Origin of the sequence: Kitasatospora sp. CM 4170, assembly GCF_032110285.1 — a bacterium.
Classification (GTDB): domain Bacteria; phylum Actinomycetota; class Actinomycetes; order Streptomycetales; family Streptomycetaceae; genus Kitasatospora; species Kitasatospora aburaviensis.
This window is the reverse complement of record NZ_CP134877.1, coordinates 3359110-3416661: the sequence shown is the minus strand read 5'-3', so window position 1 is coordinate 3416661 and position 57552 is coordinate 3359110. Positions and strand designations below refer to the sequence as shown.

General features: G+C 72.8%; 47 protein-coding genes and 2 tRNA genes (1 of these 49 only partly in view). 36 read left to right on the top strand and 13 right to left on the bottom strand.

The features are described from left to right. Together RMN57_RS14245 and argF are read left to right on the top strand one after the other, a co-directional pair. On the top strand, nucleotides 1-4 hold the 3' end of the coding sequence (locus RMN57_RS14245; protein ID WP_313763780.1) for a polynucleotide kinase-phosphatase. It extends 2702 nt beyond the left edge of the window; the window shows 4 of its 2706 coding nt (coding positions 2703-2706); its start codon lies beyond the left edge, outside the window; its stop codon occupies nucleotides 2-4. 190 nt (nucleotides 5-194) lie between these two features. Next, on the top strand, nucleotides 195-1196 hold the full coding sequence (gene argF / locus RMN57_RS14240; RefSeq protein WP_313763779.1) for an ornithine carbamoyltransferase: 1002 nt from the start codon (nucleotides 195-197) through the stop codon (nucleotides 1194-1196). 92 nt (nucleotides 1197-1288) lie between these two features. On the opposite strand, the gene RMN57_RS14235 is transcribed toward argF, so the two are convergent. From RMN57_RS14235 to RMN57_RS14225, 3 genes are all read right to left on the bottom strand, one after another. Further along, nucleotides 1289-1879 (bottom strand): superoxide dismutase family protein, encoded by a 591-nt coding sequence (locus RMN57_RS14235; protein WP_313763778.1) that lies wholly within the window; start codon nucleotides 1877-1879, stop codon nucleotides 1289-1291. Between the two features lie 202 nt (nucleotides 1880-2081). Beyond that, nucleotides 2082-2489: a type II toxin-antitoxin system VapC family toxin gene (locus RMN57_RS14230; RefSeq protein ID WP_313763777.1), complete on the bottom strand. Its 408-nt coding sequence runs from the start codon at nucleotides 2487-2489 to the stop codon at nucleotides 2082-2084. Between the two features lie 115 nt (nucleotides 2490-2604). Next, a complete protein-coding gene (locus RMN57_RS14225) occupies nucleotides 2605-2970 on the bottom strand; it encodes a hypothetical protein (RefSeq protein WP_313763776.1) in 366 nt (121 codons plus the stop codon). A 30-nt stretch (nucleotides 2971-3000) separates the two neighbouring features. Here RMN57_RS14225 and RMN57_RS14220 point away from each other — a divergent pair, with 30 nt between their 5' ends. The 4 genes from RMN57_RS14220 to RMN57_RS14205 all read left to right on the top strand — a co-directional run bounded on the left by RMN57_RS14220 (nucleotide 3001) and on the right by RMN57_RS14205 (nucleotide 8966). Beyond that, nucleotides 3001-4377, top strand: a complete 1377-nt coding sequence (locus RMN57_RS14220; protein ID WP_313763775.1) for a hypothetical protein — start codon at nucleotides 3001-3003, stop codon at nucleotides 4375-4377. Further along, nucleotides 4374-4559 (top strand): hypothetical protein, encoded by a 186-nt coding sequence (locus tag RMN57_RS14215; RefSeq protein WP_313763774.1) that lies wholly within the window; start codon nucleotides 4374-4376, stop codon nucleotides 4557-4559. Before RMN57_RS14220 ends, RMN57_RS14215 begins: the two co-directional genes overlap by 4 nt. A 319-nt stretch (nucleotides 4560-4878) precedes the next feature. Beyond that, on the top strand, nucleotides 4879-7524 hold the full coding sequence (acnA, locus tag RMN57_RS14210; RefSeq protein WP_313763773.1) for an aconitate hydratase AcnA: 2646 nt from the start codon (nucleotides 4879-4881) through the stop codon (nucleotides 7522-7524). A 131-nt stretch (nucleotides 7525-7655) separates the two neighbouring features. Further along, complete coding sequence (locus RMN57_RS14205; protein ID WP_313763772.1) at nucleotides 7656-8966, top strand: glycoside hydrolase family 18 protein; 1311 nt, start codon at nucleotides 7656-7658, stop codon at nucleotides 8964-8966. Nucleotides 8967-9132: 166 nt separating this feature from the next. On the opposite strand, the gene pepN is transcribed toward RMN57_RS14205, so the two are convergent. Beyond that, the gene (gene pepN, locus RMN57_RS14200) at nucleotides 9133-11706 is read right to left on the bottom strand and encodes an aminopeptidase N (protein ID WP_313763771.1); all 2574 of its coding nucleotides are present in this window, start codon (nucleotides 11704-11706) and stop codon (nucleotides 9133-9135) included. Between the two features lie 244 nt (nucleotides 11707-11950). Between pepN and RMN57_RS14195 the strand changes: the two genes are divergently transcribed. Continuing rightward, nucleotides 11951-12601: a DsbA family protein gene (locus tag RMN57_RS14195; protein WP_380233918.1), complete on the top strand. Its 651-nt coding sequence runs from the start codon at nucleotides 11951-11953 to the stop codon at nucleotides 12599-12601. 61 nt (nucleotides 12602-12662) lie between these two features. Here the strand turns inward: RMN57_RS14195 and RMN57_RS14190 are convergent, their stop codons facing one another. After that, nucleotides 12663-14093 carry an amino acid permease gene (locus RMN57_RS14190; protein ID WP_380233916.1) on the bottom strand — a complete coding sequence of 477 codons (1431 nt, stop codon included), beginning with the start codon at nucleotides 14091-14093 and terminating at the stop codon, nucleotides 12663-12665. A gap of 269 nt (nucleotides 14094-14362) precedes the next feature. Between RMN57_RS14190 and RMN57_RS14185 the strand changes: the two genes are divergently transcribed. The 4 genes from RMN57_RS14185 to RMN57_RS14170 all read left to right on the top strand — a co-directional run bounded on the left by RMN57_RS14185 (nucleotide 14363) and on the right by RMN57_RS14170 (nucleotide 17808). Further along, nucleotides 14363-14962 (top strand): biotin transporter BioY, encoded by a 600-nt coding sequence (locus RMN57_RS14185; protein ID WP_313763769.1) that lies wholly within the window; start codon nucleotides 14363-14365, stop codon nucleotides 14960-14962. A gap of 91 nt (nucleotides 14963-15053) precedes the next feature. After that, complete coding sequence (locus RMN57_RS14180) at nucleotides 15054-15542, top strand: ribose-5-phosphate isomerase (protein ID WP_238741226.1); 489 nt, start codon at nucleotides 15054-15056, stop codon at nucleotides 15540-15542. A 309-nt stretch (nucleotides 15543-15851) separates the two neighbouring features. Further along, complete coding sequence (locus RMN57_RS14175) at nucleotides 15852-17081, top strand: PP2C family protein-serine/threonine phosphatase (protein WP_313763768.1); 1230 nt, start codon at nucleotides 15852-15854, stop codon at nucleotides 17079-17081. A gap of 532 nt (nucleotides 17082-17613) precedes the next feature. Then, nucleotides 17614-17808 carry a hypothetical protein gene (locus RMN57_RS14170; RefSeq protein WP_313763767.1) on the top strand — a complete coding sequence of 65 codons (195 nt, stop codon included), beginning with the start codon at nucleotides 17614-17616 and terminating at the stop codon, nucleotides 17806-17808. Nucleotides 17809-17859: 51 nt separating this feature from the next. Here RMN57_RS14170 and RMN57_RS14165 read toward each other — a convergent pair whose 3' ends face one another. Next, nucleotides 17860-18648, bottom strand: a complete 789-nt coding sequence (locus RMN57_RS14165; RefSeq protein WP_313763766.1) for a DUF6348 family protein — start codon at nucleotides 18646-18648, stop codon at nucleotides 17860-17862. A gap of 258 nt (nucleotides 18649-18906) precedes the next feature. On the opposite strand from RMN57_RS14165, the gene RMN57_RS14160 reads away from it, so the two are divergent. After that, the gene (locus RMN57_RS14160) at nucleotides 18907-19446 is read left to right on the top strand and encodes a hypothetical protein (RefSeq protein ID WP_313763765.1); all 540 of its coding nucleotides are present in this window, start codon (nucleotides 18907-18909) and stop codon (nucleotides 19444-19446) included. A 139-nt stretch (nucleotides 19447-19585) separates the two neighbouring features. Here the strand turns inward: RMN57_RS14160 and RMN57_RS14155 are convergent. After that, a tRNA-Gly gene (locus RMN57_RS14155) sits at nucleotides 19586-19656 on the bottom strand. A gap of 144 nt (nucleotides 19657-19800) precedes the next feature. Between RMN57_RS14155 and RMN57_RS14150 the strand changes: the two genes are divergently transcribed. The 5 genes from RMN57_RS14150 (at nucleotide 19801) to clpX (ending at nucleotide 24785) form a co-directional block, all read left to right on the top strand. After that, nucleotides 19801-19874 (top strand) — tRNA-Pro (locus RMN57_RS14150). A 323-nt stretch (nucleotides 19875-20197) separates the two neighbouring features. Further along, nucleotides 20198-21589 (top strand): trigger factor, encoded by a 1392-nt coding sequence (gene tig / locus RMN57_RS14145; RefSeq protein WP_313763764.1) that lies wholly within the window; start codon nucleotides 20198-20200, stop codon nucleotides 21587-21589. Nucleotides 21590-21878: 289 nt separating this feature from the next. Beyond that, nucleotides 21879-22496: an ATP-dependent Clp protease proteolytic subunit gene (locus RMN57_RS14140; RefSeq protein WP_305067940.1), complete on the top strand. Its 618-nt coding sequence runs from the start codon at nucleotides 21879-21881 to the stop codon at nucleotides 22494-22496. 54 nt (nucleotides 22497-22550) lie between these two features. Next, entirely contained in the window at nucleotides 22551-23213 is a 663-nt protein-coding gene (locus tag RMN57_RS14135) for an ATP-dependent Clp protease proteolytic subunit (RefSeq protein WP_148645159.1), read from the top strand. Between the two features lie 282 nt (nucleotides 23214-23495). Further along, nucleotides 23496-24785 carry an ATP-dependent Clp protease ATP-binding subunit ClpX gene (gene clpX, locus RMN57_RS14130; RefSeq protein WP_238741210.1) on the top strand — a complete coding sequence of 430 codons (1290 nt, stop codon included), beginning with the start codon at nucleotides 23496-23498 and terminating at the stop codon, nucleotides 24783-24785. Nucleotides 24786-24879: 94 nt separating this feature from the next. Here clpX and RMN57_RS14125 read toward each other — a convergent pair whose 3' ends face one another. After that, a complete protein-coding gene (locus tag RMN57_RS14125; RefSeq protein WP_313763763.1) occupies nucleotides 24880-25641 on the bottom strand; it encodes a hypothetical protein in 762 nt (253 codons plus the stop codon). Between the two features lie 76 nt (nucleotides 25642-25717). Continuing rightward, the gene (locus RMN57_RS14120; protein ID WP_313763762.1) at nucleotides 25718-26575 is read right to left on the bottom strand and encodes a hypothetical protein; all 858 of its coding nucleotides are present in this window, start codon (nucleotides 26573-26575) and stop codon (nucleotides 25718-25720) included. A gap of 191 nt (nucleotides 26576-26766) precedes the next feature. Between RMN57_RS14120 and RMN57_RS14115 the strand changes: the two genes are divergently transcribed. Both RMN57_RS14115 and RMN57_RS14110 read left to right on the top strand, forming a co-directional pair. Next, complete coding sequence (locus RMN57_RS14115; RefSeq protein ID WP_313763761.1) at nucleotides 26767-29406, top strand: valine--tRNA ligase; 2640 nt, start codon at nucleotides 26767-26769, stop codon at nucleotides 29404-29406. 278 nt (nucleotides 29407-29684) lie between these two features. Further along, nucleotides 29685-30209 (top strand): hypothetical protein, encoded by a 525-nt coding sequence (locus RMN57_RS14110; protein WP_313763760.1) that lies wholly within the window; start codon nucleotides 29685-29687, stop codon nucleotides 30207-30209. Between the two features lie 206 nt (nucleotides 30210-30415). On the opposite strand, the gene wecB is transcribed toward RMN57_RS14110, so the two are convergent. After that, nucleotides 30416-31555: a non-hydrolyzing UDP-N-acetylglucosamine 2-epimerase gene (gene wecB, locus RMN57_RS14105; RefSeq protein WP_313763759.1), complete on the bottom strand. Its 1140-nt coding sequence runs from the start codon at nucleotides 31553-31555 to the stop codon at nucleotides 30416-30418. An 83-nt stretch (nucleotides 31556-31638) separates the two neighbouring features. Further along, complete coding sequence (locus tag RMN57_RS14100) at nucleotides 31639-33069, bottom strand: glycosyltransferase family 2 protein (protein ID WP_313763758.1); 1431 nt, start codon at nucleotides 33067-33069, stop codon at nucleotides 31639-31641. Nucleotides 33070-33244: 175 nt separating this feature from the next. Between RMN57_RS14100 and RMN57_RS14095 the strand changes: the two genes are divergently transcribed. The 8 genes from RMN57_RS14095 to rodA all read left to right on the top strand — a co-directional run bounded on the left by RMN57_RS14095 (nucleotide 33245) and on the right by rodA (nucleotide 42146). Beyond that, nucleotides 33245-34648 (top strand): folylpolyglutamate synthase/dihydrofolate synthase family protein, encoded by a 1404-nt coding sequence (locus RMN57_RS14095; protein WP_313763757.1) that lies wholly within the window; start codon nucleotides 33245-33247, stop codon nucleotides 34646-34648. Nucleotides 34649-34650: 2 nt separating this feature from the next. Continuing rightward, nucleotides 34651-35025 carry a DUF4233 domain-containing protein gene (locus RMN57_RS14090; RefSeq protein ID WP_313763756.1) on the top strand — a complete coding sequence of 125 codons (375 nt, stop codon included), beginning with the start codon at nucleotides 34651-34653 and terminating at the stop codon, nucleotides 35023-35025. 126 nt (nucleotides 35026-35151) lie between these two features. Next, a complete protein-coding gene (ndk, locus tag RMN57_RS14085) occupies nucleotides 35152-35565 on the top strand; it encodes a nucleoside-diphosphate kinase (protein WP_313763755.1) in 414 nt (137 codons plus the stop codon). Nucleotides 35566-35890: 325 nt separating this feature from the next. Further along, nucleotides 35891-36916 carry a rod shape-determining protein gene (locus RMN57_RS14080; protein ID WP_305067939.1) on the top strand — a complete coding sequence of 342 codons (1026 nt, stop codon included), beginning with the start codon at nucleotides 35891-35893 and terminating at the stop codon, nucleotides 36914-36916. A gap of 95 nt (nucleotides 36917-37011) precedes the next feature. Further along, nucleotides 37012-37953 (top strand): rod shape-determining protein MreC, encoded by a 942-nt coding sequence (gene mreC, locus RMN57_RS14075; RefSeq protein ID WP_313763754.1) that lies wholly within the window; start codon nucleotides 37012-37014, stop codon nucleotides 37951-37953. A gap of 3 nt (nucleotides 37954-37956) precedes the next feature. Continuing rightward, nucleotides 37957-38598: a rod shape-determining protein MreD gene (gene mreD, locus RMN57_RS14070; protein ID WP_313763753.1), complete on the top strand. Its 642-nt coding sequence runs from the start codon at nucleotides 37957-37959 to the stop codon at nucleotides 38596-38598. 84 nt (nucleotides 38599-38682) lie between these two features. Beyond that, nucleotides 38683-40944, top strand: coding sequence for a penicillin-binding protein 2 (gene mrdA, locus RMN57_RS14065; protein ID WP_313763752.1), 2262 nt, complete (start codon nucleotides 38683-38685; stop codon nucleotides 40942-40944). Continuing rightward, the gene (gene rodA, locus RMN57_RS14060) at nucleotides 40941-42146 is read left to right on the top strand and encodes a rod shape-determining protein RodA (protein ID WP_313763751.1); all 1206 of its coding nucleotides are present in this window, start codon (nucleotides 40941-40943) and stop codon (nucleotides 42144-42146) included. The genes mrdA and rodA overlap by 4 nt, the downstream gene beginning before the upstream one ends. 195 nt (nucleotides 42147-42341) lie before the next feature. Here rodA and RMN57_RS14055 read toward each other — a convergent pair whose 3' ends face one another. Next, nucleotides 42342-43634, bottom strand: coding sequence for a M14 family zinc carboxypeptidase (locus tag RMN57_RS14055; RefSeq protein ID WP_313763750.1), 1293 nt, complete (start codon nucleotides 43632-43634; stop codon nucleotides 42342-42344). 268 nt (nucleotides 43635-43902) lie between these two features. Between RMN57_RS14055 and RMN57_RS14050 the strand changes: the two genes are divergently transcribed. The 6 genes from RMN57_RS14050 to obgE all read left to right on the top strand — a co-directional run bounded on the left by RMN57_RS14050 (nucleotide 43903) and on the right by obgE (nucleotide 53185). Further along, a complete protein-coding gene (locus tag RMN57_RS14050) occupies nucleotides 43903-45828 on the top strand; it encodes a TIGR03960 family B12-binding radical SAM protein (protein WP_313763749.1) in 1926 nt (641 codons plus the stop codon). Nucleotides 45829-46072: 244 nt separating this feature from the next. Then, nucleotides 46073-46873: a TIGR03936 family radical SAM-associated protein gene (locus tag RMN57_RS14045; protein WP_313763748.1), complete on the top strand. Its 801-nt coding sequence runs from the start codon at nucleotides 46073-46075 to the stop codon at nucleotides 46871-46873. A 396-nt stretch (nucleotides 46874-47269) separates the two neighbouring features. Further along, nucleotides 47270-50797, top strand: coding sequence for an Rne/Rng family ribonuclease (locus RMN57_RS14040; RefSeq protein ID WP_313763747.1), 3528 nt, complete (start codon nucleotides 47270-47272; stop codon nucleotides 50795-50797). A gap of 221 nt (nucleotides 50798-51018) precedes the next feature. Further along, nucleotides 51019-51336: a 50S ribosomal protein L21 gene (rplU, locus tag RMN57_RS14035; protein ID WP_030058249.1), complete on the top strand. Its 318-nt coding sequence runs from the start codon at nucleotides 51019-51021 to the stop codon at nucleotides 51334-51336. A gap of 12 nt (nucleotides 51337-51348) precedes the next feature. Next, a complete protein-coding gene (gene rpmA / locus RMN57_RS14030; RefSeq protein WP_209416555.1) occupies nucleotides 51349-51606 on the top strand; it encodes a 50S ribosomal protein L27 in 258 nt (85 codons plus the stop codon). Nucleotides 51607-51706: 100 nt separating this feature from the next. Then, a complete protein-coding gene (obgE, locus tag RMN57_RS14025; RefSeq protein WP_313763746.1) occupies nucleotides 51707-53185 on the top strand; it encodes a GTPase ObgE in 1479 nt (492 codons plus the stop codon). A gap of 97 nt (nucleotides 53186-53282) precedes the next feature. On the opposite strand, the gene RMN57_RS14020 is transcribed toward obgE, so the two are convergent. Next, on the bottom strand, nucleotides 53283-54023 hold the full coding sequence (locus RMN57_RS14020; RefSeq protein WP_313763745.1) for a hypothetical protein: 741 nt from the start codon (nucleotides 54021-54023) through the stop codon (nucleotides 53283-53285). A gap of 305 nt (nucleotides 54024-54328) precedes the next feature. On the opposite strand from RMN57_RS14020, the gene proB reads away from it, so the two are divergent. From proB to RMN57_RS14005, 3 genes are all read left to right on the top strand, one after another. Further along, on the top strand, nucleotides 54329-55465 hold the full coding sequence (gene proB / locus RMN57_RS14015; RefSeq protein ID WP_313763744.1) for a glutamate 5-kinase: 1137 nt from the start codon (nucleotides 54329-54331) through the stop codon (nucleotides 55463-55465). 132 nt (nucleotides 55466-55597) lie between these two features. After that, nucleotides 55598-56125, top strand: coding sequence for a hypothetical protein (locus tag RMN57_RS14010; RefSeq protein ID WP_313763743.1), 528 nt, complete (start codon nucleotides 55598-55600; stop codon nucleotides 56123-56125). An 83-nt stretch (nucleotides 56126-56208) separates the two neighbouring features. Further along, nucleotides 56209-57531: a glutamate-5-semialdehyde dehydrogenase gene (locus RMN57_RS14005; RefSeq protein WP_313763742.1), complete on the top strand. Its 1323-nt coding sequence runs from the start codon at nucleotides 56209-56211 to the stop codon at nucleotides 57529-57531. Nucleotides 57532-57552: the final 21 nt, after the last annotated feature.

The window sequence follows — 57552 nt, the reverse complement described above, 5'->3', positions numbered from 1 at the left end:
CTAGGCCCTGTCCGGCCGGTTCCTCGGGGATTCGGTCGGATCCGGTCGGGTACGGGCCCTGCGGTGGTCACCGCAGGGCCCGTCCCGTTCCGGTGGTGTCCGGTGGGCGGCGACTCAGCGCCCTGCATACAAATTCCGAGCATCGTATACAATTGCCGCCTCGCGGTCCGTCCACGTCACCCCAGGAGCCCGGCATGGCGTTCAACCTCCGGAACAGGCACTTCCTCAAGGAGCTCGATTTCACGGCCCAGGAGTTCCGCTTCCTGGTGGATCTCGCCGCCCAGCTCAAGGCGGCGAAGTACGCGGGCACCGAGCAGCCCCGGCTGCGGGGCAAGAACATCGCGCTGATCTTCGAGAAGACCTCCACCCGGACGCGCTGCGCCTTCGAGGTGGCCGCCCACGACCAGGGCGCCACCACCACCTACCTGGACCCGTCCGGCTCGCAGATCGGCCACAAGGAGTCGATCAAGGACACCGCGCGGGTGCTGGGCCGGATGTTCGACGGTATCGAGTACCGGGGCCACGGGCAGGAGATCGTCGAGGAGCTGGCCGCGTACGCCGGCGTCCCGGTCTGGAACGGACTCACCGACGAGTGGCACCCGACCCAGATGCTCGCCGACGTGCTGACCGTCCGGGAGCACACCGCCAAGCCGCTCACCGAGGTGGCCCTCGCCTACCTCGGCGACGCCCGCTCCAACATGGGCAACTCGCTGCTGGTCACCGGCGCCCTGCTGGGCATGGACATCCGGATCGTCGCGCCCCAGGCGCTCTGGCCCGCCGACGAGGTGCTGAAGGCCGCGGAGGGGCTCGCCGCGACCAGCGGCGCCCGGATCACCCTCACCGAGGACGTCGACGCGGGCGTGGCCGGCGCCGACTTCCTCTACACCGACGTCTGGGTCTCGATGGGCGAGCCCAAGGAGGTCTGGGCGGAGCGGATCGAGCTGCTCAAGCCGTACCAGGTGTCGATGGACACCGTCCGGGCCACCGGCAACCCGGCCGTGAGGTTCCTGCACTGCCTGCCGGCCTTCCACGACCTCGGCACGGTGGTCGGCCGGCAGATGTACGAGGCGACCGGGATGACCGAGCTGGAGTGCACCGACGAGCTGTTCGAGTCGGCGCACTCCGTCGTGTTCGACCAGGCGGAGAACCGCCTGCACACCATCAAGGCCGTGCTGGTCGCGACCCTCGGAGCCTGACCCAGACCTCCCGGCCACCTCACGCCGGCGTCACGGCCTCCCGGTCCTCCCGGATAACACGGTCAGCCCGGACAACACGGTCCTCCCGGACCTCACGGCTGCAGCTTCACGCAGGCGGCCCGGTCGCCCGTGCCGTGCGGGCCGGCCGGGGTGCCGGCGTGCAGGACCAGCGAACGGGCCTCGCCCGGCCGCGGCTGCCAGGCCACCGCGCCGGCCGCCGTGCCGCCGCCCCGGGAGTCGGTGTGCAGCGTCAGCCGCAGCTCGTTGCGGTCGTTGGCGTAGGCCGGGTCGGTGGAGGGCCGCACCGGGTCCACCGCGTCCTGGTAGTGCGGGCCGGAGGCGGTCGGGTCGGCTCCGCAGGAGCCGGTGTGCAGGTGGGCCGGGAACGCGTGGTCCGCGGCGACCCCGGCCACGGTGACGGTCAGCACCGTCCGCCCGGGGAACGAGCGGTCGACGACCACCCGGACGTGCGAGCCGTACGGGACGAGGTCCGGCGCGTGGCTGATCGCGGTCGGCGGGACGAAGGCCGTCGCCGGGTCGAAGTCGGTCTCCACGACGGAGACCGGCGAGAGCGCTGAGCCCGGTGAGACCCGGCCCGGCGGGTCGGCCGGGCCCGAGGGGGCGGCCGCGGTGGGGGCCAGCAGGGCGAGCGGGAGCAGGGCGGCGGCGAGCGGGGCGGACATCGGCGGACCTTCCGGAGGCGGTGCGGCGGGACACCCTGCTCAACGCCGCCCGGCCCCGACGGACACCCTTCCGAAGCGGCTCCCCGCAAGCGGCTCCCCCGAGGCGGCTCCCCGCAAGCGGGCCGCCCGAGGCGGGCACCCCGGCCTCGCGCGAGGCGCGGGCACTCCGGGGCACCCCGCCCGGCTCACCTGGTCACCCGGCTCACCCGGTCGAGCGGTGGATCCCCCGGATCTCGCAGCGCGGCCCGCTGGCCCGCATCAGCCGCAGGTCCGCCGTGACCAGCGGCACGCCGAACTGCTCGGCGACCGCGACGTAGGCGGCGTCATCGGGCGTGAGGTTGTCCTTCAGCTCCCAGATCCGGCCGAGCAGTGGCCCGACCTCGACCTTGCGGATGGCCAACTCCGGCAGCCGGGCGGCGAGTTCGCCGACCCGCTCGGCAGTCAGCTCCTTGGCGAGGTAGAGGCCGCGCAGCGACTGCATCACCTCGATGACGATGTGCTCGGGGGCCACCCACTCGCCGCCGGCGGCGAGTTCGGCCCGGGCCGCCTCTCCGCGCTCGCCCTCGTCGGCCAGCGCGAGCACCAGCGCGGACGCATCCACCACGATCATCAGTAGGCCCCCGTCCTGTCCCGGCCCGTCCGGCACGTCAAGTCACCGGCCACGGTACCCGGGCGGCCCGGCGGAGGCTCCACCGGCGGTGACCCGGGCGGAGCCGGGCGCAGGGTCACCACCGTGCTGCGCCCAGCAGGCCCGCCAGCAGACCCGCCAGCATCGAGGCGGCGTTGGCCGTCCCGGCGGCGGCCCAGGGCAGCGGCCCGCGCAGGCGCAGTCCGGCGAGCGGGCGCAGCAGCGCCGCCTCGGCCGCGCAGACGGTGGCCTCGCCGACCGCGAAGGCGGTCCAGTACGCTGCGGCGGTCCCGCCGGTGCACCGGCTCACGGACCACCAGAGCAGCGGGTGCGTGGCCAGGTTGACCAGGACGGCGGCCGTTGCGGCGCGGGCCGGGCGGACCCCGCCGGCCCGGACGAGGGCCACGGTGTACAGCGGTGCCTCGACCAGCAGGGTGAGGGCGAGGGCCGACGGATAGGGCACGGCGGGGATCGTGTCACGGGGAGGGGGAACGTGGCCATCACGATCTCGGACGGCCCGAACCAGGGCCCGCCGGCGCGCCCGTCCGGCACGGCGCGCACCGGCCCGGACGACGGCAGGCCCACCGGCCCGGGTGGCACCACCGGCCCGGACGACGGCAGGCCCACCGGCCCGGGTGGCACCACCGGCCCGGACGACGGCAGGCCCACCGGCCCGGGTGGCACCACCGGCCCGGACGACGGCAGGCCCACCGGCCCGGGTGGCACCACCGGCCCGGACGACGGCAGGCCCACCGGCCCGGGTGGCACCACCGGCCCGGGCGACGACGGACCGACCGCCCCCGGCGGTGCGCGGCTCGGCGCGGCCCCGCAGGTCGGCTTCGTCCTGGCGGCGGTCGCCGCGCTGGTCCTGGCGCTGCGCGCGCCGGCGGGCCTGGCGGTGCTGGGCCTGGCGCTGTTCGGGGTGCTGCACAACGTGCTGGAGCTGCGCTACGTGGCCGGCCGGTTCGCCGCAGTGCTGGCCGGTCCGCTGCTGCGGCTGCTGCTGGTGCTGGTGACCGGCATCGCGCTCTGCCGACTGGTGCCGCCCTCGCTGGTGCCGCGGACGGTGGCCCAGGCGGCCGAGATCCTGCTGGCCTACGGGCTGCTCGCGGCCGCCTGCCGGTCGGGGCTGCGCGGCCGCCCACTACTGCTGGCCGGGAGCGGCGCGGTGCTGGCGGGGGCGGCGGCCGGGTCGCTGGCGTTCCCGGCGTACCACTTCGTGGTGCTGGCGCACCTGCACAACGTGGTGCCGCTGCTGTTCCTGTGGGAGTGGTCGCGCCGCCTGGTCCGGGGTCGGGCGCTGTTCCTGGTCCTGCAGTGCGGCTGGGTGCTGGTGGTGCCGGCGGTGCTGCTGTCCGGGGTCCTGGACGGCGTGCTGGCGCCGGGGACGGGCTGGACGGCGCGGCTCGCGGTCGGGTACACCCCGCCGGCCTGGCTGACGCCGGGCGTGGGTCTGCGCTTCCTGGCGGTCTTCGCCTTCCTCCAGACGATGCACTACGTGGTCTGGGTCTGGTTCCTGCCGCGGTACGCGCCGGACGCGACCGGGGCGTTCGAGCGGCGGGTGCCGGCGCTGCGGGGCGGGCGGGCCTGGCTGCTGGGTGGGGCCGTGGGCGGGCTGCTCGCGGTGCTGTTCGCGGCCGACTACGCCCAGGGCCGGACGGTCTACGCGGCGCTGGCCAGCTACCACGCCTATCTGGAGTTCCCGGTCCTGCTGATGCTCGTCCTCGGCCTGGGGGAGGCCCCGGCGGCCGCCGTGCCTTTGCCGACCCCGACATCCCTACCGGCCCCGACAGCCCCGACAGCCCCGACATCCCTGACATCCCAGGCACCCCCGACGCCCGTTCCCGCACCCACCGAGGAGTCCCCGTGACGACCGTCCCATCGACCGCCGCCCTGCTCGCCGACATCGCCCCCGATCCCGGCGGCTCGGACGGCAGCCTGGTGGCCGTCCTGCTGCTGGCCGCGGGCGTGGTGGCCGGGGCCGTCTGGCTGATCAGGCTGGAGCGCAAGCGGCGCGACGCCGACCCCGGGAGCGGCCCGGACACCCGCTGAGCGCGGCCCGGACACGCGCCGGGCGCGGCCCGGACAACCGGCGGGCGCGCCCCGGACCCGCCCCGGACCGCCCCCGACGCGCGCCGACCCCTCCCCACGCGGTAGGACAGTTTCAGGGGCATGCCTGAGGTGGTGCCGGCGGCGCCATGCACTATGGTTTATCTCGACATCGAGATAACTGCCCCTTACGATATATCTCGACATCAAGATACTTGCCGAGAGGCGCTCACCGGCGGTGCGGGCAAGGTAAGCCTAAGTAAGGCTGACCTTACCACCGTGGCGGCCGGATACCGCACGAAGCACCTAGAAGGAGTCAGTCGTGTCCGCGAACAGCTTCGACGCCCGCAGCTCGCTGCAGGTGGGCGACGAGTCGTACGAGATCTTCAAGCTCTCCGCCGTCGAGGGTTCCGAGCGGCTGCCCTACAGCCTCAAGGTGCTGCTGGAGAACCTGCTCCGCACGGAGGACGGCGCCAACATCACCGCCGACCACATCCGCGCCCTCGGCAACTGGGACGCCGACGCCCAGCCGAGCCAGGAGATCCAGTTCACCCCGGCCCGCGTGATCATGCAGGACTTCACCGGTGTGCCGTGCGTGGTCGACCTCGCCACCATGCGTGAGGCCGTCAAGGAGCTGGGCGGCGACCCGGCCAAGATCAACCCGCTGGCCCCGGCCGAGCTGGTCATCGACCACTCCGTCATCGCCGACAAGTTCGGCACCCCGGACGCCTTCGTCCAGAACGTCGAGATCGAGTACGGCCGCAACAAGGAGCGCTACCAGTTCCTGCGCTGGGGCCAGACCGCGTTCGACGAGTTCAAGGTCGTCCCGCCGGGCACCGGCATCGTCCACCAGGTGAACATCGAGCACCTGGCCCGCACCGTCATGGTCCGCGGTGGCCAGGCCTACCCGGACACCTGCGTCGGCACCGACTCGCACACCACCATGGTCAACGGCCTGGGCGTGCTGGGCTGGGGCGTCGGCGGCATCGAGGCCGAGGCCGCGATGCTCGGCCAGCCGGTCTCCATGCTGATCCCGCGCGTCGTCGGCTTCAAGCTGACCGGCCAGCTGCCGGCCGGCACCACCGCCACCGACCTGGTGCTCACCATCACCGAGATGCTGCGCAAGCACGGTGTGGTCGGCAAGTTCGTCGAGTTCTACGGCGACGGCATCGGCGCCATCCCGCTGGCCAACCGCGCCACCATCGGCAACATGTCGCCGGAGTTCGGCTCGACCTGTGCGATCTTCCCGATCGACGCCGAGACCATCAACTACCTGGAGCTCACCGGCCGCGACGCGCAGCAGCTCGCCCTGGTCGAGGCGTACGCCAAGGAGCAGGGCCTCTGGCACGACCCGTCGGTCGAGCCGGTCTACTCCGAGTACCTGGAGCTGGACGTCTCCACCGTCGTCCCGTCGATCTCCGGCCCGAAGCGCCCGCAGGACCGCGTGATCCTGGCCGAGGCCGCGTCGAAGTTCGCCGAGGCGCTGCCGACCTACTCGGCCGAGGCCTCCAAGCCGACCGCCGTCACCGCCCCCGACGGCTCGTCGTACACCATCGACAACGGCGCGGTCGTGATCGCCTCGATCACCTCCTGCACCAACACCTCCAACCCCTCCGTCATGCTGGGCGCCGCCCTGCTGGCGAAGAAGGCCGTGGAGAAGGGCCTGGCGGTCAAGCCCTGGGTCAAGACCACCCTGGCGCCCGGCTCCAAGGTCGTCATGGACTACTACGAGAAGGCCGGCCTGCTCCCGTACATGGAGAAGCTGGGCTTCAACCTGGTCGGCTACGGCTGCGTCACCTGCATCGGCAACTCGGGCCCGCTGCCCGAGGAGGTCTCGGCCGCGGTCAACGAGTCCGACCTGGCCGTCGTCTCGGTGCTCTCCGGCAACCGCAACTTCGAGGGCCGGATCAACCCCGACGTCAAGATGAACTACCTGGCCTCCCCGCCGCTGGTGGTCGCCTACGCCCTCGCCGGCAACATGAACGTCGACATCACCAAGGACGCCCTGGGTCAGGACGCCGACGGCAACGACGTCTTCCTCGCCGACATCTGGCCGACCGAGCAGGAGGTCGCCGACGTCGTCGCCGGCTCCATCGACCAGGACATGTTCGACAAGGGCTACCAGGACGTCTTCGCCGGCGACCACCGCTGGCAGTCGCTCCCGGTCCCGACCGGCAACACCTTCGAGTGGGACGCCGAGTCCACCTACGTCCGCAAGCCCCCGTACTTCGAGGGCATGGCCAAGACCCCGAGCCCGGTGACCGACATCGCCGACGCCCGCGTCCTGGCCAAGCTGGGCGACTCGGTCACCACCGACCACATCTCCCCGGCCGGCAACATCAAGCCGGGCACCCCGGCGGCGCAGTACCTCACCGAGCACGGTGTGGAGAAGCGTGACTTCAACTCCTACGGCTCGCGCCGTGGCAACCACGAGGTCATGATCCGCGGCACCTTCGCCAACATCCGCCTGCGCAACCAGATCGCGCCGGGCACCGAGGGCGGCTACACCCGCGACTTCACCCAGGCCGACGGCCCGGTGTCGTTCATCTACGACGCCTCGCAGAACTACCAGGCCGCCGGCACCCCGCTGGTCGTCCTGGCCGGCAAGGAGTACGGCTCCGGCTCGTCCCGCGACTGGGCCGCCAAGGGCACCGCGCTGCTCGGCGTCAAGGCCGTCATCGCCGAGTCCTACGAGCGCATCCACCGCTCGAACCTGATCGGCATGGGCGTCCTGCCGCTGCAGTTCCCGGAGGGCGAGAACGCCGACTCCCTCGGTCTGACCGGCGAGGAGACCTTCTCCATCACCGGCGTGACCGAGCTCAACGAGGGCCGCACCCCCAAGACCGTCAAGGTCAAGGCGGGCGACAAGGAGTTCGACGCGGTCGTGCGCATCGACACCCCCGGCGAGGCGGACTACTACCGCAACGGCGGCATCCTGCAGTACGTGCTGCGCAGCCTGATCGGCTGAACCGAGCAGTAGCGCCGAGAGGCCGGACCGCGCACGCGGTCCGGCCTCTTGTGCGTTCCGGCGCAATGGACTAAACCTCATTGTCAGTCTGGTCCAGACCATTTGACGATGCCTCAGAGGACAGGTCCGGTATGCCCACACGCGCCTCCGCCATGCTCGCCGCCGCCACCGTCGCCGCACTGCTGGCCACCACCACCGCCACCGCGACGGCCGCCGAGGCCCACCACGGCCCGAAGCTGAAGGGGCAGCGGGTCGGCTACTTCACCCAGTGGGGCGCCGACAGCTCCGCGAAGCGGGTCCAGGAGTCCGGCCAGGCCGGGAAGCTCACCGTCGTCAACTACGCCTTCGGCAACGTCTCCGCCGACGGCACCTGCTTCGAGACCGACGAGGCCGGTCAGGGCGACGCCCACAACGACTACCGGCGCGCGTTCCCGGCCGCCGAGTCGGTGGACGGCCGGGCCGACTCCGCCGACCAGCGGCTGAAGGGCCACTTCAACCAGCTGCGCAAGCTCAAGGCGAAGAACCCGCAGCTCAGGACCGTGATCTCGCTGGGCGGGTGGAGCTGGTCCAAGTACTTCTCGGACGCCGCCGCCACCGAGGAGTCCCGGCGCAGGTTCGTCTCCTCCTGCATCGACCTGTACATCAAGGGGAACCTGCCCGTGCTCGCCGGCTCCCCGGAGGGCGGCACCGGCGCGGCCGCGGGGGTCTTCGACGGCATCGACCTCGACTGGGAGTACCCGGGCGGCGGCGGTGACGCCGGCAACGTGGTCCGCCCCGAGGACGGCCGCAACTTCACGCTGCTGGTGCAGGAGTTCCGCCGCCAGCTGGACCGGCTCTCCGGCCGCAAGGGCCCGCACTACCTGCTCACCGCGGCGGTCGCCGCCAACGAGACCGTCGCCGCCCGGCTGGAGCTGCCCGAGCTGGCGCGCTCGATGGACTGGCTCAACCTGATGACCTACGACCTGCACGGCCCCTGGGAGGGCAAGGGCCCGGCCAACCACCACGCCAACCTCTACGCCGACCCCACCGACCCGGAGCCGCGCCGGCGCAGCGCGGACGGGGCGGTCGAGTACTACGTCCGGCACGGCCTGCCGGCCGCCAAGACCGTGCTCGGCGTGCCGTTCTACGCCCACGGCTGGACCGGCGTTCCGGCCGGCGACCGCGGGGGCCTGTACCAGCCGGCCACCGGCACCACCGCCGACCGCAGCTACAAGGAGGTCGACGCGCTGCCCGGCAAGGTCTACGTCGACCGCGACCACGGCGCGTCCTGGAAGTACGACGGCACCGACTTCTACAGCTACGACACCGCCGAGGTGCTCACCCAGAAGGCCCGCTACGCCCGGTGGAACGACCTGGGCGGGGTGATGGTCTGGTCGCTGGACGGCGACGACGCCCGGGGCGGCGCGGTCGCCGCCCTGGACCGCGGCCTCCAGCGCGGCTGAACGCCGGCCGCGCGCCGGAACACCGAGCGCACGGCGGAACACCGAGCGCGGCCGGGCCCCGACGCGCCGGGGCCCGGCACGCAGCCGCGCGCCGGGCCCCGGTGGCCGGGCCCGCGTGGCCTCGGGCCCCGGTGGCTTCGGGCCGCCGTCCCGGGGCCCGCGCGGCTCAGACCCGGTCGCAGGCCTGCGCGCGCAGCGCCCGGGCCAGGTCGTCCCGGCACTCCAGGACCAGCCGGCGCAGCGCGGGCGCCGCGCCCGGGTGGCCGTCCAGCCAGGCGTCGGCCTCGGCCAGGGTCTGCTCGTCGACCTGCGCCCGCGGGAAGAAGCCGCCGACGATCCGCATCGCGATCTCGATGGTCCGCTCGGACCAGACCCGCTCCAGCAGCTTGAAGTACGGCGCCGCGTACAGGGCGGTGAGGTCGCGGTGCGACGGCAGCGCGAAGCCCGCGATGTTCGCCTCGACCAGGGCGTTGGGCAGCTCGTCCGAGTCGACCACGGCGGACCAGGCGGCGGCCTTGGCCTCGGGGGTCGGCCGGGCGGCCAGGCACTGGGTGTACTGGCGGTTGCCGCTGGCGGTGTTGTCGGCCTTCAGCTCCTCGGCCAGCTCCTCGTCGGCGGCCTGGCCGGCCGCGGCCAGCGCCAGCCAGAGCGACCAGCGCAGCTCCTGGTCGACGTCCAGGCCGTCGATCCGGGCGGTGCCGGCGAGCAGGCCGCGGACCAGTCCGAGGTGCTCGGAGCCGTTGGCGGTCTGCGCCAGGAAGCGCGCCCAGGCGAGCTGGTGGTCGCTGCCGGGTGCGGCCGCGCGCAGCTCGCGCAGCGCGCCGTCGGCCAGCAGCCGGCCGCCCTCGCCGCGCCAGGCCGGGTCGGCGTAGAGGTCGACGGCGCCCTTGGCCTGGGCGTGCAGCGACTGCAGCACGCCGATGTTGGACTCCTGCCCGGCGAAGCGCAGTACCAGGGCGATGTAGTCGCGGGCCGGCATCAGGCCGTCCCGGGTGAGGTTCCAGACGGCGGACCAGGCGAGCGCCCGCGCCAGGTCGTCCTGGATGTCGCCGAGGCCGGTGCGCAGCGTCTCCAGCGACTCGGTGTCGAAGCGGATCTTGCAGTAGGTCAGGTCGTCGTCGTTGAGCAGCACCAGCGCGGGGCGGGGCCGGCCGGCGGCCTCGGCGACGACGGTGCGGGCGCCGGTGACGTCCAGCTCGATCCGGTCGGTGCGCACCAGCACGCCGTCGGCGTCCCGGTCGTAGAGGCCGACCGCGATCCGGTGCGGGCGCAGCGTGTCGCCGTTGCCGGCGTCCTGCAGGACGGCGAGCTCGGTGATCCGGCCCTCGGCGTCGACGGTGACCTGCGGGGTGAGCGCGTTGACGCCGGCGGTCTGCAGCCAGGCCGCCGCCCAGGCGGTGAGGTCGCGGCCGCTGGTCTCCTCCAGGATGTCCAGCAGGTCGGCGAGCTCGGTGTTGCCGAAGGCGTGCCGCTTGAAGTAGCGGCGGGCGCCCTCGAAGAAGGCCTCCGAACCGACGTACGCCACGAGCTGCTTGAGCACCGAGGCGCCCTTGGCGTAGGTGATGCCGTCGAAGTTGAGCTTGGCGTCCTCCAGGTCCCGGATGTCCGCGGTGATCGGGTGGGTGGTGGGGAACTGGTCCTGCCGGTAGGCCCAGGCCTTGCGCTGGTTGGCGAAGGTGATCCAGGCGGAGGAGAAGCGGGTGCGGGCGCCGATGAGCCCGTAGGAGCCCATGAAGTCGGCGAAGGACTCCTTCAGCCACAGGTCGTCCCACCAGCGCATGGTGACCAGGTCGCCGAACCACATGTGGGCCATCTCGTGCAGGACGACGTTGGCCCGGCCCTCGTAGGCGGCGTCGGTGACCTTCGAGCGGAAGACGAACTCCTCGCGGAAGGTCACGCAGCCCGGGTTCTCCATCGCGCCGATGTTGTACTCGGGCACGAAGGCCTGGTCGTACTTGCCGAACGGGTACGGGTAGTCGAACTGCTCGTGGAAGAAGTCGAGTCCGAGCTTGGTGGTGCCGAGGATCTCGTCGGCGTCGAAGTAGGGCGCGAGCGACCTGCGGCACATCGCGGAGAGCGGGATCTCCAGGGCGGTGCCGTCGGCGAGGGTGCGGCTGTAGTGGTCGCGCACCACGTGGTACGGGCCGGCGACGACGGCGGTGAGGTAGGTGGAGATCGGCTTGGTGGGCGCGAACCGCCAGGTCCGGGCGTCGCCGTCGGCGGCGACCTCCTCGTGCACGGCGTTGGACCAGACGTCCCAGGCGGCCGGTGCGGTGACGGTGAAGGAGAACGGGGCCTTCAGGTCGGGCTGCTCGAGGTCGGCGAACACCCGGCGGGCGTCGGCCGGTTCGTAGTGGGTGTAGAGGTAGGTCTCGCCGTCCACCGGGTCGGTGAAGCGGTGCAGGCCCTCGCCGGTGCGGCTGTACGCGCAGTCGGCGTCGACCACGAGGACGTTCTCCGCGGCGAGGCCGTCGACGTGCACGCGGGCGCCGTCGAAGGCGGTGGCCGGGTCGAGTGCGCGGCCGTTCAGGGTGACCGAGCGGACGGCGGGGGCCAGCAGGTCGACGAAGGTGGCGGCGCCCGGCTCGGTGCAGCGGAAGGTGATGGTGGTGGTGGAGCGGAAGGTGGCGGCGGCCGGGTCGGGCGCCGAGGTCACGTCCAGCCGGACCCGGTAGCCGTCCACGGCCAGGATGCTGGCCCGCTGCTGGGCTTCGTCGCGGCTCAGGTTCTTGCCCGGCACGGCGGTACTCCTTTGTCCGGCTCGCACGGTGGTGCGGTCATCGCTGGTGCGGCCGGGACGCCGCACCGTGGTCGGGGCGCCGCACGGTGGTCGGCGCGGCACGGTGGTGCTGCGGGCATCCTTTCACGCCGCCCACGGCAGTACCATTGCACAACCTGCCGGCCGGTCCGTGGAATCAGCGGCGCCGCGCGGGTGTTGGGCCCGGGGGAGCCCCCGCGCGGGGGCTCCGTTCCGCCCTCCGACGATGGACGTAAGGACAGCCGTGACGACTGCCGCTGACCGCAAGACCGCCGACTTCTGGTTCGACCCGGCCTGCCCGTGGGCCTGGATGACGTCCCGCTGGCTGATCGAGGTCCAGCAGCTGCGCCCGGTGGACGTGAACTGGCACGTGATGAGCCTGTCCGTGCTGAACGAGCACCGCGACCTGCCGCAGGAGTACCGCACGCTGCTGGACAACGCCTGGGGCGCGGTCCGGGTCTGCATCGCCGCCGCCGAGCAGCACGGCGACGAGGTGCTCGGCCGCCTCTACACCGAGCTGGGCACCCGTTTCCACAACCAGGGCCTGCCGCAGAACCGCGAGACCGTCGAGGCGGCGCTGGTCGCGGCGGGCCTGCCGGCCGAGCTGGCCGACGCGGCCGACACCGACGCCCACGACGAGGCCCTGCGCGCCTCGCACAAGGAGGGCATCACCCTGGTCGGCGAGGACGTGGGCACCCCGGTGATCGCGGTCGAGGGCGCGGACGGCGAGCGGGTCGCGTTCTTCGGCCCGGTGGTCACCCCGGCGCCGCGCGGCGAGGCCGCCGCCCGCCTCTGGGACGGCACCCTGCTGGTCGCCTCCACCCCGGGCTTCTACGAGATCAAGCGCACCCGCACCGCCGGCCCGTCCTTCGAGTGACACCCGGCGCACGCCGAGGGGCCCGGTACCGCCACCGCGGTACCGGGCCCCTTCGTCTGCACTACCGGACGGCCGCGGCGTCCTTGCGCTGCTTGACCAGGCCCGCCGTGATGAGCAGGGCGACGAGCACGCCGGCCGCGTAGAGCTGCTCCCGGTTGCCCTCGGTGGTGGTCATCAGGGCGAGGATGCCGGCCACGGCGGCCATCGCGACCCAGGTCAGGTACGGGTAGCCCCACATCCGGACGGTGAGCAGCTCGGGCGCCTCGCGCTCCAGCCGGCGGCGCATCTTCAGCTGGACGACGCAGATGAAGAACCAGACCACCAGGATCGCGACGCCGGTGGTGTTCATCAGCCAGGTGAAGACGGTGTCCGGCCAGAACTTCGAGGCCAGGACGGCGCCGAAGCCGAACAGGCAGGAGGCGAGGACGGCGGCCCGCGGCACGCCGCCGCTCACCTTGGCCAGCGCCTTCGGGCCCTGGCCGCGGGCGACCAGCGAGTACGCCATGCGGGAGGAGCCGTAGATGTTGGCGTTCATCGCGGAGAGCAGGGCGACCAGGACCACGGCCTCCATGATGGTTCCGGCGCCGGGCACGCCCAGGTGCTGCAGGACGGTCACGTACGGGCCGTTCTCGACGACCGACGGGTCCTTCCAGGAGACCAGGGTGACCACCAGGGCCATCGAGCCGATGTAGAAGACCGCGATCCGCCAGACCGCGGTGCGCACCGCGTTGGCGACGTTGCGCTTGGGGTCGTCGGACTCGGCGGCGGCGATGGTGACGGTCTCCAGGCCGCCGTAGGCGAAGACCGAGGCGAGCAGGCCGACGATGAGTCCGCTGACGCCGTTGGGCAGGAAGCCGCCCTGGCCGGTGAGGTTGGTGGTGCCGGGGGAGCCGTGGCCGAGCACCCCGGCCACGCCGAGCGCGCCGAGGACGAGGAAGGCGACGATCGCGGCGACCTTGATCGCGGCGAACCAGAACTCGAACTCGCCGAAGTTCTTCACCGCGGTGAGGTTGCTGGCGCAGAAGAAGACCATGAAGAGGCCGACCCACACCCAGGCGGAGACGCCGGGGATCCAGCCGTTGACGATCTTGCCGGCGGCGGTGGCCTCGGCGGCGACGCCGCAGCAGAGCATCACCCAGTACATCCAGCCAGCGGTGATCCCAGCCCAGGGGCCGATCTCCTTCTCGGCGTGGACCGAGAACGAGCCGGAGGCCGGCCGGGCGGCCGACATCTCGCCGAGCATCCGCATGATCAGCATGACCAGCAGGCCGGAGAGGGTGAACGCCAGGATGATGGCCGGGCCGGCCGCCGCGATGCCCGCGCCGGAGCCGACGAAGAGGCCGGCGCCGATGACCCCGCCGAGCGCGATCATCGAGAGGTGGCGCTGCTTGAGACCGTGGGAGAGCTGCCGGCCGCCGACCTCGGTGCCGCCGGCGGCACCGGTGGCGGAGGTCGTCGTCCCGGGCGCCGGGGGCGCGGAGGTACGGGCCATGGGTGGGATCCAGACTGTTCGGATTGCGGTGCGAGTTGCCCAATATCCGGGGACGCGGGTGTCAACGCCAAGGTGGAGGCCGCCCGGATCACGATGCGGACCGGATCGTGACGGAGGTTGGCCGGAATCGTCACGTTCGGTGGCGATCACTGCGCCGGACCCCACAAGCAGGGCCTCCGGGGCTTTGTCCGAATCCCTGACGGTGCCCGTGGCGATCACCGCGTAGGTTCACAGGTGTTCACTCACCTGATCACCAGAGGAAGCCACCGATGGCCACTGCCAGCACCCCGATACCCAGCCGCGCCGTCCTCGCCGACCTGCTGCCCGCCGCCTCCGGCCGGTTCGGCGCGCAGGCCCGCGACCTCGCCCTGGTGGCCGGCGGCGCTGCCCTGACCGGCCTGGCCGCCCAGCTCTCGGTGAACGTCCCCGGCTCCCCGGTGCCGGTCACCGGCCAGACCTTCGCCGCCCTGCTGGTCGGCACCGCGCTCGGCACCCGCCGCGGCGTCGCCTCGCTCGGCCTCTACCTGCTGGCCGGCATGGCCGGCCTGCCGTGGTTCGCCGACGGCACCTCCGGCTGGTCGATGCCCTCGCTCGGCTACGTGCTCGGCTTCGTCCTGGCGGCCGCCCTGACCGGCGCGCTGGCCCGCCGCGGCGCCGACCGCAGCCCGGTCCGCACCGCCGCCGCCATGGTGCTCGGCAGCCTCGCGATCTACGCCGTCGGCGTCCCCTACCTCGCCTTCGCGCTGGACGTCCCGCTCGCCCGCGCCGCCGAGCTCGGCCTCTACCCCTACCTGGTCGGCGACGCCCTGAAGGCCGCCCTCGCGGCCGGCGCGCTGCCGCTGGCCTGGAAGCTCCTCGGCCGCCGCTGAGCACCGCACCCCGGGGCCCGGCGCCGTCGTCCCGGCACGCGCCCTCGGCCCCCTGCGCAGCCCGGGTGGGCGCGCATGCCACACTCGTGCCATGCGCGTCTACCTGGGCTCCGACCATGCCGGATACGAACTGAAGAACCACCTCGTGGAGTGGCTGAAGGAGGCCGGCCACGAGCCGGTCGACTGCGGGCCGCACATCTACGACGCCCTCGACGACTACCCGCCGTTCTGCCTGCGGGCCGCCGAGCGCACCGCGGCCGACCCGGAGGCGCTGGGCGTCGTCATCGGCGGCTCGGGCAACGGCGAGGCGATCGCCGCGAACAAGGTCAAGGGCGTGCGGGCCGCGCTGGCCTGGAGCGAGCAGACCGCCTCGCTCGGCCGCGAGCACAACAACGCCAACGTGATCTCCATCGGTGGCCGGATGCACACCCAGGAGGAGGCCACCAGGTTCGTCGAGGTCTTCCTCAACACCCCGTACAGCGGCGACGAGCGGCACACCCGCCGGATCGCCATGCTGAGCGAGTACGAGACCACCGGCGAGCTCCCGCCGATCCCGGCGCACCACCCGCAGCAGGGCTGACCCGCCCCCACCCGCACACCGGCCGGCCGCGCTCCCGCAGCGCGGCCGGCCGGCGCGTTCCCGGAGCGCGCGCGACCCTGTGGCATCGGCCACAGCGCCCGGGGCGCCGCTGCGGTGCACGGACCACCCCGCGCGCGGGCGCATGCGCCGCCCGTGTGGTTCGTACGCCCAGCCCCCGCACGCTTCCTGACGCCACGGCTGCCGCCCGCCGCAATCGGCCGAAACCCGCTGACGCGCCCGCGCCACCCCGGAGCCGCCCGGGCCCGGGCCGTCGACGCCGGGCGGCAGCGGTGGATATGGTCGGTCCCCATGGCTGGCAGAGCGCCGGGCACACCGCCCCAGACGACTGCGACGAGGCCCGGCGCCGCCACGGTGCCCGACCCCGTGACGGCCCGGCTGGCCAAGGGGCTCCGCCGGGTCCGCCGAAAGCTGCGCACCGCCGGTGTCGACTACTTCCGCGGCGGGGCCGCCGACTGGCCGGTGCTGATCGTCCTGGCCCTGACCGTCCCGGTGCTGATCCTGCTCAACATCTGGATCCCCGGCTGGGCCCCGCCCACCTCCCTGGTGCTGCCGATCCTGGCGGCGGCGCTGCTGCTGCGCCCCGGCAGCCTGGTGGTGCTCTACGCGCTGGCCGCGCTCGGCCTCTCCGCCGAGTCCGTGATCCACGCCGGAGAGCGGGTCGCCAGCGCCGACCCGGACGCCTACACCTACGGCGTCACCCCCGGCGCCGCCCTGGTGGTCGGGGCGGCCGGGGTCGGCGGGCTGCTGCTGGCCCAGTTCCGCAGCCGGGTCGGCGTCCCCTGGTGGGGCGGCTCCACCATGCTCTTCGACCTGCGCGAGCGGCTGCGGGTGCAGAGCCGCGTCCCGGCACTGCCGGAGGGCTGGCACGCCGACATGGCGCTGCGCCCGGCCGGCGGGCAGTCCTTCTCCGGCGACTTCGTGGTCGCCGCCCGGACCGGCCCCGGCCGGCGGGTGCTGGAGGTGGTCCTCGCGGACGTCTCCGGCAAGGGCATGGACGCCGGCTCCCGGGCCCTGCTGCTCTCCGGCGCCTTCGGCGGCCTGCTCGGCTCGCTGCCCGCGCACGACTTCCTGCCCGCCGCCAACGGCTACCTGCTCCGGCAGGACTGGGAGGAGGGCTTCGCCACCGCCGTCCACCTGGTGCTGGACCTCGACACCGGCGAGTACGAGCTGCTCTCGGCCGGGCACCTGCCCGGGATGCAGCGGCTGGGCGGCGCCGGCCGCTGGGAGCTGAAGGAGGCCGCGGACGGCCCGCTGCTCGGGATCTACGACGGCGCCAAGTTCGAGGGCGTGCGCGGGCGGCTGAACCGGGGCGACGTCCTGATGCTCTGCACCGACGGCATGGTCGAGGCGCCCGGCCGGGACCTCTCCGAGGGGATGGACCGGCTGATGGGCGAGGCCGACCGGCTGGTCCCCGGCGGGGGGCCCGGCAGCGGCAGCGGCGCGGCCTCCCGGCTGATCGAGACGGTCGCCCGGGACATCAACGACGACCGCGCCGTCCTGCTGCTCTGGCGCGACTGAGGGGGAGCGGCACCCGCCCGCCCGCCGGAGGAGCGGCCCGGGGCACGGCGCCCGCCCGCTCACCCGGGCAATTGCCGGCGGCAGCTGCTGTCAAGCCTGGGAGCTGATCTTCGGCCAATTCCGGAGGGCCGTCACCGTTGCGGACCTGCCCGTTCCGCTCCCGCCCACCAGGCGCTCCACGGCCGCTCAGCGGCGCCCCGTGGACGATCCGTCAGAACCTCTCGGCTATCGTCTCGGTCGGCGGAAACTCGTCCCGCACCGCAGGATATCGGTGCCCGGCTGTCGGTCAGACCTTTACGCAATCGGCACGGTCGACCACACTGAGTCTGGGCGGGACTGGTCAGGATTCGGGGGATAGGGGGCGTCACGTGCGGCAGGACGGACAGCGTGCGGCCGTACCGGCTCCCATTCCGGCCGCGACGGGTCGGACGAGCCGCAGTTCCGCCTCGGGACCGTCGGACAGGCCGGGGTCCGGCTTCGCAGGGGCTGCCAGGTGACGGCACCCCGCTATGAAACGAGGAAGTGAGTCCGGGTGGCACTCTCCGTCTCCGCACTGGTCCTGTTCGGCATCATCTGCTTCATCTTCATCCGCAACAAGCAGCTGAAGACCGGTCACTTCATCCTGGCCGCGCTGTTCGGCTTCATGCTCAACCAGAGCACGGCCGCCAAGCCGATCCAGGACTTCCTGGCCCAGATCGCCAAGAGCATCTCCAGCATCGCCAGCTGACCTCCGGGGCCCCGCCCGGGGCCCATCGGGGGAGGAGGCCGGCCGCCCGGTTCACCGGCCGGCCCGTCCGGCCTGCCGCCAGCGCGCGAAGAGTCCCCGGGGCCGAGCCGCCGGGGCCGGGGGGCGGACCGGCGCGGGTGTCGCCGGGCCCGTCGACAGGACCGTCGGCGACGTCGTCCCCCGGGCCGTCAACAGGACGAACAGCCGTGCCCAGCACAGCCGTTCGCCGCGCGGCCAGTCCAGCGCGCGCAGTGCCGCCGAGGCGGCCTCCGACACCTCGCCGTTGATCCGCACCTCGGCCACGTCGTCCCCCGCCTTGCCGCCGAGGAACAGCTTCACCCCGGTCGGCCGCCCGGTGGCCAGCTCCGGCAGCAGCGCCGGCGCCAGCGCGGGCAGGACCCGGTGCTCCGCCAGCCAGCCGGCCAGCCGCTCGTTCCCGAAGCCGAACACCGCCGCCGGCCCCTGCACGGCGTGCCAGCCCGGCAGTTCCGGGTGGTCGGCGTGGTCGCCGTGCTCGCCCCGGCCCTCCGTCAGCTCCACCAGCGCCGAGGCGGTGGTGGTGGCCCACATCCGCACCGCGTTGGCGAGCTTCTCCTCCTCCGTCTTGCCGAGACCGGCCGTGCAGTCCCAGACCACCGGCGCGTCCGCACTGCCCAACTGCAGGACGTAGCCGAGGTCGACGTGGCCGGCGCCGTCGTCGCCGGGATGCTCCCGGACGGCCACCGCGGTCGTCCCCGGGCCGCGCACCACCTCGCCGTCGACCGTGAACTCCTGCCCGAATCGCGCCATTTCCCGGACCACGCAGCGCTGGATGACGGCCAGTCGGTCCTGGGGACGCACGGGTACTCCTCCGGCTAGGGCGCGCAGTGTCCTCGAACTGCGCTCGAACGCCGCCGAGGCTATCGGCCCGGGCCCCCGCCGGGAAACCGCGGCGACCGGAGCACCCGGCACGGGCCGGCCCGGACGCCCCGCCCCGCCCCGGCCCGGACGCCCCGCCCGGACGCGCTGTCCGGCGCGTCGCGGCCCGTCCGGTCGCGAAAATGCCCCTTATGCCCCACTTTGGGTAGCGGTAACCATAGGCCACGCCTGGAGAAACCGATGCCCCGCACCGACCTGACGCCGCCTCCGCCGCTGCTCACCGCCCCGGACGGCTCCGGCCTGGTGGCCGAGATCGAGGCGTACCTCGCCGCACTGCCCGCCCCGGCCCGTGTCGCGGTCCCCTACGTCTGCCCGTTCGGCTCCACCCTCCAGCCCTGGTACGCCGGCCACCCCCTCCCGAAGGCCACCCTGCTGGACCGGGTGCTGCGCCGCCCGGCGCGCCCCGTCCCGGTGAGCGCCGCCGAGCACCTGCGGCTCGCCTCCCGCTACATCGCCGCCGCCGGCTGGCTGCAGGGCGCGATGTGGGACGCGGCCGGCCGGGTCTGCCTGCTCGGCGCCCAGGCCGCCGTCCTCGCGCACGGGTACGGCACCCCGCCCACCGTCCGCACCGCCCGGGTCCAGCTGATGGAGGTGCTGCACGCCACCGGCCGCCCGGTGAGCTCCCCGGACGTCTACAACGACCGGCCGACCACCCGGCAGGCCGACGTCCACCAGCTGCTCGACCGCGCCGCCGCCCGCGCCGCGCGGCTCGGCCTCTGACCCCGGACGGCCGGTCGGACGGCCGGAAGCCCTGACGGGTGGTCGGTGACCGCGGAAGGGAAACGGGCCGGGAAACGCGGCCGGGAAACGCGAACGGCCCCGGGAGACGCTTGGCGTCTCTCCGGGGCCGGACGGTCGGAGCGGGCGACGAGAATCGAACTCGCGTGACTAGTTTGGAAGACTAGGGCTCTACCATTGAGCTACGCCCGCATGATCCCCCGGCCGTCGCCGGACGGAAGGTCGGGAACAGCGTACCTGGTCCGGTCGGCTGCGCGCACACCACATTCATTTCGGGGGCCTCGGATATGTCGGAGAACCCATAGGGCCCGGCGTGTACGCTTCCTCTCGGCACCACGGGGTGTGGCGCAGTTTGGTAGCGCGTCCGCTTTGGGAGCGGAAGGCCGTCGGTTCGAATCCGGCCACCCCGACAGTGCGGCAGGGTCTCGCCCTCGGCGGGGCCCTGTTTTGCGTCTCCGGCCACCCTCGGAGGACTCTCCTGCGCATGCGGACGGCGGCGTCCTGGCGTCGGCCTTTCGTGGTACCGGTAGGATGGGGCGCTGGCGGTAGTCCCTGTGGCGTCCACCCAGGTCGACCGCACGAGGGCGAGGAGTCACGCTCACCGTCCACCCCCCACGGGAGATGCAGCTCCAACCGCCCATCGCCCGTCTCGCCCGATCCGATCCGCCAGGCCCCGGCCGGCGGCAGGGGAGGGCGGAGGCAACCTGACCGCAAGCCCATAGGAGACCCAACCGTGAAGAGCGCCGTCGAGACTCTGAACCCGACCCGGGTTCGACTCACCGTCGAGGTGCCCTTCGAGGAGCTCAAGCCCAGCCTCGACGCGGCGTACAAGAAGATCAACCAGCAGGTCACCGTTCCGGGCTTCCGCAAGGGCAAGATCCCGAACCGGGTCATCGACCAGCGCTTCGGTCGTGGCGCCGTGCTGGAGGAGGCCGTCAACGACGCCCTCCCGCGCTTCTACACGCAGGCCGTCGACGAGGGCAAGATCGAGGTCCTCGGCCAGCCCGACATCACCAACATCGAGGGCGTCGAGAAGATCGCCGACGGTGGCGACCTCAAGTTCACCGCCGAGGTGGACGTCCGCCCCGAGATCACCCTCCCGGACTTCTCGTCCATCGAGGTCACCGTCGACCCGATCGTGGTCACCGACGAGGACGTCGACAAGTCGCTGGAGCAGCTGCGCGAGCGCTTCTCCTCCGTCAAGGACGTCGAGCGCGCCGCGGCCGCCGGCGACATCGTGGTCGTCGACCTCGAGGCCAAGGTCGACGGCGAGGTGCCGGATGACGGCACCGCCGCCGGCGTCAGCTACGAGATCGGCTCGGGCCGCCTGATCGACGGCATCGACGACGCCGTCGTCGGCCTGGAGGCCGGTGGCACCGCCACCTTCACCACCGAGCTCAAGGGCGGCACCCAGGCGGGCAAGACCTCCGAGGTCACCGTCACCGTCACCGCCGTCCAGGAGAAGGAGCTGCCGGAGCTGGACGACGAGTTCGCCCAGCTGGCCAGCGAGTTCGACACCCTGGAGGACCTGAAGGCCGACTCCCGCAAGCGCCTGGAGCGCATGAAGGAGTACGACCAGGCCACCCAGGCCCAGGAGAAGGTCCTCGACGCGCTGCTCGGCCTGGTCGAGATCGAGTTCCCGGAGAAGCTCCTCAAGGACGAGATCGAGACCCGCAAGCACAACCTGGAGCACCACCAGCTGGAGCCGATGGGCCTCGACCTCGCGACCTACCTGGAGACCCAGGGCAAGTCGGAGGAGGAGTACCTGGCCGAGCTCGAGGAGCAGGCGAAGAAGGGCATCAAGACCCAGTTCGTCCTGGACCAGATCGTCGCCGACGAGGAGCTGGGTGTTAACCAGGAGGAGCTCACCGAGCACCTCATCCGCCGCGCCGCCGGCTCGGGCCTCACCCCGGACCAGTTCGCGCAGCAGGTCGTCCAGGGTGGCCAGGTGCCGCTGCTGGTCGGCGAGGTCGCCCGCGGCAAGGCGCTGGCCACCGTGGTCGAGGCCGCCAAGGTCGTCGACACCGAGGGCAACGAGATCAACTTCGACGACGACGAGGCCGACGAGTCGGCCGAGACCGTCGAGGCCCCGGCCGCCGAGGCCGAGGAGACCACCGAGGCCTGATCGCCCCGGTCGCCCTGATGCAGTAGCGGGCCCGGACGCCGTACGGTGTCCGGGCCCGCTGCGTTCCCCGGGCGCGCGCCCCCCGGCCCTCCCCGGGGCGGGTGGTGAACCCTGCGCTCACAGCGAACAGTTCTGCGTGAGGGATTCTGCGGCCCGGCCTGCGCGTTAGGGTCCTTGGACAGCAACAATCACGACGTGATACCCGGAAGCTGTGCGACACCGTGACGGCCGTGGAGCGACCGTCCAAATCGACTGAGCAGGTGGCTAAGTGACGTTCCCGCAGATGCAGATGCCTGGCCCGATGGCGCCGCACGCCGCCTCTGGTGACGTGCTCGGCGGCCTGGGCGACCAGGTCTACAACCGGCTGCTCAACGAGCGGATCATCTTCCTCGGCCAGCAGGTCGACGACGACATCGCCAACAAGATCACCGCCCAGCTGCTGCTGCTGGCCGCGGACCCGGACAAGGACATCTTCCTCTACATCAACTCCCCGGGCGGCTCGATCTCGGCCGGCATGGCGATCTACGACACCATGCAGTACATCAAGAACGACGTCGTCACGATCGCGATGGGCATGGCGGCCTCGATGGGCCAGTTCCTGCTGACCGCCGGCGCCAAGGGCAAGCGCTTCTCGCTGCCGAACGCCAACATCCTGATGCACCAGCCCTCCGCCGGTCTCGGCGGCTCGGCCACCGACATCCGCATCCAGGCCGAGCAGCTGCTCCGCACCAAGAAGCGGATGTCCGAGCTGATCGCCTTCCACAGCGGCCAGTCCTTCGAGCAGATCACCGCGGACTCCGACCGCGACCGCTGGTTCACGCCGGAGGAGGCCCTGGAGTACGGCCTCATCGACGCGATCATGCACAGCGCCGCGGACGTCCCCGGCGGCGGCGGCACCGGCGCCTGAGCCCGGCCCGGCCACGAGACCACAGCCACAACGCTCCGGAGGACCAGAAACCCCATGAACATCCCCAGCCTGTCCAGCGCCAAGGCACGCGTCGAGGACATGCGCGCCGAGGGCCGCTACATCGTCCCGCGCTTCGTCGAGCGCACCTCGCAGGGCATCCGCGAGTACGACCCGTACGCCAAGCTGTTCGAGGAGCGCATCATCTTCCTCGGCTCGCAGGTGGACGACGTCTCCGCGAACGACATCATGGCCCAGCTGCTCTGCCTGGAGTCCATGGACCCGGACCGCGAGATCCAGATGTACATCAACTCGCCCGGCGGCTCGTTCACGGCCCTGACGGCCATCTACGACACCATGCAGTACGTCAAGCCGGACATCACCACCGTCTGCATGGGCCAGGCGGCCTCCGCGGCGGCCGTCCTGCTCGCGGCCGGCACCCCCGGCAAGCGGATGGCGCTGCCGAACGCCCGTATCCTGATCCACCAGCCGTACACCGAGACCGGCCGCGGTCAGGTGTCGGACCTGGAGATCCAGGCCAAGGAGATCTTCCGGATGCGCGAGCAGCTGGAGGAGATGCTCTCCAAGCACTCGAACAAGAGCGTCGAGCAGGTGCGCGACGACATCGAGCGCGACAAGATCCTCACGGCCGAGGAGGCCGTCGAGTACGGTCTCGTCGACCTGGTCATCTCCACCCGCAAGGCCTCGCTGACCTCCTGAGGTCGGCACCCTTCCGCCCGCCCGGACCGCGGGCGGCGGAGGGACGGTGGGCGGGGCGCGCAAGCCGTTGCGCGCCCCGCCCCCGGCACCTCGGCGGCACCGGCGACGGCATCTGTTCGGTATCAATTCGCCCAGGGCGTAGGGCAGACCTGGCGAAGAGGACGGAATCAGGGGCCCGGCAGAGTACCGTCGGATAGCGAGACCGATCGCCGTCGGCGTTGACGGTCCACAGCACCAGGCCCCGGAACCCCCGCGGGGCCCCTGGCGAAGGGGAAGCACCTCGTGGCACGCATCGGAGACGGTGGCGACCTGCTCAAGTGCTCGTTCTGCGGCAAGTCGCAGAAGCAGGTGAAGAAGCTGATCGCCGGCCCAGGCGTGTACATCTGCGACGAGTGCATCGACCTGTGCAACGAGATCATCGAGGAGGAGCTCGCCGAGACCTCCGAGGTGCGCTTCGAGGAGCTCCCGAAGCCCCGCGAGATCTACGAGTTCCTGGACCAGTACGTGGTCGGCCAGGACCTCGCCAAGAAGGCGCTGTCGGTGGCCGTCTACAACCACTACAAGCGCGTGCAGGCCGGCGAGGCGGGCCGCAGCGGCGGCAACGGCCGTGAGGACGCCATCGAGCTGGCGAAGTCCAACATCCTGCTGCTGGGCCCCACCGGCTCCGGCAAGACGCTGCTGGCGCAGACGCTGGCCCGGATGCTGAACGTGCCGTTCGCGATCGCCGACGCCACCGCGCTGACCGAGGCCGGCTACGTCGGCGAGGACGTCGAGAACATCCTGCTGAAGCTGATCCAGGCGGCCGACTACGACGTCAAGAAGGCCGAGACCGGGATCATCTACATCGACGAGATCGACAAGGTCGCCCGCAAGAGCGAGAACCCGTCGATCACCCGGGACGTCTCCGGCGAGGGCGTGCAGCAGGCGCTGCTGAAGATCCTGGAGGGCACCACCGCCTCGGTGCCGCCGCAGGGCGGGCGCAAGCACCCGCACCAGGAGTTCATCCAGATCGACACCACCAACGTGCTCTTCATCGTGGGCGGCGCCTTCGCCGGCCTGGAGCGGATCATCGAGGGCCGCGCGGGTGCCAAGGGCATCGGCTTCGGCGCCAACATCCGCTCCAAGCGCGAGCTGGACGCCAGCGACCACTTCCGCCAGGTGATGCCGGAGGACCTGGTCAAGTTCGGCATGATCCCCGAGTTCATCGGCCGCCTCCCGGTGATCACCAGCGTGCACAACCTGGACCGCGAGGCGCTGCTGCAGATCCTCACCGAGCCGAAGAACGCGCTGGTCAAGCAGTACCGGAAGCTCTTCGAACTGGACGGCGTGGAGCTGGAGTTCACCCGGGACGCGCTGGAGGCCATCGCCGACCAGGCGATCCTGCGCGGCACCGGCGCGCGCGGTCTGCGGGCCATCATGGAGGAGGTGCTGATGTCCGTGATGTACGAGGTGCCCTCGCGCCAGGACGTCGCCCGCGTGGTGGTCACCGGGGACGTCGTCTCCAAGCACGCGATCCCGACCCTCGTCCCGCGGGACATGATCAAGCGGGAGCGGCGCGAGAAGAGCGCCTGACCCTCCGGACGCGGAAAGGGCCCCTGGTGACCGGCCGGTCACCAGGGGCCCTTCGTCGTTCGCGGGGTACCGCGGCCTACGCCGGCACCTCGGCCTACTTCGGCACCTCGGCGATCGCGCGCAGGTCGCGGGCCTCGGCGGCGAGCTTGTCCAGGTCCGGCGCCTTGCCGTCCTCGGGGGCCCGCATCAGCATGACCAGGCTGCTGTTGTCGGCCCAGGCGCAGACGGCCAGGTCGGTGCCGGACTGGGTGGCCTTGGCGCACTCCATGGTGCCGCCCTTGGGGCCGGCGTCCACCGCGTGCCGGTCGCTGACCGTCGGGCCGCCCTGCTCGAAGCCCTTGAACATGGCGTCCATCTCCTGCTTGGGCAGCAGGACCTTGCCGTAGCCGCCGACCACGATGAGCTGCGGCGTGTCGTCGCTGTCCTGGTAGACCGCGCTCACCCCGGTCGGGTTCCAGGCGCCGTCGCCCTTGCCGAACTCGGAGGTGATCTCCTTCTCCATCTCCCGGGAGATCTCGTTGTCGTCGTCCTTGCGGAGGTCCTTGAAGGTCGTCGGCAGGACGATCTTCTGGGTGCCGGCGTTGGACGTCACGTCGAGGACGAAGTACGCGACCGCGCCGCCGATCAGCGCCAGGACGACGGCGAAGACGCCGAGCAGGACCCAGAGCGTCTTGCGGGACTTGCGCTGCGGCACCGGGGCGTACGCGCCGTACCCGGGGTAGCCGGCCGGGGCGCCCGGCGGCGGGGCCTGCGGCGGCACCGCGCCGTAGCCGGGCTGCTGGGGCGGGACCGGCGGGGCGCCGTAGGGCTGGCCGGCGGGCGGCGGCGGGGCGCCGTAGGGGGTCTGCTCGGTCACGGTGGCCCTTTCTGGGACGGACGGGGCACGCGCTGCCCGGGGCCCGGGCGGCGCGGTCGTGCACTGCGCCGGGCTGCTACTTGGCGGTGATCATGGCGTCGCGGATCGCCCGGGTCTTCTCGGCGGCCTGGGCGGGGGTGAGGTTGGTGCCGCCCACCTTGATGAAGGACACCCGCGCGGTGGTGGAGCTGTCGGCCCAGACGCAGACGGTGGTCGAGCTCTTCGGGGCGCCGCCGCCGATCGAGATGCCGTAGGTGCCGCAGGACAGCTTGGCCGCGGAGTCGTGGCCGTACTGCGCCGGGAAGTCGGTCATCGGGCTGGTCCAGGTGGCACCGCCGTTGGTGTCCTTCTTGGAGTCCTCGATGATCGCGCCCGGGTCCTTGATCTTCCCGTAGACGCCGAGCACGCTGATGCTGCCGTCGGTGGCGTCCGAACCCTTGGAGTAGCTGGCCAGCAGGACGTGCAGGTCGGTGCCGATCTTCTCCGACTCGCTGGCCTTGGCCGGGTCGGCCGCCTGCTCCTTGGCCGACTTCTGGGTGTAGCCGTCCGGCAGCGTCTGCGGCGCGGTGATCTTGTAGTCGCCGCCGGAGGAGCCGCCGAGCAGCTTGTAGGCGGCGAAACCGCCGCCGCCCAGCACCAGCGCGCCGATCAGCAGACCGACCACCAGGCCGGCCCTGCCCTTCTTCGGCGGCGGCGCGACCGGGTAGCCGGGCTGCCCGTACGGGGCCTGCTGCGGCACGCCGTACGGCGGCTGCGGCGCCCCGTACTGCGGGGCCGGAGCGCCCTGCTGCGGGTACCCGTAGGGCTGCTGCGGCGCGCCGTAGGGCGGCTGGGCCCCGTACGGCGGCTGCGGCTGCTGCGGCGCGCCGTACTGCGGCGGTGCCCCGTAGGGCTGCGGCTGACCCTGCGGATACTGCTGACCCTGGCCGTACATCTGCGTCTGTGCTCCCCCGCCGCACCCGCGGCCTGTATTCGTGTCCGGACTCGTCCGGGTCGAACCGTGAATCGGACGAGTGTCGGGGCACGGTACCGCACCGGGCCGACGGCCGTCCGGGCCGGACGCGCCGAGTCCGCGGACCGAAAGCGGTTCGTAACCCACGTCCGCGGTTACGTAAACTGTGCGTCGTGACCGACACCACGAACCAGCGCCCCGCGAGCACGCACCCCGGGGACGACGCAGCCACCCTCCCGACGACCTACGCTCCGGCGGACGTAGAGGGCGAGCTGTACGAGCGCTGGGTAGAGCGCGGTTACTTCACGGCCGACGCCAAGAGCGAGAAGCCGCCGTACACCATCGTCATCCCGCCGCCGAACGTCACGGGCAGCCTCCACCTGGGCCACGCCTTCGAGCACACGCTGATCGACGCGCTCGTCCGCCGCAAGCGGATGCAGGGCTACGAGGCCCTGTGGCAGCCGGGCATGGACCACGCCGGCATCGCCACCCAGAACGTCGTCGAGCGCGAGCTGGCCAAGGAGGGCAAGTCCCGCCACGACCTGGGCCGGGAGGCCTTCGTCGAGCGGGTCTGGCAGTGGAAGGCCGAGTCCGGCGGGCAGATCTCCGGCCAGATGCGCCGCCTCGGCGACGGCGTGGACTGGTCCCGCGAGCGCTTCACCATGGACGAGGGCCTCTCCCAGGCCGTCCAGACCATCTTCAAGAAGCTCTACGACGACGAGCTGATCTACCGCGCCGAGCGCATCATCAACTGGTGCCCGCGCTGCCTCACCGCGATCTCGGACATCGAGGTGGAGTACCAGGACGACGACGGCGAGCTGGTCTCGATCCGTTACGGCGAGGGTGACGCCTCGATCGTCGTCGCCACCACCCGCGCCGAGACGATGCTCGGGGACACCGCCGTCGCGGTCCACCCGGAGGACGAGCGGTACAAGCACCTGGTCGGCACCGAGATCGAGCTCCCGCTCACCGGCCGGCGCATCCCGGTCGTCGCCGACGCGCACGTCGACCCCGAGTTCGGCACCGGTGCCGTCAAGGTGACGCCCGCGCACGACCCGAACGACTTCGAGATCGGCCAGCGCCACAACCTGCCGGCCGTCGCCGTCATGGACGAGCACGCGGTCATCACCGCACACGGCCCGTTCCTTGGCCTGGACCGGCTGGAGGCCCGCTCCGCGATCGTGGCCGCGCTGCGCGCCGAGGGCCGGATCGTCGCCGAGAAGCGGCCGTACGTCCACTCGGTCGGTCACTGCTCGCGCTGCAAGACCACGATCGAGCCGCGGCTGTCCATGCAGTGGTGGGTCAAGGTCGGCCCGCTCGCCAAGGCCGCCGGTGACGCGGTCCGCGACGGCAAGGTCAAGATCCACCCGCAGGAGATGGAGAAGCGCTACTTCGACTGGGTCGACAACCTGCACGACTGGTGCATCTCGCGCCAGCTCTGGTGGGGCCACCGGATCCCGGTCTGGTACGGCCCGAACGGCGAGGTCGTCTGCGTCGGGCCGGACGAGCAGCCGCCGGCGGGCGAGGGCTGGCACCAGGACACCGACGTCCTGGACACCTGGTTCTCCTCCGGCCTGTGGCCCTTCTCCACCCTCGGCTGGCCGGAGCAGACCGAGAGCCTGGCGAAGTTCTACCCGAACTCCGTCCTGGTCACCGGCTACGACATCCTGTTCTTCTGGGTCGCCCGGATGATGATGTTCGGCCTCTACGCGATGGACGGCACGCCGCCGTTCCACACCATCGCGCTGCACGGCATGGTCCGTGACCAGAACGGCAAGAAGATGTCGAAGTCCTTCGGCAACGTGGTGAACCCGCTGGACTGGATGGACAAGTACGGCTCCGACGCGCTGCGCTTCACGCTGGCCCGCGGCGCCAACCCGGGCGTCGACGTGCCGATCGGCGAGGACTGGGTGCAGGCGGCCCGCAACTTCGCCAACAAGATCTGGAACGCCACCCGCTTCGCGCTGATGAACGGCGCCACCGTCGAGGGCCCGCTGCCCGCGCCGGAGGAGCTGACCGCGACCGACCGCTGGATCCTGTCGCGCCTCAACAGCACGGTCGCCGAGGTGGACGCGCTGTACGACGACTACCAGTTCTCGAAGCTCTCCGAGGCGCTCTACCACTTCGCGTGGGACGAGGTCTTCGACTGGTACGTGGAGCTCTCCAAGACCACCCTGGCCAAGGGCGGCCCGCAGGCCGACGCCGTGCGCCGGGTGCTCGGCGAGGTCCTGGACGTCACCCTGCGGCTGCTCCACCCGATCGTGCCGTTCGTCACCGACACGCTGTGGACCACGCTGACCGGTGCCGAGTCGGTCGTGATCGCCGACTGGCCGCAGGACAGCGGTTACCGTGACGCCGCGGCGGAGGCGGAGATCGCCACGCTGCAGCAGGTGGTCACCGAGGTCCGCCGCTTCCGCTCCGACCAGGGGCTGAAGCCGGGCCAGAAGGTCCCGGCCCGGCTGGACCTGGCCGGCACCGTGCTGGCCGTCCACGAGGACGCGATCCGTTCGCTGCTGCGGCTGACCGTCCCGGAGGAGGGCTTCACCGCCACCGCCTCGCTCCCGGTCGCCGGCGCCACGGTGGCGCTGGACCTCTCCGGCACCATCGACGTCGCGGCCGAGCGCAAGCGCCTGGCCAAGGACCTCGCGGCGGCCGAGAAGGAGAAGACCCAGACCACCGCCAAGCTCGGCAACGAGGCCTTCCTGGCCAAGGCGCCGGACGACGTGGTCGCCAAGATCCGTGCACGTCAGGAGGCCGCCGAGGCCGACATCGCCCGGATCACCGCCCAGCTCGCGGCGCTTCCGCAGGCCTGACGCACCGGCTCCCCGAGGGGCCGCATCCCGCCGACGCGGGGTGCGGCCCCTCGGCCTTTTCCGCGGTACCCGTCATTCCCGCTCCCAAGCCTTTCCTGCTCCCAATAGCGCAATGGCATTGCTCCCTTCAAGCGAATATTCATCCTGGACCGGGTGAGGTCCTATTCCGCCCGAATTCATTCACGTCTTGCCCGCGCGGGTTCGCCGAAGTTTGCAGGTCGGATGTGTACGGTGTGCAGGACGTTCTGCTGAGCCGACGGGTGACGGGAGGGTTAGGCGTGGTGGTGACGGTGGAGTTGGCCGACGAACTTCCCGCTGAAGCGGTCGATGAGGCCAAAGCCAGGGCGGCGACCCTGCTGCTCGCGTTCCGGCACGGTAACCAGCTGGCGTTCGACGACGCGCTGGACCGGATCCTCGACGAGCACGCGCACCGCGAGGTGACCACCCTGCTCGCCTGGATCGCCGCCGAGGCCGTCCGCAAGGCGTACGCGCCGGCGGTCGGCGACCGGGTGCTGCGGGCGATGGCCCGGCGGGCCCCGGCCGACACCGCCGCGGTCGACGTGGACGAGGAGACGGCGGACGCGGCCCGGCTGATCGAGGCGGTCGCCGCCGGCCGGGTCGCCGAGGTCCGCGGCCTGGTCGCGGCCACCGCCGACACCACCTTCCTGCTCGGCGGCCTGCTCCAGGGCGTCGCCATGATGCTGCCGTTCCTGCCCGACGGCGAGGTGGCCGAGATCACCGCCGAGCTGCGTCGCCGGCACTCCGGCGCGCCCGAGATCCCCGAGGCCCGCGCCGGGGGCTGACCGCGCCTTCCCGGGGCGCGGTGTGCCGATGCGCGCCGACGGTGCCGGCGCCCGCTTCGGTGCCACAGCCGGTCAAGTCCCTTGCGGAGAAGGGCACGTGCCTCACGAGGCGGAGCAGGCCGATCCAGCTGTCCGGAGGGCCGGCGGCCAGGCCCCGACCCCAGGCCTCGACCCCAGGCCCCGACCCCAGCCCCGGCCCCCGGCCGCTAAGCCGCGGCCAGGGCGGCGACGGGCCGCCCGGCCAGCTCCGCGGTCAGCCGGGCGATCCGGGCCGAGGCGAGCCCGTCCCCGTACGGGCTCGGGGTGGCGGCCAGCCGGGCCAGCCGCTCGGTGCGGTCGGCGAGCCAGGCGCGGGCGAGCCCGCCCAGCTCGGCGCCGGGCCGCACCAGCGCGGCGAAGCCCGCGTCCACGGCCTCCGGGCGCTCGGTGGAGCGGCGCACCACCAGCAGCGGGCGGCCGAGCACGGTGCACTCCTCCTGCACCCCGCCGGAGTCGGAGACCAGCAGCGCGGCGTGCCGGGCGAGGCCAAGGAACTCCGCGTACCCGACCGGCTCGGTGACGGCGAGTCGGTCCAGCAGGCGGTCCAGCGCGAACCGCTCGACGGCGGCCCGGGTGCGCGGGTGCATCGGGAACAGCACCGGGGTGCCGGCCCGGGCGATCCGGTCCAGCTCGGCGAGGACGGCGCCGAGCGCCTCCGGGGTGTCGGTGTTCTCCGGCCGGTGCACGGTGGCCAGCACGTAGCCGTCCGGCGCGACCCCGTGCCGGGTGAGCAGCGCGGCCCGGGCGGGCGCGTCCGGCAGCCGGTGCCGGACCACCTCGACCACGGTGTTGCCGGTGACGGCGATCCGCTGCCCGTCCAGCGACTCGGCGCGCAGGTTGGCGGCGTTCTCGGGGGTGGCGGCGCAGAGCAGGTCGGAGACGTGATCGACCATCACCCGGTTGTGCTCCTCGGGCATCGCCCGGTCGAAGCTGCGCAGGCCGGCCTCGACGTGCACCAGCGGGATCCCGCGGGCGTTGGCGGCGAGCGCGCCGGCCAGGGTGGCGTTGGTGTCGCCCTGGACGACGACGGCGGCGGGCCGGTCGTCGGCGAAGGCGGCGTCGAGCTGGCCCAGGGACTGGGCGATCTGGCCGGCCCGCGGGCGGCCGCCGACGCCGGTCAGCAGCTCGGGGCGGGGGAGGCCGAGGTCGCGCAGGAAGCGGCCGGACATCGCCTCGTCCCAGTGCTGACCGGTGTGCACCAGTCGGGTGGCCTCGCCGAGTTCGTGGATCAGCGGGGCCAGCTTGACCAGCTCGGGGCGGGTGCCGAGGACGACGGCGACGCTGGCGGGGGGAAGGCAGGGGCTCATGGGGGCGTCTCTCCGGGGACGGGGGCGGCCCGGCGCTCGGCGGCGGTGGGAGCGGCCGGGGCTCGACGGCGGGTGGGGGCGGCTCAGGATTCGAGGGCGGTGGGGGCGCCGGCGGCGACCGGCTCGGCGTTGCGCCGGGTCTTGGCCCAGCCGTTGCGGCCGAGCAGCAGCCGGACGGCGGCCCGGACGGCGACCACGAACAGGTGGTAGGCGTAGAGCCAGACCAGGACGCCCCAGAGCAGGCCGGTGAGCCGGCTGCGGTCGGGGTGGACGAGGCGGCGGTAGGCGAGGCCCCAGAACACCATCGGCAGGGTGGCCAGGACGAAGGCGAGCAGCATGTAGGGCCCGAACCTGAGCTGGAACTCGGCGGTCTCCGCGGGGAAGAGCACCAGGCCGGCCGCCGTGATCGCGAGCGAGAGCGGGGTGAGCAGGACGAGCAGCACGCAGACCACCGGCTGCAGGAAGGTGTACATCACCTCGGCCTTGCCGGCCGCGGTGTAGTGCGGGGAGCGCAGCACGCGGCCGGTGTAGCGCAGGCACTGCATGTTGCCCTGGGCCCAGCGGGTGCGCTGGGTGAGGAAGCGGCGCAGCGAGACCAGGCCCTCCTGGGAGACCTGACGCTCGGTGACGTGGGTGAGCCGCCAGCCGGCGAGCCGCAGGTCGAGGCCGGACTCGTAGTCCTCCAGCAGGGCGCGCTCGGGCCAGGGGCGGCCGGCCCGGCCCTCCTCGGCGGTGAGCGAGTCGAGCGCGGTGAGGCGGACGAACTGGCCGTTGCCGCCGAGTCCGACGCTGCCGGTGCGGCGGCGCAGCAGCTGCATGCCGGTGTTGTTGGCCTGGAACTCGACGTCCTGCATCCGGACCAGGGCGCGGGCGAGTGCGTTGGCGGTGCGGCCGCGGCCGGGCAGCGGGAGTTCGTCGTCGGCGTTGCGCATCCGGACGCCGATCTGGACGGCGCCGGTGTCGGGGCGGCCGAGGGCGTGGTCGCTGCAGACCTGGGCGAGGGTGCCGGGGTCGAGCCGTCCGTCGGCGTCGACGACGCCGATCACCACCCGGGAGCGGTCGGCGTCCTCGGGCAGCCGTGCGGAGATCTCGCGGTAGGCGGCGTTCAGTGCGGCGCCCTTGCCGATCCGGGCGTGCGGGCGGCGGCGCTGGACGAGGTGGATCCGCGGGTCCTGCCCGGCGGCGAGGACGAGCTCGCGGGTGGCGTCCTCGCTGTCGTCGTCGATCACCCACAGGTGCGCCTCGGGGGCGGCGACCCGCAGTCCGGCGAGGGTCTGGGCGACCACCGCCTCCTCGTCGCGGCAGGGGATCACCAGGTGCCACTGGAAGGCGGCCGGGTCGCCGGGCTCGGCGGGCCGGTCGTGACGGAAGGCGTGCCGGGAGCCGGCCCAGTACACGAGGAAGCGCCCGAAGACGAGGGCCATGTAGCCGACGAGTGCGAGCGAGACGAGCCCGGCTAACCAGACGAGGGTCTCCTGGCGGGTCGCGATCCAGTCGTGCAGGGCGTCGGGCATGGCGCGGTTCTCCTCATGATCGAAGGTCTGGCGGCTCCTGTGGGGTGCGAATCGATGCTTCGCCGCGGCTCAAACTCGCAGAATCAATAGTAAACCGGGCAAATTGGGAAGAGCGGGCGAAGTGGTGGTTCTCACCCCGTGGGGAGCGCCCGGCGCCGCTCCGTAGACTGTGGTCGTGAGCGACAAGGCCGACCCGAACCCGTACACCCTCCGCCCCGCCGACGGCCCTGCCGACGGCAGTACCGGCGACGCCCTGCGCGACGTCGAGCTGGAGCTCTCCAAGCGCTGGCCGGAGAACAAGCTGGAGCCCTCGCTCGACCGGATCGAGGCGCTGATGGACATCCTGGGCCAGCCCCAGCGGTCCTACCCCTCCATCCACATCACCGGCACCAACGGCAAGACCTCCACCGCCCGGATGATCGAGCAGCTGCTCAACACCTTCGAGCTGCGCACCGGCCGCTACACCAGCCCGCACGTGGAGACCGTCACCGAGCGGATCACCCTGGACGGCGCCCCGATCACCCCCGAGCGGTTCGTCGAGGTCTACCGCGACATCGAGCCGTACGTGCAGATGGTCGACGCCCAGCAGCCCGTCCCGATGTCCTTCTTCGAGGTGCTGACCGGCATGGCCTACGCCGCCTTCGCCGACGCCCCGGTGGACGTCGCGGTGGTCGAGGTCGGCATGGGCGGCTCCTGGGACGCCACCAACGTGATCGACGCGGCCGTCGCCGTGCTCACCCCGATCGGCCTGGACCACACCGACAAGCTGGGGGAGACCACCGGCGAGATCGCCGTCGAGAAGTCCGGGATCATCAAGTCCGGTGCCGTCGCCGTCGTCGCCCAGCAGCAGCTGGACGCGGCCGAGGTCGTCCTGCGGCGCGCCGTCGAGGTGGACGCCACGGTGGCCCGCGAGGGCATGGAGTTCGGCGTGATCCGCCGTGAGCTGGCCATCGGCGGACAGCTGGTGACGCTGCGTGGGCTCGGCGGCGAGGAGTACGAGGACGTCTTCATCCCGCTGCACGGCGAGCACCAGGCGCACAACGCGGCCCTGGCGCTGGCCGCGGTCGAGGCCTTCTTCGGCGTCGGCGGCGCCCGCGGCGGGCAGCTCGACCAGGACAAGATCCGCCAGGCCTTCTCCGGCGTCTCCTCCCCGGGCCGGCTGGAGGTCGTCCGGCGCAGCCCCACGATCATCCTGGACGCCGCCCACAACCCGCACGGCGCCCGCGCCACCGTCGCCGCGATCACCGAGTCCTTCGGCTTCACCCGCCTGGTCGGCGTCATCGGCACCAGCGGCGACAAGGACGTGGCCGGCCTGTTGGAGGCCTTCGAGCCGGTCCTGGCCGAGGTCGTGATCAGCCAGAACTCCACCCACCGCGCGATGGACGTGGACGCCCTGGCCGCGCTCGCGGTCGAGATCTTCGGTGAGGACCGCGTCCAGGTCGAGCCCCGGCTCGACGACGCCATCGCCGCGGCCGTCACCCTCGCCGAGGAGGAGGGCGACCTCGGCGGCGCCGGCGTGCTGGTCACCGGTTCGGTCATCACGGTGGGCGAGGCCCGCCTGCTCCTCGGGAGGAAGTGACGATGAGGACGCTCTGCTCCTCCACCCTGATCGGCGAGGCGCTGCTGATCATGTTCGCGGCGCTGGTCGCGACGCAGCTCTCCGACGTCTCCCCGGCCACGGTCTGGACGGTCAGCGGCATCGCGATGGTCCTCTGCATCGCGCTCTGCGGCATGATCAACCGCCCCGGTGCGGTGCCGATCGGCTGGGCGCTGCAGATCGGCCTGATCGCCGGCGGCTTCATCCTGCCGACCATGTTCGCCCTCGGTGTGGTCTTCGCCGGCCTGTGGTGGTGCTCGGTCCACTACGGCCGCAAGGTGGACGAGTTCAAGGCCGCCCGCGCCGCCGCCGAGACCGCCGCCGAGACCGCTGCCGAGACCGCTGCCGGGGCCGCCTAGAGCCCGTCCCGACGAGGGCCGGGACCGGCGGCTCGGGGGGTCGCTCACGCAAGGTAACCTCTGCGGGTAGCCGCACTCCGCACGCCCGAGCGCGTGCACGCCGAACCGATCCCCAGGAGACGCACCGTGTCCCAGCGCACTCTCGTCCTGCTCAAGCCCGACGCCGTCAAGCGAGGCCTGGCCGGCGAGATCATCAGCCGCATCGAGCGCAAGGCCGGCTGGAAGCTCACCGCTCTGGAGCTGCGCACCTTCGACCGGGCGACGCTGGAGCACCACTACGCGGAGCACGTCGGCCGCCCGTTCTACGAGCCGCTGCTGGAGTTCATGACCTCCGGCCCGTCCATCGCCATGATCGTCGAGGGCGAGGAGGTCGTCCCCGGCATCCGCATGCTGGCCGGCGCCACCAACCCGCTGGAGGCCGGTGCCGGCACCATCCGCGGCGACTACGCGACGATCACCCGCGAGAACCTGATCCACGCCTCCGACTCGTCCGAGTCCGCCGAGCGCGAGATCAAGATCTTCTTCCCCGCGCACGCCTGATCCCGGCCCGCGCGACACGCCCGAGAGACGCCCGGGTGCCCCGGTCGGGACCATTGGCCCGGCCGGGGCATTTTTATCGTGAAATAGGGAACTGGGGGCGCCGACACGGCGTCCCAATGCCCGGAGAAGCGATCACGCCCCGGACAATGGACGGCATGCCCCACGTCGACGTCCGTACCGGCCGGCGTGACTACGATGGACGCGACTCGAGGGCCCGTTACGGCCGGTCAGCTGGTTCCCGCCCAAGCCGTGGGCGCACGTTCGTCGTCCACCCCCCGCAATGACTCCGAGCCCGGGAAGGCACCCACACCCCATGGCAACCAACCTGTCGTTCATCGGCCGCGACCTGGCGATCGACCTCGGAACCGCCAACACGCTGGTGTACGTCAGGGGCAAGGGGATCGTCCTCAACGAGCCGTCCGTGGTCGCGGTGAACACCAACACCGGCGGCATCCTGGCGGTCGGCGCCGAGGCCAAGAAGATGATCGGCCGCACCCCCGGCAACATCGTCGCCATCCGCCCGCTCAAGGACGGCGTGATCGCCGACTTCGAGATCACCGAGCGGATGCTCCGCTACTTCATCCTCAAGATCCACCGCCGCCGCTACCTGGCCCGCCCCCGGGTCGTGGTCTGCGTGCCCTCCGGCATCACCGGGGTCGAGCGCCGCGCCGTGATCGAGGCCTCCTCGCAGGCCGGTGCGCGCCAGGTGCACATCATCGAGGAGCCGATGGCCGCCGCGATCGGTGCCGGCCTGCCGGTCCACGAGGCCACCGGCAACATGGTCGTCGACATCGGCGGCGGCACCACCGAGGTCGCCGTGATCTCCCTCGGCGGCATCGTCACCGCGCAGTCCATCCGGGTCGCCGGCGACGAGCTGGACAACGCGATCGTCCAGCACATCAAGAAGGAGTACTCGCTGCTCCTCGGTGAGCGCAGCGCCGAGCAGATCAAGATGAGCATCGGCTCCGCCTTCGCCCTGGAGGGCGAGAAGGACGAGCACGCCGAGATCCGCGGCCGCGACCTGGTCAGCGGCCTGCCCAAGACCGTCGTGATCTCCGCCGCCGAGGTCCGCGAGGCCATCGACGAGCCGGTCAACTCGATCATCGACGCCGTCAAGACCACCCTCGACCAGTGCCCGCCCGAGCTCGCCGGCGACGTCATGGACCGCGGCATCGTCCTCACCGGCGGCGGCGCCCTGCTCCGCGGCCTGGACGAGCGGCTGCGCCGCGAGACCGGCATGCCGATCCACATCGCCGAGAACCCGCTCGACTCGGTGGCCCTCGGCTCCGGCAAGTGCGTCGAGGAGTTCGAGGCACTGCAGCAGGTACTCGACGCCCAGCCGCGCCGCTAGCACGACCGACAGACCGGACAGTCAACTGAAACGGCCCCCGCCCGGGCCCCGCGGCCCGGGCGGTGGGCCAGGTACGAAGGGGCAGTACCAGCACCGTGAGGGACACACGAGAGAGCCGGCTGCTGCTCATCCTGCTGGTGGCCGTCGCCTTCGCACTGATCACCGTCGACATCAAGGGCGGTGAGGACTCCCCGCTCGGCGGCGCCCGGCGCGCCGCCGCCGGCGTCCTCGGCCCGGTCGAGCGCGGCGCCGCCACCGTCGTCGACCCGGTCGCCGACACCGTCCGGGCCTTCCGCGACGCCGCCACCCACAGCGGTCGCACCGACCAGCTCGCCCGTGAGAACACCGAGCTGCGCCAGAAGCTCGCCTCCTCCGACGCGGCCGGCGGCCGCACCAAGCAGCTCGACGACCTGCTGCGCACCGCCGGCGCCGGCGGATACACCGTCAAGGCCGCCCAGGTCATCGCGATCGGCCCGGCCCAGGGTTTCTCCTGGACCATCACCATCGACGCCGGCAGCGACGACGGCCTCACCCGGGACATGACCGTCATCAACGGCCAGGGCCTGGTCGGCCGGATCACCACCGTCGCCCCGACCACCTCCACCGTGCTGCTCGCCTCCGACCCCGGCTTCAGCGCCGGCGCCCGGCTGGAGGGCAGCGGCGAGATCGGCTTCGCCTCCGGCGGCGGCACCAGCGCCATGAAGGTCTCGCTGCTCAACGGCAAGGCCCAGGTCAAGGAGGGCGACCGGCTCGTCACCTTCGGCTCGCAGAGCGGCCGCCCGTTCGTGCCCGGCGTCCCGGTCGGCAAGGTGGTCCAGGTCGAGGCCAACCCCGGCCAGCTCACCAAGACGATCCTGGTCGAGCCGTTCGTGCAGTTCACCCGGCTCGACCTGATCGGCGTCGTCGTCGTGCCGCCGCGCACCGACCCGCGCGACGCCGTCCTGCCGCCCGCGCCCGCCGCCCAGGGCCAGGCCCCCGCCGCCCCCGCGGCGCCGGCCGCCGCCGTACCGCCCGCCAAGCCCTCCGGGGGGAACTGAGCCATGCGCCTCGCCCGCGTCCCCGTCACCGCCGTGCTGATCCTGCTCGGCCTGATCCTCCAGGTCAGCGTCTTCGGCCGGCTCCAACTCCCCGGCGCCACCCCGGACATACTGCTGCTCGTGGTGGTCGGCCTGGCCATGGTCTACGGGCCGACCGGCGGCTGCCTGGTCGGCTTCGCGGCCGGCCTGCTGGCCGACCTCGCACCGCCGTCCGACCACGCCATCGGGCGCTACGCCCTGGTGCTCTGCCTGATGGGCTACGCCGCCGGGCTGCTCCGCCCCGACCACGGCCGGCAGCGCTCGGTCTCCAGCGCGCTGCTGGTGGTGGCCGGCGCGGCGATCGCCTCCACCCTGCTGTACGCGATGGTCGGCGCCCTGGTCGGCGACACCGCCGCCCGGCACGTCGGCCTCGGCAGCCTGGTGCTCACCGCCCTGCTGTACGACCTGCTGCTGGCGCCGTTCGTGGTGCCCGTGGTGATGCTGATCGGGCGCCGCTTCGGCAAGGACCCGGTCGCCGCCGCGGCCGGGGACGACGAGGGCGGCCCGGGGCTGGGCACGCTGGCCCGCTACCGCACCACCCGTGAGGCGTCGGCCGGTCCGGGCTACAAGAAGAAGCGCTCGCTCGGCTTCGCCAAGCGGCCGTAGCGCCGGCCCGTTGACGCCCGTGATCCCCGTGATCGCCGTGATCCCCGTGATTCCCGGAACCCCGCACCCTGGAGCGCACGCGACGTGAGCAACATCCCCGAGACCGGCCGTACCCGGCGGGTGACGATCCGTCTGGTGGTGCTGCAGATCCTGGTGCTGTCGCTGCTCGCCACGCTCGGCGGGCGGCTCTGGTACCTGCAGATCCGCAACGCCAAGGAGTACACCGCCAAGGCGACCGGCAACCACATCCGCGAGGTGGTCGAGCCGGCCGTGCGCGGCGAGATCCTGGACGCCTCCGGGCGGATCCTGGCCGGCAACGAGACCAAGCTGGTCGTCTCGGTCAGCCGGACCTCCCTGCTGCAGCAGAAGGACGCCGGCAAGGCGGTGCTCGGCCGCCTCGCCGAGGTGCTCGGCATGCCGGCCAAGGACGTCCAGGAGAAGGTCCGGCTCTGCGACGCCAAGACCCCGCAGCCCTGCTGGAACGGATCGCCCTACCAGCCGATCCCGGTCACCAAGGAGGCGACCACCCAGCAGGCGATGCAGATAATGGAGCGCCGCGAGGACTTCCCCGGCGTCACCGCGCAGCCCACCGCCGTGCGGCACTACACCGGCGCCGAGGGCGCCAACATGGCCCAGGTGCTCGGCTACCTCTCGCCGGTGACCGACGAGGAGGTCTCCAAGACCGCCGGCAAGACGGGCCTGGACCGCTACCTGCCGGCCGACCAGATCGGCCGGGCCGGGCTGGAGTCGGTGTACGACCGCGACCTGCGCGGCACCGCCGGCATCACCAAGCTGGAGGTCGACAACCTCGGCCGGGTGATCGGCACCGCCGGCACCGTCGCCCCGCAGACCGGCAACAACCTGGTGACCAGCATCGACGCCCGGGTGCAGAAGGCCGTCGAGGACAACCTGGCGCAGGCGATGAACGACGCCCGCAAGACCTTCGACAAGGTCACCAACCGCAACTACGAGGCCGACTCCGGCGCCGCCGTCGTGATGGACGTGCACACCGGGCGGATCGTGGCGATGGCCAGCGCCCCGACGTACGACCCGAACCTCTGGCAGGGCGGCATCGCCGGCAAGGACTACCAGGCGCTGACCAGCAAGGAGTCCAACTTCCCGCTGCTGAACCGGGCCATACAGGGTCAGTCCGCCCCCGGCTCGACCTTCAAGGTCATCTCCACCACCGCCGCCGTGCAGGCCGGCTACTCGCTGGACGGCACGTACCCCTGTCCGAAGAGCCTGACCATCGGCGGCCGCGAGTTCAAGAACTTCGAGAGCGAGAACTTCGGCTCGATCACGCTGGAGAAGGCGCTGGAGGTCTCCTGCGACACCGTCTTCTACGGCCTGGCGTACGACCAGTGGATGAAGGACGGCGGCATCAAGCCGAAGAAGGACCCGGGCGACTGGTTCTACAAGACCGCCCACCAGTTCGGCCTCGGCGCCAAGACCGGCATCGACCTGCCCAGCGAGGTCACCGGCCGGGTGCCGGACCGGCAGTGGAAGCAGTCCTACTACGACAGCAACAAGGACGCCTGGTGCAAGCAGGCGGAGAAGGGCGGCACCACCTACTCCGACCTGATCGCGAAGGAGAACTGCATCGACGGCTACCAGATGCGGGCCGGTGACTCGGTCAACTTCGCGATCGGCCAGGGCGACACGCTGGTCACCCCGATCCAGATGGCCCGGATCTACTCGGCGCTCGCCAACGGCGGCACCTTCTACCGGCCGACCATCGGCAAGGCGGTGATAAGCCCGAGCGGGGAGCTCGTCCGCGAGATCGCCCCGCACGAGGACGCCAAGTTCCCCGGCGACCAGAAGCTGCTCGGCTACATCGACCAGGCCACCGCGGGTGTCATCACCAGCGGTACCGCGGCCTGGAAGTTCGCCGGCGCCGGCTGGCCCCAGGGCAAGATCGAGCTGCACGCCAAGACCGGCACCGCGGAGGTCGAGGGCAAGCAGACCACCTCGTGGCTGACCACCTACAGCGACGACTACGCGGTCGTGATGACGATAAGCCAGGGTGGCACCGGCTCCGGCGGCTCGGGTGACGCGATCCGCCGGATCTACCAGGCGCTCTACGGCGTGGACGACAAGGGCAACGTCGACAACGGCAAGGCGCTGCTGCCCAAGCCGCAGACCGAGCTGCCGAAGTTCAACCCGGACGGCACCGCGATCATCAAGCCGGTCGTGGACCGGGGCTCCGCCGCCGGCGACCCGGGCGTGACCGGCGGCTCGCCGCGGGTCTTCCTGGACCCGGCGCAGCCGTCCGGCCCGGCGGTCCTACTGACCGCGGCCGACGCCGCGCTGGAGCCGACCCGCGGCTACGGAAGGGGCCGGGCATGACCTCGTACGGTTCGTACCGTCAGCTGCGGCTCGCCCCGCAGCAGCGCAGCGGGGTCTCCAAGAAGGCCCTCGCCAAGGACTCCCCGCTCTGGCGGATCGACTGGATACTGCTGCTGGCCGCCCTGGTCCTCTCGCTGGGCAGCTCGCTGCTGGTCTGGTCGGCCACCCGCGGGCGGGATTCGCTGACCCACGGCGACCCGCAGTACTTCCTGTTCCGGCACCTCACCAACGTGGTCGTCGGCATGGTGCTGTGCGCGGTGGTCATAGGGATAGGGAGCCGCCGGTTCCGCACCGTGGTGCCGTTCCTCTACATCGCCGTGATCGGGCTGCTGCTGGCCACGCTGAGCCCGCTCGGCTCGACCATCAACGGCCAGCACTCGTGGATCCAGCTCGGCGGCGGCTTCTCCGTCCAGCCGGCCGAGTTCGCCAAGCTGGCGATCGTGCTCGCGATGGCCGTGGTGCTGGCCGACCAGGTCGACGCGGGGGAGCGGGAGTTCCCCTCGCACCGGGCGGTGTTCCGCGGACTGGTCTGGGCGACGCTGCCGATGGCGATCGTGATGCTGATGCCGGACGCCGGCTCGGTGATGGTGATGGCCGTCATCGTGCTGGGCATCCTGCTGGCCTCCGGCGCGGCCAACCGCTGGGTGTTCGGGCTGATCCTGGCCGGCGTCGGCGGCTGCATCGCGATCTGGAAGCTCGGGGTGCTGAGCAAGTACCAGATCGACCGCTTCGCCGCCTTCGCCAACCCGGCGCTCGACCCGTCCGGTGTCGGCTACAACACCGCACAGGCCCGGATCGCGATCGGGTCGGGCGGACTCACCGGCAAGGGGCTGTTCCACGGCACCCAGACCACCGGCCAGTTCGTCCCGGAGCAGCAGACCGACTTCGTCTTCACGGTGGCCGGCGAGGAGCTGGGCTTCCTCGGGGCGATGGCGATCATCGTGCTGCTGGGCGTGGTGCTCTGGCGGGGCTGCCGGATCGCCCGGCAGGCGACCGACCTGTACGGGACGATCCTCGCGGCCGGGGTGGTCGCGTGGTTCGCCTTCCAGGGGTTCGAGAACATCGGGATGTGCCTGGGCATCATGCCGGTCGCCGGCATCCCGCTGCCGTTCGTCTCCTACGGCGGGTCGTCGATGTTCGCGACCTGGGTGGCGATCGGACTGTTGCAGGCGGTGCAGAGCCAGCGGCCGATAGCGGCCTGAGCGGTGCGCGGGGCCGGTCCGGGACGCTCCCGGGCCGGCCCCTCCGCGTGCCGCCGGGCCCTCCGCGTGCCGCCGGGCCCTCCGCGTGCCGCCGGCCCGGGGGGCCGCCGGGGCGTCCGCGCCAGGTCCCGTCCGGTCGGTCCTGTCGGATCGGCGCCCGGCGTCCCGCGCCCGGCGAGATCGGCCGGACAGGGTCTACGGCAGCAGGCAGTCCGCGGCGGCCAGCACCGCCCGGGTCTGGTGCGCCACCTGGGCCTCCACCGGGACCCAGCGGGCGCCGAGCCGGCCGAGCCGCTCCAGGCTCCCGGTCACGACCCCGCGGGCCCGCTCCCGGGCGGCGTCCGCGGCCGGGCCCCCGGCGTCGCCTAGCAGCCGCAGCAGCATCGACGCCGCCCGCAGCGGGATCCGCTCGGCGACGATCCGGGCCGTGGTCACCCGGGAGACCGCCAGCGGGCGCTCGCACCAGTCGGCCAGCCACTCCCGGGCAAGCAGCGGACAGGCGCGCAGGTTGAACTCGACGGCGCGCAGCAGCGGCCCGTACGCCGCCCGGGCGTGCGCCGGGACCAGCGGCAGCAGCTCGGACAGCTGCTCGGCACGGTCACGCAGGGCGACGGCCGCGGCCGCCACCGACCGCCGCACGTCGGGGTGCAGGCCGGCGTCGCCGACGGAGTCCACGGCCCACATCGGCACCTCCAGCAGGGCCGTCACCCCGCCGTACCGGCTGGCGTACGCCCAGGTGGAGCGCGCCGGGTCGTCCGGCAGCGCCCTGGGCAGGCCGTCGCGGCCACGCGCCGGCAGCACGTACACCCCCGGGGCCGGACTGTCCCAGCCGACCGCGTCGTAGGAGTCGACGTCCAGCGGCACGCCGCCACGGGCCACCGAGCGGGCGAAGCGCTCGGCCAGGCCGGGGACCGGCCGGGTCAGCTGGACGAAGGCCCCGCCGAAGTCCACACCGTGCAGCGAGCACTGCAGGAACGGGTGCAGCTCGTCGATCAACCCGGTCAGCACCAGGCTCTCCGGCATCGGCGTGCGCTCGCCGCCGGCCGGCGGCAGCAGCTCCGGCTGCTCCTCGAAGGCGGGCCGGAAGAAGTGCTCGTAGTGCCGCGGGGCGGTGAGCGGGCCGGTGAGCCAGCCCTCGTTGAGCGCGGCGCCGTCCGGGTCCAGGCAGAGCAGGACGTGCCAGGCCAGGCCGGGCCTGGGCGGTCGGGTCAGAGCCAGCGAGGCGAGGCGCAGCGCGGCGGCGACGCCGACCGGCTCGTTGGGGTGGGGGCCGCCGACCACCAGGACGGCGTGCGGGCCCTCGTCGACGGAGAGCAGGACGAGCGGACGGCCGCCCCGGGAACGGCCCACCTCACGGACCCGGCAGCGCTCGGGGTGGCGCAGGGCCAGCCGGCGGGCGGCGGCCGCCGCCCGGGGCGCCGCGGGGTAGCGGTCGACCGGTCCGGGCGGGCTGTCGCGGCGGGGCACCCGCCGGCCGGTGTCGGTCATCCCGCGAGGCCGGTGTCGGTGCCGTCGTGCATGGGCGACTTCCTTGTCCGATGGCGTGCGGGGCCTCCCGGCGGAGCCCTGCCAGTACCGCACGGGCCGTCCGGGACTGTCAACAGCCGCCGCCGCGGCCGGACGCCCCGCGGCCCGGCCGGGCCGCGGGCGGGATTCGGCTACCCTTGAGGGTCACCCCTCCCAGACGTCGCCCGCCGCCCGAAACCGGGACCAGGATGCGCGCGACACCTCTCAACGTCGTAAGGGTTCCTAGTACATGACTGTCGAATCGGTCTTCCCACGCCTGGAGGCCCTCCTCCCGCACGTCCAGAAGCCGATCCAGTACGTCGGCGGCGAGCTGAACTCGACCGTCAAGGACTGGGACGCCTGCGACGTCCGCTGGGCGCTGATGTACCCCGACGCCTACGAGGTGGGCCTGCCCAACCAGGGCGTCATGATCCTCTACGAGGTGCTCAACGAGCGCGAGGGCGTACTGGCCGAGCGGACCTACAGCGTCTGGCCCGACCTCGAAGCGCTGATGCGCGAGCACGACGTCCCGCAGTTCACCGTGGACGCCCACCGCCCGGTGCGCGCCTTCGACGTGTTCGGCCTCTCCTTCTCCACCGAGCTCGGCTACACCAACATGCTGACCGCGCTCGACCTCGCGGGCATCCCGCTGGAGGCCCGCGACCGCACCGACGAGGACCCGATCGTCCTGGCCGGCGGCCACGCCGCGTTCAACCCCGAGCCGATCGCGGACTTCATCGACTGCGCGGTGATCGGCGACGGCGAGCAGGCCGTGCTGGACATCACCGAGCTCATCCGCGGCTGGAAGGCCGAGGGCCGCCCGGGCGGGCGCGACGAGCTGCTGCTGCGCCTGGCGCGCACCGGCGGGGTGTACGTGCCGAAGTTCTACGACGTGGAGTACCTGGCCGACGGCCGGATCGGCCGCGTCGTCCCGAACGCGCCGGGCGTGCCGTGGCGGGTGTCCAAGCACACCGTCATGGACCTCGACGAGTGGCCCTACCCGAAGCAGCCGCTGGTCCCGCTGGCCGAGACCGTGCACGAGCGGATGTCCGTCGAGATCTTCCGCGGCTGCACCCGCGGCTGCCGCTTCTGCCAGGCCGGCATGATCACGCGCCCCGTGCGGGAGCGAAGCATCACCGGCATCGGCGAGATGGTCGAGCGCGGCCTGAAGGCGACCGGCTTCGAGGAGGTCGGCCTGCTGTCGCTGTCCAGCGCCGACCACACCGAGATCGGCGACATCGCCAAGGGCCTGGCGGACCGCTACACCGAGGACAAGATCGGTCTGTCGCTGCCGTCCACCCGCGTCGACGCCTTCAACATCGACCTCGCCAACGAGCTGTCCCGCAACGGCCGCCGGTCGGGCCTGACCTTCGCCCCCGAGGGCGGCAGCGAGCGCATGCGCAAGGTGATCAACAAGATGGTGTCGGAGGAGGACCTCATCCGCACCGTCGCCACCGCGTACGGCAACGGCTGGCGCCAGGTGAAGCTGTACTTCATGTGCGGCCTGCCGACCGAGACCGACGAGGACGTGCTCCAGATCGGCGAGATGGCGAAGAACGTCATCCAGAAGGGCCGCGAGGTCACCGGCCAGAACGACATCCGCTGCACCGTCTCGATCGGCGGGTTCGTGCCGAAGCCGCACACCCCGTTCCAGTGGGCGCCGCAGCTGTCCGCCGAGGCCACCGACGCCCGCCTGGCCAAGCTGCGCGACTCGATCCGCGGCGACCGCAAGTACGGCAAGAACATCGGCTACCGCTACCACGACGGCAAGCCCGGCATCGTCGAGGGCCTGCTCTCCCGCGGTGACCGTCGGATCGGCGCCGTGATCCGCGCGGTCTACGAGGACGGCGGCCGCTTCGACGGCTGGCGCGAGTACTTCTCGTACGACCGCTGGATGCTCTCGGCCGAGAAGGGCCTGGCCGGCACCGGCGTCGACGTCGACTGGTACACCACCCGCGAGCGCACCTACGAGGAGGTGCTGCCCTGGGACCACCTGGACAGCGGCCTCGACAAGGACTGGCTGTGGGAGGACTGGCAGGACGCCCTCGAAGAGGTCGAGGTCGACGACTGCCGCTGGACCCCGTGCTTCGACTGCGGCGTGTGCCCGCAGATGCAGACCGAGATCCAGATCGGCCCCACCGGTAAGAAGCTGCTGCCGCTGACCGTGGTCAAGTAGCCGCTGCCCGTTCCCGATGCCCCCGCCGGAGTGCTCCGGCGGGGGCATCGGCGTGTCCGGCCCCCGGTCTTGGCGGCAGGGGCCCGAGCAGGGGCGGAGCGAGCGGGGTGTGCGGGCGCGTACCCTTTGAGGTGACAGAGTCCGGACAGTGGCGCACGACCGCCGCACCGGACGGGGACAACTGACTAAGGACTGAGCGACCCTGGCACGCCGTACGCCCGACGGTCCGCCGCCCGCGCCGACGGTGCAGCGGATCCGTCTCCGCTACACCAAGCGCGGCCGGCTCCGCTTCACCAGCCACCGCGATTTCCAGCGCGCCTTCGAGCGCGCCCTGCGCCGTTCGGCGGTGCCGATGGCCTACTCGGCCGGCTTCACCCCGCACCCGAAGGTGTCGTACGCCAACGCCGCCCCGACCGGGGTGGCGAGCGAGGCGGAGTACTTGGAGATCGGCCTCGCCGACGTCCGCGACCCGGAGCAGCTGCGTGCGCAGCTGGACGCGTCGCTGCCGAACGGGCTGGACGTCATCGACGCGGTCGAGGTCCGGACGCCGAACTTCGTGGAGCGCCTGGAGGCCTCCGAGTGGCAGGTCCGGCTGGACGGTGTCACGCCGGAGGAGGCGGCCCGCGCGGCCGCCGTCTTCCTCGCCGAGGAGCGGGTCGAGGTCGAACGCCTGACCAAGAACGGCGTTCGGGTCTTCGACGCGCGCGGCGCCGTGGCGGCGCTGGAAATCCTCCCGTTGCAGGTCGACGCCGGTGCGGACACGGTGGGCGAAGGGGCCCGCGATGTTCGGACGGCCCGTCCCTGTGCGATACTGCGCCTGGTAGTACGACACGCCACACCCGCCGTACGACCCGACGACGTATTGTCCGGTCTCCGTGCGACGGCCGACCTGGCGCCGCCGGTCCCCGCAGAGGTGACCAGGCTGGCGCAGGGGCCGCTCGACGAGGAGACCGGCACGGTGACCGACCCGCTGGCGCTCGACCGCGCCGCGGCCCCGGCCGGCCCTGTGGCGGCCGCCGAGCCGCGCGCAACCGCGTCCGCCTAGCGGGCGGAGGCCGGGTCCAGTGATCCACTGGGCCCGCTGGTCCTCCAGGCCCCCGCGGCTCCCCAGGGGAGCGAGCGTCGTCGAAGCACAGGCCGGCCTCTTGCGGCCCGCCGACCCCGATGGTCGGTGGGCCCGAGGACCCCGTCCGGGAGCCACCCGGGGTTGGGGGACGGCGCAGCTTGGGAAAACCTCAGAAGACTGGTCAGACCAGAAGACTTTCGACACCCCGCCGAGCGCGGGGCGCCGAGCGAGACTACGAGCCCCTGTGCGGCCTCGCGTCCGCACGGCGGCACCGTGAAAGGGTCCGGCCCGAGCATCGTCGCGATGCCGGCCGGCCACCGGTGCCGCGCCGTGCCCGGATGCGGAGCCCGGGGGCCTGACGGGAGATCCACCCGCATGCTCGATAACACCGATCCGCAGCAGTCTGCGGCGCCGGAACAGAACGATTCCACCGCCACCGGCGGCGAGGGCGCGTCCGCCGCGCCGCCGCGCCGCCGTCGCCGTGCGGTGTCCCGCCCGGCGGGCACCCCGCAGGGTGCGGCCGCGGAGGTCGCCGAGACGGTCATCCCGGCCGAGGCGCCGGCGGCCGAGGCCGCTCCCGCCGAGGCTCCGGCCGCCGAGCCGGTGGCCGAGAAGCCGGTCCGGGCCCGCCGTACCCGCAAGCGTGCCGAGGCCCCCGCCGGGGCGCCGGAGGCCACCTCGATCGTCGTCACCGCGCCGGAGGCCCCGCAGGCCGCCGAGGCGCCGGCGGCCGAGGCCGCTCCCGCCGAGGCTCCGGCCGCCGAGCCGGTGGCCGAGAAGCCGGTCCGGGCCCGCCGTACCCGCAAGCGCGCCGAGGCCCCCGCCGGGGCGCCCGCCGCCGAGGCCGCGCCCGTCGAGACGCCGGCCGAGCCCGTGGCCGAGACCCCGGCCGAGCCCGCCGCCGAGGAGGCGCCGGCCGCGCCGGCCCGCCGTACCCGCCGCCGCCGGGTGGTCGAGGAGGCGCCGGTCGTCGCCGAGGTGCCGGCCGAGGAGACCGCCGCCGAGACGCCGGCCGAGGAGCCCGCCGAGGAGGAGGCCGCCGAGGCCGAGGCCCCCGCGCCCGCCCCGGCCCCCGCCGCCGAGGCCGAGCCGCCGCACCGGGTGCGCCGCCGCGCGGTCCGCCCGTCCACCGCGATCTTCCAGGCCCCGGTCTTCCAGGAGCCGGCCCCCTACGTCGCCCAGCCCGCCGCGCAGCCGGCCGCCGCTGCCGCTCCGGCCGCCCCGGTCGAGGCCGCCGCCCCGGCCGCCGCGTCGGAGGAGGACGAGTACGAGTACAGCGGCGTCGGCCGCCGCCGCCGTACCCGCACCCAGGTGCGGGTGCAGGCACCGGCCCGCCCGAAGCCCGTCGTGGCGGAGGAGCCGGCCGAGGCCCCTGCCGCCGAGGCCCCCGCCGCCGGTCCGGATACCGAGGGCGAGTGGGAGGAGGACGGCCGTCCGTCCCGCCGTCGCCGCCGGGGCGGCCGTCGCCGCCGCCGTGGCGAGGCCGAGGAGTTCGAGGCCGAGGCCGCCGAGACCGAGCAGCCCGTCGAGGAGCCGGCCGCGGCCGCCGACGAGGAGGAGGGCGACGAGGACGACGAGCTGTCCGCCGGCCTGGCCTCGTCCCGCCGCCGTCGCCGCCGTCGCCGTCGCAGCGGTGAGGCCGGCGCCGTCGAGGCCGCCGAGACCACCGAGGACGGCGTCCGCACGGTGGTGAAGGTGCGCGAGCCGCGCCGCCGCTCCACCGAGCCGTCGTTCGACCCGGACGAGGTGCAGTCGATCAAGGGCTCGACCCGTCTGGAGGCGAAGAAGCAGCGCCGCCGCGAGGGCCGCGAGCTGGGCCGCCGCCGGGTTCCGATCATCACCGAGGCCGAGTTCCTGGCCCGCCGCGAGTCGGTCGAGCGCGTCATGGTGGTGCGCCAGAACGGCCAGCGCACCCAGATCGGCGTCCTTGAGGACGGCGTGCTGGTTGAGCACTACGTCAACAAGGAGCAGGCCACCTCGTACGTCGGCAACGTCTACCTGGGCAAGGTCCAGAACGTGCTGCCGTCGATGGAGGCCGCCTTCGTCGACATCGGCAAGGGCCGCAACGCCGTGCTCTACGCCGGCGAGGTCAACTTCGGTGCGCTGGGCGGCCACGGCGGCCCGCGCCGGATCGAGTCGGTGCTGAAGTCCGGCCAGTCCGTGCTGGTGCAGGTCTCCAAGGACCCGATCGGCCACAAGGGCGCCCGGCTGACCAGCCAGATCTCGCTGCCCGGCCGCTACCTGGTCTACGTGCCCGAGGGCTCGATGACCGGCATCTCGCGCAAGCTGCCCGAGAACGAGCGCGCCCGGCTGAAGCAGATCCTCAAGAAGATCGTCCCGGACGACGCGGGCGTCATCGTGCGCACCGCCGCCGAGGGCGCCTCCGAGGAGGAGCTGACCCGCGACGTCCAGCGCCTCCAGCAGCAGTGGGAGGACATCCAGAAGAAGGCCGCGAGCGGCAACGCCCCGGCGCTGCTGTACGGCGAGCCGGACATGACCGTCCGGGTCGTCCGCGACATCTTCAACGAGGACTTCACCAAGGTCATCGTCTCCGGCACCGAGGCGTGGAACACCATCCACGACTACGTGTCCAACGTGGCCCCGGACCTCGCCGAGCGGCTCCAGCGGTGGACCTCCGAGGTGGACGTGTTCGCCACCTACCGGATCGACGAGCAGCTGATGAAGGCGCTGGACCGCAAGGTCTGGCTGCCCAGCGGCGGTTCGCTGGTGATCGACCGCACCGAGGCGATGGTCGTCATCGACGTCAACACCGGGAAGTTCGTCGGCCAGGGCGGCAACCTGGAGGAGACGGTCACCCGGAACAACATCGAGGCGGCCGAGGAGATCGTGCGCCAGCTGCGGCTGCGCGACCTCGGCGGCATCATCGTGATCGACTTCATCGACATGGTGCTGGAGTCCAACCGGGACCTGGTGCTGCGCCGCCTGCTGGAGTGCCTGGGCCGTGACCGGACCAAGCACCAGGTGGCCGAGGTCACCTCGCTGGGTCTGGTGCAGATGACCCGCAAGCGGGTCGGCCAGGGCCTGCTGGAGTCGTTCTCCGAGCCCTGCGTGCACTGCAACGGGCGCGGCGTGATCGTCCACATGGAGCAGCCGAGCGCCCACGTCCACGCGGCCGGCGGCCAGACCGCCGCGGCCGGCGAGGCGGGCTCGGGCGGCGGCAAGCGCCGGCGCCGGGGCAAGGGCGGTGCGGCCAACGAGGAGCCGCAGGCCGTCGCCGAGGCGGCCGTCGAGGCGATCGAGGCCGCGGAGGCGGTCGTCGAGGCCCCGGCGGAGGTCGAGGTCGAGGAGACGGTCGAGGCGCTGCCGGCCGCCGAGGCTCCGGCCGAGGCCGCTGCGGTCGCCGAGCCGGTCGCCGAGGTCCCGGCCCAGCCGAGCCTGGTGGAGATCCCGGCCGCCGCCGCGGCGCCCGCCGGCCGCACCCGCCGCCGGGCGGTGCGCAAGGCGACGGCTCCGGCCGGTGCGCCGGCCGAGGCCGAGATCGTGGTGCTGCAGGCCCGGGCCGACGCGGCCCTGGAGGCGGCCTTCGCCGCCGCCGAGGCGCCGGTCGAGGCTCCGGCGGAGGCGGTCGTCGAGGCTGCTGCCGAGGCTCCGGTGGAGGCCGCCGAGGCGGTCGTGGCCGAGCCGGCCGCCGAGGCCCCGGCCGAGGCCGCTGCGGAGACCGTCGAGGCCGCTGCGGAGGCCGTCGAGGCTGCCGAGGCACCCGCCGAGGAGGCGCCGGCGCCGAAGAAGCGGGCCGCGCGCAAGACCGCCGCCAAGAAGACGGCCGCCAAGAAGACCACGGCGGCCGCGAAGAAGACCACCGCCCGCAAGACCGCGACCAAGCGGACCAGCGCGGCGGCCAAGAAGGCCGCGGCCGCCGAGGGTGAACCGGCAGCCGAGTAGTGCCCGTGTCCCGGGGGCGGGCGATCGCCCGCCCCCGGGGCCGTACGGTCCGGTTTGCCCCCGTGGCGGCCGGTCCGTATTCTTGACCCTCGGCGTGTCTACGCCATGCTCCCGAGCAATTTCACCTTCCGGGCCCCTCACGGAGTCCGGGAGAGGCCCCTGTGTCCGTACCCAGGCGGCTGGCATCAGGAGCTCCGACCGAGTTAGAAATGGGGTACCGCATGTACGCGATCGTTCGCGCAGGCGGCCGCCAGCACAAGGTCGCCGTCGGCGACGTGCTGGAGATCGACCGTATCGAGGCCAAGCCGGGTGACTCGGTGGAGCTCTCCACCATCCTGATCGTCGACGGTGACGCTGTCACCTCCGACCCGTGGGTGCTGGCCGGCGTGAAGGCTCACGCCGAGGTGGTCGACCAGACCAAGGGCGACAAGATCGTCATCCTGCGCTACAAGAACAAGACCGGTTACCGTCGCCGCCAGGGTCACCGCCAGCAGCACACCGCTGTGCGGATCACGAGCATCGACTCCGTCAGCAAGTAAGGGGATAGCGAGATGGCACACAAGAAGGGCGCAAGCTCTACCCGCAACGGCCGTGACTCGAACGCCCAGCGCCTCGGCGTGAAGCGCTTCGGCGGCCAGGTCGTCTCCGCCGGCGAGATCCTCGTCCGCCAGCGTGGCACCCACTTCCACCCGGGTGCCGGTGTCGGCCGCGGTGGCGACGACACCCTGTTCGCGCTGACCGCCGGTGCCGTGCAGTTCGGCACCCGCCGCGGCCGCAAGGTCGTCAACATCGTGGCCACCGAGGCCTGAGTCCGACAAGACTCACAATGAAGGGTGGGCCGGAATGTTCCGGTCCACCCTTCGGCTTTACCGCAGGTAGACCCATTGACTTCGCACTGGAGGCACCCCCATGACCACCTTCGTGGACCGCGTCGAGCTGTACGTCGCCGCGGGTAACGGGGGCCACGGCTGCGCCTCCGTGCACCGTGAGAAGTTCAAGCCGCTGGGCGGGCCGGACGGCGGCAACGGCGGTGAGGGCGGCAGCGTTATCCTCACCGTGGACGCCCAGGTCACCACGCTGCTGGAGTACCACCACTCGCCCAAGCGCAAGGCCACCAACGGCAAGCCGGGCGCGGGCGGCCACCGCACCGGCGCCGACGGCCAGGACCTGGTGCTCGCCGTGCCGGACGGCACCGTGGTGATGGACAAGCAGGGCAACGTCCTGGCCGACCTGGTCGGCCACGGCACCAGCTTCGTCGCCGCCGCCGGCGGCCGCGGGGGCCTCGGCAACGCCGCGCTGGCCTCGGCCCGCCGCAAGGCGCCCGGCTTCGCGCTGCTCGGCGAGCCCGGCGAGGCCCGCGACATCGTCATGGAGCTCAAGTCCGTCGCCGACGTGGCCCTGGTGGGCTACCCGAGCGCCGGCAAGTCCTCGCTGATCTCGGTGCTCTCCGCCGCCAAGCCGAAGATCGCGGACTACCCGTTCACCACCCTGATCCCCAACCTCGGCGTGGTCACCGCGGGCGACACCGTATACACCATCGCGGACGTGCCCGGTCTGATCCCGGGCGCCAGCCAGGGCCGCGGCCTCGGCCTGGAGTTCCTGCGGCACGTCGAGCGCTGCTCGGTGCTGGTGCACGTGCTGGACTGCGCGACCCTGGAGCCGGGCCGCGACCCGCTCACCGACCTGGAGACCATCGAGGCCGAGCTGGCCGAGTACGGCGGTCTGGAGGACCGTCCGCGCCTGGTCGCGCTCAACAAGGTCGACGTTCCGGACGGCCAGGACATCGCCGACCTCACCCGCGCCTCGCTGGAGGAGCGCGGCTACCGCGTCTTCGAGGTGTCGGCCGCCTCCCGCAAGGGCCTGCGCGAGCTGAGCTTCGCGATGGCGCAGATCGTCGCCGAGGCCCGGGCCGCCAAGCCGGTCGAGGAGTCCACCCGGATCGTGCTGCGGCCCGCGGCCGTGGACGACGCCGGGTTCACCATCACCGAGGAGGACGGCGCCTACCGCATCCGCGGCAGCAAGCCGGAGCGCTGGGTCCGCCAGACCGACTTCGCCAACGACGAGGCCGTGGGCTACCTCGCCGACCGGCTGGCCCGCCTCGGCGTCGAGGACCGGCTCTGGAAGGTCGGCGCGCACGAGGGCGACACCGTCATCATCGGGCCGGACGAGAACGCCGTCGTCTTCGACTGGGAGCCGACCATGGCCGCCGGTGCCGAGATGCTCGGCCGCCGCGGTGAGGACCACCGCTTCGAGAACCCGCGCCCGGCGGTCGACCGCCGCCGCGAGAAGCAGAAGGGCCGGGACGCGGCCGAGGCCGAGTTCCTCGCCTTCGAGGCGCTCTCCAGCGGCCGCCAGGCGGCCATCGAGGGCGACGACGAGGACCACTGAGCCTGACGGGCCATTGAGCCTGACGGACTGCTGAGCCTGACGCGCACGGCCCCCGCCACCCTGAGGTGGCGGGGGTCGTCTGCGTGGTGACCCGGTGTCACTTGCTCCAGGAGGCCTGGAGCTTGAGCGGGTCGTTCAGGTCGGTGTAGCCGACCGCGCTGACGGCGTTGCCGGGCAGCGAGATGATCGAGCAGCCCTTGACCTCGGAGCCCTTCGCGAAGCCCTGGAACTTCGCGCCCGTGCACTTGGGCAGCGGGGTGGCGGCGTTGATGACGAAGATGCCGTTCTTGCCGTTCTGGTCGTAGGCGACGAACTTCGAGTCCGGGGCGGTGAAGGAGAGCGTGGTGTCGCTCAGGTTCTTCATCGTGTAGTTGAGGTACACGATGGTGCGGCCGTCCAGACCCGTGGTGCTGATCTTGGCGGCCTTGAGGTCCTCGACCGATCCGGTCTCCCAACCGGTGACGGCGACCTCCAGCTTGGCGCTCTTCTGGCTCTGCTTGTCGGTGAAGTCCACCGTCGCCTTCTGGCCGACCTTGACCGCGGTGGCGGCCTTCGGCGGGGCGCCGGCACCCCCGGCGGCACCGGCCGCGGCACCTGCACCGGCGGCGGCACCCGCGGAGGCACCTGCGCCGGCTGCGGCACCGGCCCCGGCGGAGGCACCCGCGGAGGCGCCCGCGCCCGCGGCGGTACCCGCCGCAGCGCCGGCTCCGGCGGTGGCCCCGGCGCCCGCCCCGGCACCGGCCGCGGCGTCCGCGTTGTCGGGGCCGCAGGCGGCGAGCGAGAAGGCGGTGGCGGTCGCCAGTGCGGCAACCGTGAGCTTCATGGTGTTCGAACGCATCTGTGCGCTTACTCCTGGGCACGCGCCCGCGAAACCGTTGCCGGCCTGCCCGTGCGGTGCTGCCCGTCCAAGATGATTGGAGACATGGGTACAGCGGGCAAGAAGCCGTCCCCCGATCTGGCTTGCGGTCAGGGACCATACCAGTCGCCCGGATTACCGGCCGCGCTGTGGCGGAGCCGTGACCGGCCCGGGTCCAGCCGGTGAAACACGCTGCGGGCGCGGTGCCCCGATCGCGTAGATTGCGGGGGTGACGGCCGGGTACGCGCCCGCCGCACCCGCACCACACCGGAAGGGCGAACAGCGAGATGAGCGAGGACGCACTGCGGGAGGAGGTGCTGACCGCACGCCGGATCGTCGTCAAGGTCGGCTCCTCGTCACTCACCACGGCGGCCGGAGGCCTCGACGCCGACCGCGTCGACGCCCTGGTCGACGCGCTCGCCAAGGTACGCAGCCGCCCGGACTCCCCGGAGGTGGTGCTGGTCTCCTCAGGTGCCATCGCGGCCGGCCTCGCCCCGCTCGGCCTGGAGAAGCGCCCCAAGGACCTCGCCCGCCAGCAGGCCGCCGCCAGCGTCGGCCAGGGCCTGCTGGTCGCCCGCTACACGGCCTCCTTCGCCCGGTACGGCATCCGGGTCGGCCAGGTGCTGCTGACCGCCGAGGACGCCAGCCGCCGCGCCCACTACCGCAACGCCTACCGGACGCTGGACCAGCTGCTGGCGATGGGCGCGATGCCGATCGTCAACGAGAACGACACCGTCGCCACCGCCGAAATCAAGTTCGGTGACAACGACCGGCTGGCCGCGCTCGTCGCCCACCTGGTCCGGGCCGACCTGCTGGTGCTGCTCTCCGACGTCGACGGCCTCTACGACGGCGATCCGAGCCGGCCCGGCACCAGCCGGATCGCCGAGGTGGCCGGCCCGCACGACCTGGACGGCATCGAGATCGGCAGCGCCGGGAAGGCCGGGGTCGGCACCGGCGGCATGGTCACCAAGGTCGAGGCGGCCCGGATCGCCACCGGCGCGGGCATCCCGGTGGTGCTCACCGCGGCCAGCCACGCCGCCGACGCGCTGTCCGGCCGTCCCACCGGCACGCTGTTCCGGCGCACCGGCAGCCGCTCGTCCGACCGGCTGCTCTGGCTCGCCCACGCGAGCAGCCCGCGCGGCGCCCTGCACCTGGACGAGGGCGCGGTCGCGGCGGTGGTCTCCGGGGGCGCCTCGCTGCTGCCGGCCGGGGTCACCAAGGTGGACGGCGAGTTCGCCGCGGGTGATCCGGTGGACCTTCTTGCCGAAAACGGCCACATCGTGGCGCGCGGACTGGTCAACTTTGATGCGAGGGAGTTGCCCCGCCTGCTCGGCCGGTCCACCCGCGACCTGGCCCAGGAGTTCGGCGCCGCCTACGAGCGGGAGGTCGTCCACCGCGACGACCTCGTCGTCCTGCGCGGCTGACCGGCCTGCGGGCGCCACGGACGGCTCCGCACGGGGTGGAGGCCCGGCCACGGGCGAGGAGGGGCGCAGCCGTACGCGTCGGCCGGGGCCGGCGGGTACGACGACACGACATCGCCGAACAGGAGGCCGCCGGTGGAACGCAGGCGCGAGGCAGCGCTGACCGGAGGGACGGCGGGGCGGCGGCTGACCAGCATCGACGGTGGGCGCGCGAGCGAGGACGCCACCGGTCCGGCCGGTCCGCCGCCGCACGGGCCGAACGCGGTGCGCGGGGCCCGGCCGGAGCGGCGGGGCGAGGGCGTGCCGCCAGTCTCCCCCGAGCAGGCCCGGCTCTGGCACGTGGTGCTCAGCGTCTCCGGGCCGGTCACCCCGCTCTCCGAGCTGCGGGCGGGGCTGGAGCGGCTGGCGCACGACCACTCGTTCTTCCTGACCGCGCGGTACGCGGCCGACCACGCCGAGATCCGCTACTGGGAGCAGGCCCGCGACCTGCACGACGCGGCGGCGATCGCGCTGCGGCTCTGGGGCGAGCACAAGGTGACGGCGAAGCTGCCGCCGTGGGAGATCGTCGGCCTGGAGGTGGTGGACCGGGCGACGTACCACAAGCGGGTCGCCGAGGGCTTCGGCGACCCGCCCCCACAGCTCGGCGGCGTGCACCCGTATTAGCCTTCGCGTCCCGGGGCCACCGGGGTGTCTCACCGGGCGAAATGGCGGTCGGGGGCTGGGGGCGCAGTCGCTACCCTTGGCGCATGACCAGCGACCTCGCCACCGCCGACAGCCCCGTCCTCGCCGTAGCGCGCCGAGCCCGGGAGGCCGCCGCCGCGCTCGCCCCGCTCCCGCGCCGGGCGAAGGACGACGCGCTGGCGGCGGTCGCGGACGCCCTGGTGGCCCGCAGCGCCGAGATCACCGCCGCCAACGCCGAGGACGTCGCGCGCGCCCGCGAGGCCGGTACCGCCGAGTCGGTGATCGACCGGCTGACCCTCGACGACGAGCGGATCGCCGCGATCGCCGCGGACGTCCGCAAGGTGGCCGGCCTGCCCGACCCGGTCGGCGAGGTGCTCCGCGGCTACACCCTGCCCAACGGCCTCGACGTGCGGCAGGTCCGCGTCCCGCTCGGCGTGGTCGGCATCATCTACGAGGCCCGCCCCAACGTCACCGTGGACGCCGCCGCGCTCTGCCTGAAGTCCGGCAACGCCGTGCTGCTGCGCGGCTCGGCCTCCGCCTACCGCTCCAACACCGCGCTGGTGGCCGTCCTGCGCGACGCCGTGGCGTCGGCCGGCCTGCCCGCCGACGCCGTGCAGCTCGTCCCGGGCGAGAGCCGCGACTCGGTCCAGGAACTGATGCGCGCCCGCGGCCTGGTCGACGTGCTGATCCCGCGCGGCGGGGCCTCGCTGATCCGCACCGTGGTCGAGGGTTCGACCGTCCCGGTGATCGAGACCGGCACCGGCAACTGCCACGTCTACGTGGACGCGCAGACCGACCTGGCGATGGCCGTCGGCATCCTGCTGAACTCCAAGGCCCAGCGGGTCAGCGTCTGCAACTCGGCCGAGACCCTGCTGGTCCACCAGGACGTCGCGGACGCCTTCCTGCCGCTCGCGCTCGCCGCCCTGGCCGAGGCCGGGGTCACGGTGCACGGCGACGAGGCCGTGCTCAAGGCCGCCGAGGGCTCGTCGGCCACCGTGGTGCCGGCCACCGAGGAGGACTGGGAGGCCGAGTACCTCTCGTACGACCTGGCGGCCGCCGTGGTGCCCTCCCTGGAGGCCGCCGTCGACCACATCCGCCGCTGGTCCTCCGGCCACACCGAGGCGATCGTCACCACCTCGCAGGCCGCCGCCCGCCGCTTCACCCAGCTGGTCGACTCGACCACGGTGGCCGTCAACGCCTCGACCCGGTTCACCGACGGAGGTGAGTTCGGCTTCGGCGCCGAGATCGGCATCTCGACCCAGAAGCTGCACGCCCGCGGCCCGATGGGCCTGCCGGAGCTGACCAGCACCAAGTACATCGTCACTGGTGACGGCCATGTCCGGGGCGAGGCGGCGCAGACCGTGGGCGGGGCGGCCGACGCCCGCTGAGCCCGGTCGCGGGGTGGTTCG

Bases quoted from the DNA above. Each gene is read 5' to 3' on its own strand.
- RMN57_RS14185 (WP_313763769.1), top strand. From the start codon at position 14,363: ATGGCCACTGCCAGCACCCCGATACCCAGCCGCGCCGTCCTCGCCGAC.
- RMN57_RS14235 (WP_313763778.1), bottom strand. From the start codon at position 1,879: ATGTCCGCCCCGCTCGCCGCCGCCCTGCTCCCGCTCGCCCTGCTGGCC.
- RMN57_RS14090 (WP_313763756.1), top strand. From the start codon at position 34,651: ATGAGGACGCTCTGCTCCTCCACCCTGATCGGCGAGGCGCTGCTGATC.
- RMN57_RS14175 (WP_313763768.1), top strand. From the start codon at position 15,852: ATGGCTGGCAGAGCGCCGGGCACACCGCCCCAGACGACTGCGACGAGG.
- argF (WP_313763779.1), top strand. From the start codon at position 195: ATGGCGTTCAACCTCCGGAACAGGCACTTCCTCAAGGAGCTCGATTTC.
- wecB (WP_313763759.1), bottom strand. From the start codon at position 31,555: ATGAGCCCCTGCCTTCCCCCCGCCAGCGTCGCCGTCGTCCTCGGCACC.
- rplU (WP_030058249.1), top strand. From the start codon at position 51,019: ATGTACGCGATCGTTCGCGCAGGCGGCCGCCAGCACAAGGTCGCCGTC.
- RMN57_RS14140 (WP_305067940.1), top strand. From the start codon at position 21,879: ATGCCTGGCCCGATGGCGCCGCACGCCGCCTCTGGTGACGTGCTCGGC.
- RMN57_RS14160 (WP_313763765.1), top strand. From the start codon at position 18,907: ATGCCCCGCACCGACCTGACGCCGCCTCCGCCGCTGCTCACCGCCCCG.
- RMN57_RS14180 (WP_238741226.1), top strand. From the start codon at position 15,054: ATGCGCGTCTACCTGGGCTCCGACCATGCCGGATACGAACTGAAGAAC.
- RMN57_RS14005 (WP_313763742.1), top strand. From the start codon at position 56,209: ATGACCAGCGACCTCGCCACCGCCGACAGCCCCGTCCTCGCCGTAGCG.
- rpmA (WP_209416555.1), top strand. From the start codon at position 51,349: ATGGCACACAAGAAGGGCGCAAGCTCTACCCGCAACGGCCGTGACTCG.
- rodA (WP_313763751.1), top strand. From the start codon at position 40,941: ATGACCTCGTACGGTTCGTACCGTCAGCTGCGGCTCGCCCCGCAGCAG.
- RMN57_RS14135 (WP_148645159.1), top strand. From the start codon at position 22,551: ATGAACATCCCCAGCCTGTCCAGCGCCAAGGCACGCGTCGAGGACATG.
- RMN57_RS14195 (WP_380233918.1), top strand. From the start codon at position 11,951: ATGGACGTAAGGACAGCCGTGACGACTGCCGCTGACCGCAAGACCGCC.
- RMN57_RS14190 (WP_380233916.1), bottom strand. From the start codon at position 14,093: ATGGCCCGTACCTCCGCGCCCCCGGCGCCCGGGACGACGACCTCCGCC.
- RMN57_RS14040 (WP_313763747.1), top strand. From the start codon at position 47,270: ATGCTCGATAACACCGATCCGCAGCAGTCTGCGGCGCCGGAACAGAAC.
- RMN57_RS14230 (WP_313763777.1), bottom strand. From the start codon at position 2,489: ATGATCGTGGTGGATGCGTCCGCGCTGGTGCTCGCGCTGGCCGACGAG.
- RMN57_RS14050 (WP_313763749.1), top strand. From the start codon at position 43,903: ATGACTGTCGAATCGGTCTTCCCACGCCTGGAGGCCCTCCTCCCGCAC.
- obgE (WP_313763746.1), top strand. From the start codon at position 51,707: ATGACCACCTTCGTGGACCGCGTCGAGCTGTACGTCGCCGCGGGTAAC.
- RMN57_RS14120 (WP_313763762.1), bottom strand. From the start codon at position 26,575: ATGTACGGCCAGGGTCAGCAGTATCCGCAGGGTCAGCCGCAGCCCTAC.
- mreD (WP_313763753.1), top strand. From the start codon at position 37,957: ATGCGCCTCGCCCGCGTCCCCGTCACCGCCGTGCTGATCCTGCTCGGC.
- RMN57_RS14055 (WP_313763750.1), bottom strand. From the start codon at position 43,634: ATGACCGACACCGGCCGGCGGGTGCCCCGCCGCGACAGCCCGCCCGGA.
- RMN57_RS14100 (WP_313763758.1), bottom strand. From the start codon at position 33,069: ATGCCCGACGCCCTGCACGACTGGATCGCGACCCGCCAGGAGACCCTC.
- RMN57_RS14020 (WP_313763745.1), bottom strand. From the start codon at position 54,023: ATGCGTTCGAACACCATGAAGCTCACGGTTGCCGCACTGGCGACCGCC.
- proB (WP_313763744.1), top strand. From the start codon at position 54,329: ATGAGCGAGGACGCACTGCGGGAGGAGGTGCTGACCGCACGCCGGATC.
- RMN57_RS14205 (WP_313763772.1), top strand. From the start codon at position 7,656: ATGCCCACACGCGCCTCCGCCATGCTCGCCGCCGCCACCGTCGCCGCA.